This window comes from Methanoculleus sp. DTU007, from assembly GCF_001512385.1.
Classification (GTDB): domain Archaea; phylum Halobacteriota; class Methanomicrobia; order Methanomicrobiales; family Methanoculleaceae; genus Methanoculleus; species Methanoculleus thermophilus.
In genome coordinates this window covers 1-50979 of sequence record NZ_LFRO01000074.1, presented here as the reverse complement: position 1 = coordinate 50979, position 50979 = coordinate 1, and the positions used below count along the sequence as shown (strand labels likewise).

At 59.9% G+C, this 50979-nt stretch carries 50 protein-coding genes and 1 CRISPR repeat array; of the genes, 29 read left to right on the top strand and 21 right to left on the bottom strand.

Translation table 11 applies throughout. The features are described from left to right. Window positions 1–614: DUF3795 domain-containing protein (locus ACI94_RS08280; RefSeq protein WP_286681294.1), on the bottom strand; the 614-nt coding region annotated here is incomplete at its 3' end. Window positions 615–623: 9 nt separating this feature from the next. Further along, the gene (locus ACI94_RS08275) at window positions 624–1124 is read right to left on the bottom strand and encodes a shikimate kinase (RefSeq protein WP_066955804.1); all 501 of its coding nucleotides are present in this window, start codon (window positions 1122–1124) and stop codon (window positions 624–626) included. 187 nt (window positions 1125–1311) lie between these two features. On the opposite strand from ACI94_RS08275, the gene ACI94_RS08270 reads away from it, so the two are divergent. Beyond that, window positions 1312–1533, top strand: coding sequence for a hypothetical protein (locus tag ACI94_RS08270; RefSeq protein ID WP_066956906.1), 222 nt, complete (start codon window positions 1312–1314; stop codon window positions 1531–1533). Window positions 1534–1865: 332 nt separating this feature from the next. After that, on the top strand, window positions 1866–2216 hold the full coding sequence (locus tag ACI94_RS08265; RefSeq protein ID WP_066955801.1) for a rubredoxin: 351 nt from the start codon (window positions 1866–1868) through the stop codon (window positions 2214–2216). Window positions 2217–2452: 236 nt separating this feature from the next. Here ACI94_RS08265 and ACI94_RS08260 read toward each other — a convergent pair whose 3' ends face one another. Beyond that, window positions 2453–3202 carry a hypothetical protein gene (locus tag ACI94_RS08260; protein WP_286681293.1) on the bottom strand — a complete coding sequence of 250 codons (750 nt, stop codon included), beginning with the start codon at window positions 3200–3202 and terminating at the stop codon, window positions 2453–2455. A 96-nt stretch (window positions 3203–3298) separates the two neighbouring features. Here ACI94_RS08260 and ACI94_RS08255 point away from each other — a divergent pair, with 96 nt between their 5' ends. Continuing rightward, on the top strand, window positions 3299–3445 hold the full coding sequence (locus ACI94_RS08255) for a hypothetical protein (RefSeq protein ID WP_161937568.1): 147 nt from the start codon (window positions 3299–3301) through the stop codon (window positions 3443–3445). Window positions 3446–3581: 136 nt separating this feature from the next. On the opposite strand, the gene ACI94_RS08250 is transcribed toward ACI94_RS08255, so the two are convergent. Next, window positions 3582–4451 carry a UbiA family prenyltransferase gene (locus ACI94_RS08250; protein ID WP_066955790.1) on the bottom strand — a complete coding sequence of 290 codons (870 nt, stop codon included), beginning with the start codon at window positions 4449–4451 and terminating at the stop codon, window positions 3582–3584. A gap of 231 nt (window positions 4452–4682) precedes the next feature. Between ACI94_RS08250 and ACI94_RS08245 the strand changes: the two genes are divergently transcribed. The 3 genes from ACI94_RS08245 (at window position 4683) to ACI94_RS08235 (ending at window position 7127) form a co-directional block, all read left to right on the top strand. Continuing rightward, entirely contained in the window at window positions 4683–4955 is a 273-nt protein-coding gene (locus tag ACI94_RS08245; protein WP_066955788.1) for an ACT domain-containing protein, read from the top strand. A 9-nt stretch (window positions 4956–4964) separates the two neighbouring features. Then, window positions 4965–6329: a PFL family protein gene (locus ACI94_RS08240; protein ID WP_066955785.1), complete on the top strand. Its 1365-nt coding sequence runs from the start codon at window positions 4965–4967 to the stop codon at window positions 6327–6329. A 117-nt stretch (window positions 6330–6446) separates the two neighbouring features. Then, a complete protein-coding gene (locus tag ACI94_RS08235) occupies window positions 6447–7127 on the top strand; it encodes a hemerythrin domain-containing protein (RefSeq protein ID WP_286681292.1) in 681 nt (226 codons plus the stop codon). Window positions 7128–7228: 101 nt separating this feature from the next. Here ACI94_RS08235 and ACI94_RS08230 read toward each other — a convergent pair whose 3' ends face one another. After that, the gene (locus ACI94_RS08230; RefSeq protein ID WP_201784938.1) at window positions 7229–7981 is read right to left on the bottom strand and encodes a CPBP family intramembrane glutamic endopeptidase; all 753 of its coding nucleotides are present in this window, start codon (window positions 7979–7981) and stop codon (window positions 7229–7231) included. A 152-nt stretch (window positions 7982–8133) separates the two neighbouring features. On the opposite strand from ACI94_RS08230, the gene ACI94_RS08225 reads away from it, so the two are divergent. Together ACI94_RS08225 and ACI94_RS08220 are read left to right on the top strand one after the other, a co-directional pair. Next, window positions 8134–8973, top strand: coding sequence for a class I SAM-dependent methyltransferase (locus tag ACI94_RS08225; RefSeq protein WP_066955780.1), 840 nt, complete (start codon window positions 8134–8136; stop codon window positions 8971–8973). Window positions 8974–9022: 49 nt separating this feature from the next. Next, complete coding sequence (locus ACI94_RS08220) at window positions 9023–10489, top strand: RNB domain-containing ribonuclease (RefSeq protein ID WP_066955777.1); 1467 nt, start codon at window positions 9023–9025, stop codon at window positions 10487–10489. 15 nt (window positions 10490–10504) lie between these two features. Here the strand turns inward: ACI94_RS08220 and ACI94_RS08215 are convergent, their stop codons facing one another. From ACI94_RS08215 to ACI94_RS08190, 6 genes are all read right to left on the bottom strand, one after another. Beyond that, window positions 10505–11326, bottom strand: coding sequence for a mechanosensitive ion channel family protein (locus ACI94_RS08215; RefSeq protein WP_066955775.1), 822 nt, complete (start codon window positions 11324–11326; stop codon window positions 10505–10507). 350 nt (window positions 11327–11676) lie between these two features. Next, a complete protein-coding gene (locus ACI94_RS08210) occupies window positions 11677–12603 on the bottom strand; it encodes a lactate utilization protein (RefSeq protein ID WP_273259311.1) in 927 nt (308 codons plus the stop codon). A 132-nt stretch (window positions 12604–12735) separates the two neighbouring features. Continuing rightward, window positions 12736–13047: a hypothetical protein gene (locus ACI94_RS08205; protein WP_066955772.1), complete on the bottom strand. Its 312-nt coding sequence runs from the start codon at window positions 13045–13047 to the stop codon at window positions 12736–12738. Between the two features lie 225 nt (window positions 13048–13272). Next, window positions 13273–14778 (bottom strand): glutamine synthetase family protein, encoded by a 1506-nt coding sequence (locus ACI94_RS08200; RefSeq protein ID WP_066955769.1) that lies wholly within the window; start codon window positions 14776–14778, stop codon window positions 13273–13275. 105 nt (window positions 14779–14883) lie between these two features. After that, a complete protein-coding gene (locus tag ACI94_RS08195; protein ID WP_066955766.1) occupies window positions 14884–15933 on the bottom strand; it encodes a M28 family metallopeptidase in 1050 nt (349 codons plus the stop codon). Window positions 15934–15939: 6 nt separating this feature from the next. Then, window positions 15940–16920, bottom strand: a complete 981-nt coding sequence (locus tag ACI94_RS08190) for a M28 family metallopeptidase (RefSeq protein ID WP_083524753.1) — start codon at window positions 16918–16920, stop codon at window positions 15940–15942. A gap of 182 nt (window positions 16921–17102) precedes the next feature. On the opposite strand from ACI94_RS08190, the gene ACI94_RS08185 reads away from it, so the two are divergent. Next, window positions 17103–17534 carry a DUF61 family protein gene (locus ACI94_RS08185; RefSeq protein WP_066955760.1) on the top strand — a complete coding sequence of 144 codons (432 nt, stop codon included), beginning with the start codon at window positions 17103–17105 and terminating at the stop codon, window positions 17532–17534. A gap of 371 nt (window positions 17535–17905) precedes the next feature. On the opposite strand, the gene ACI94_RS08180 is transcribed toward ACI94_RS08185, so the two are convergent. Next, complete coding sequence (locus ACI94_RS08180; protein ID WP_066955757.1) at window positions 17906–18484, bottom strand: hypothetical protein; 579 nt, start codon at window positions 18482–18484, stop codon at window positions 17906–17908. Between the two features lie 126 nt (window positions 18485–18610). On the opposite strand from ACI94_RS08180, the gene ACI94_RS08175 reads away from it, so the two are divergent. Further along, on the top strand, window positions 18611–19291 hold the full coding sequence (locus ACI94_RS08175) for a M48 family metallopeptidase (protein ID WP_066955754.1): 681 nt from the start codon (window positions 18611–18613) through the stop codon (window positions 19289–19291). Here the strand turns inward: ACI94_RS08175 and ACI94_RS08170 are convergent, their stop codons facing one another. The 6 genes from ACI94_RS08170 to ACI94_RS08145 form a co-directional block, all read right to left on the bottom strand. After that, window positions 19292–20899, bottom strand: a complete 1608-nt coding sequence (locus tag ACI94_RS08170) for a PAS domain-containing protein (RefSeq protein WP_066955751.1) — start codon at window positions 20897–20899, stop codon at window positions 19292–19294. Window positions 20900–21085: 186 nt separating this feature from the next. Continuing rightward, window positions 21086–21757, bottom strand: coding sequence for a small multi-drug export protein (locus ACI94_RS08165; RefSeq protein WP_066955748.1), 672 nt, complete (start codon window positions 21755–21757; stop codon window positions 21086–21088). A 33-nt stretch (window positions 21758–21790) separates the two neighbouring features. After that, window positions 21791–22243, bottom strand: a complete 453-nt coding sequence (locus tag ACI94_RS08160; RefSeq protein WP_066955746.1) for an adenylyltransferase/cytidyltransferase family protein — start codon at window positions 22241–22243, stop codon at window positions 21791–21793. Next, a complete protein-coding gene (locus ACI94_RS08155) occupies window positions 22240–22611 on the bottom strand; it encodes a Mov34/MPN/PAD-1 family protein (protein WP_066955743.1) in 372 nt (123 codons plus the stop codon). Before ACI94_RS08155 ends, ACI94_RS08160 begins: the two co-directional genes overlap by 4 nt. 94 nt (window positions 22612–22705) lie before the next feature. Continuing rightward, window positions 22706–23905, bottom strand: coding sequence for a fasciclin domain-containing protein (locus tag ACI94_RS08150; RefSeq protein ID WP_286681291.1), 1200 nt, complete (start codon window positions 23903–23905; stop codon window positions 22706–22708). Window positions 23906–24144: 239 nt separating this feature from the next. Next, window positions 24145–25569: a dihydropteroate synthase-like protein gene (locus ACI94_RS08145; protein ID WP_066955741.1), complete on the bottom strand. Its 1425-nt coding sequence runs from the start codon at window positions 25567–25569 to the stop codon at window positions 24145–24147. Between the two features lie 43 nt (window positions 25570–25612). Here ACI94_RS08145 and ACI94_RS08140 point away from each other — a divergent pair, with 43 nt between their 5' ends. From ACI94_RS08140 to ACI94_RS08105, 8 genes are all read left to right on the top strand, one after another. Next, entirely contained in the window at window positions 25613–26305 is a 693-nt protein-coding gene (locus tag ACI94_RS08140) for a PHP domain-containing protein (RefSeq protein ID WP_286681290.1), read from the top strand. Further along, window positions 26302–27096, top strand: a complete 795-nt coding sequence (gene truA / locus ACI94_RS08135; protein ID WP_066955735.1) for a tRNA pseudouridine(38-40) synthase TruA — start codon at window positions 26302–26304, stop codon at window positions 27094–27096. Before ACI94_RS08140 ends, truA begins: the two co-directional genes overlap by 4 nt. 589 nt (window positions 27097–27685) lie before the next feature. Then, a complete protein-coding gene (locus ACI94_RS08130) occupies window positions 27686–28729 on the top strand; it encodes a glycosyltransferase family 2 protein (protein ID WP_224732711.1) in 1044 nt (347 codons plus the stop codon). A gap of 37 nt (window positions 28730–28766) precedes the next feature. Next, a complete protein-coding gene (gene wecB, locus ACI94_RS08125; RefSeq protein ID WP_066955732.1) occupies window positions 28767–29846 on the top strand; it encodes a non-hydrolyzing UDP-N-acetylglucosamine 2-epimerase in 1080 nt (359 codons plus the stop codon). Window positions 29847–29865: 19 nt separating this feature from the next. After that, a complete protein-coding gene (locus ACI94_RS08120; protein WP_273259177.1) occupies window positions 29866–31239 on the top strand; it encodes a nucleotide sugar dehydrogenase in 1374 nt (457 codons plus the stop codon). Window positions 31240–31312: 73 nt separating this feature from the next. Then, window positions 31313–32521: a glycosyltransferase family 4 protein gene (locus ACI94_RS08115; protein ID WP_066955725.1), complete on the top strand. Its 1209-nt coding sequence runs from the start codon at window positions 31313–31315 to the stop codon at window positions 32519–32521. Then, window positions 32506–33696 (top strand): prenyltransferase/squalene oxidase repeat-containing protein, encoded by a 1191-nt coding sequence (locus tag ACI94_RS08110; protein WP_066955723.1) that lies wholly within the window; start codon window positions 32506–32508, stop codon window positions 33694–33696. The genes ACI94_RS08115 and ACI94_RS08110 overlap by 16 nt, the downstream gene beginning before the upstream one ends. Then, window positions 33693–35840 (top strand): bi-domain-containing oxidoreductase, encoded by a 2148-nt coding sequence (locus ACI94_RS08105; protein WP_273259178.1) that lies wholly within the window; start codon window positions 33693–33695, stop codon window positions 35838–35840. The genes ACI94_RS08110 and ACI94_RS08105 overlap by 4 nt, the downstream gene beginning before the upstream one ends. A gap of 298 nt (window positions 35841–36138) precedes the next feature. On the opposite strand, the gene ACI94_RS08100 is transcribed toward ACI94_RS08105, so the two are convergent. Then, window positions 36139–37221 (bottom strand): archaeosine biosynthesis radical SAM protein RaSEA, encoded by a 1083-nt coding sequence (locus tag ACI94_RS08100; protein ID WP_273259179.1) that lies wholly within the window; start codon window positions 37219–37221, stop codon window positions 36139–36141. A gap of 590 nt (window positions 37222–37811) precedes the next feature. Between ACI94_RS08100 and ACI94_RS08095 the strand changes: the two genes are divergently transcribed. After that, window positions 37812–39239 carry a phenylacetate--CoA ligase family protein gene (locus ACI94_RS08095; RefSeq protein WP_066955716.1) on the top strand — a complete coding sequence of 476 codons (1428 nt, stop codon included), beginning with the start codon at window positions 37812–37814 and terminating at the stop codon, window positions 39237–39239. 15 nt (window positions 39240–39254) lie between these two features. Continuing rightward, the gene (locus ACI94_RS08090; RefSeq protein ID WP_273259018.1) at window positions 39255–40643 is read left to right on the top strand and encodes a phenylacetate--CoA ligase family protein; all 1389 of its coding nucleotides are present in this window, start codon (window positions 39255–39257) and stop codon (window positions 40641–40643) included. Window positions 40644–40789: 146 nt separating this feature from the next. On the opposite strand, the gene ACI94_RS08085 is transcribed toward ACI94_RS08090, so the two are convergent. Further along, on the bottom strand, window positions 40790–41806 hold the full coding sequence (locus ACI94_RS08085; protein WP_066955710.1) for a GNAT family N-acetyltransferase: 1017 nt from the start codon (window positions 41804–41806) through the stop codon (window positions 40790–40792). Between the two features lie 458 nt (window positions 41807–42264). Here ACI94_RS08085 and ACI94_RS08080 point away from each other — a divergent pair, with 458 nt between their 5' ends. The 6 genes from ACI94_RS08080 (at window position 42265) to ACI94_RS08055 (ending at window position 46862) form a co-directional block, all read left to right on the top strand. After that, window positions 42265–43671, top strand: coding sequence for a phenylacetate--CoA ligase family protein (locus ACI94_RS08080; protein ID WP_286681289.1), 1407 nt, complete (start codon window positions 42265–42267; stop codon window positions 43669–43671). Between the two features lie 89 nt (window positions 43672–43760). Next, window positions 43761–43946, top strand: coding sequence for a hypothetical protein (locus ACI94_RS08075; protein ID WP_066955704.1), 186 nt, complete (start codon window positions 43761–43763; stop codon window positions 43944–43946). 166 nt (window positions 43947–44112) lie between these two features. Continuing rightward, a complete protein-coding gene (locus ACI94_RS08070) occupies window positions 44113–44994 on the top strand; it encodes a thiamine pyrophosphate-dependent enzyme (protein WP_066955700.1) in 882 nt (293 codons plus the stop codon). Next, window positions 44988–46100 (top strand): transketolase C-terminal domain-containing protein, encoded by a 1113-nt coding sequence (locus ACI94_RS08065; protein WP_273259174.1) that lies wholly within the window; start codon window positions 44988–44990, stop codon window positions 46098–46100. Before ACI94_RS08070 ends, ACI94_RS08065 begins: the two co-directional genes overlap by 7 nt. After that, the gene (locus ACI94_RS08060) at window positions 46093–46620 is read left to right on the top strand and encodes a 2-oxoacid:acceptor oxidoreductase family protein (protein ID WP_066955694.1); all 528 of its coding nucleotides are present in this window, start codon (window positions 46093–46095) and stop codon (window positions 46618–46620) included. Before ACI94_RS08065 ends, ACI94_RS08060 begins: the two co-directional genes overlap by 8 nt. Beyond that, complete coding sequence (locus ACI94_RS08055; protein WP_066955691.1) at window positions 46617–46862, top strand: 4Fe-4S binding protein; 246 nt, start codon at window positions 46617–46619, stop codon at window positions 46860–46862. The genes ACI94_RS08060 and ACI94_RS08055 overlap by 4 nt, the downstream gene beginning before the upstream one ends. On the opposite strand, the gene ACI94_RS08050 is transcribed toward ACI94_RS08055, so the two are convergent. Further along, entirely contained in the window at window positions 46837–47271 is a 435-nt protein-coding gene (locus tag ACI94_RS08050; protein ID WP_066955688.1) for a hypothetical protein, read from the bottom strand. The genes ACI94_RS08055 and ACI94_RS08050 overlap by 26 nt on opposite strands. A gap of 159 nt (window positions 47272–47430) precedes the next feature. On the opposite strand from ACI94_RS08050, the gene ACI94_RS08045 reads away from it, so the two are divergent. The 3 genes from ACI94_RS08045 (at window position 47431) to ACI94_RS08035 (ending at window position 50582) form a co-directional block, all read left to right on the top strand. Next, window positions 47431–47733: an Hsp20/alpha crystallin family protein gene (locus ACI94_RS08045; protein ID WP_066955685.1), complete on the top strand. Its 303-nt coding sequence runs from the start codon at window positions 47431–47433 to the stop codon at window positions 47731–47733. 155 nt (window positions 47734–47888) lie between these two features. Continuing rightward, window positions 47889–50045 (top strand): thioredoxin domain-containing protein, encoded by a 2157-nt coding sequence (locus ACI94_RS08040; RefSeq protein ID WP_066955682.1) that lies wholly within the window; start codon window positions 47889–47891, stop codon window positions 50043–50045. 15 nt (window positions 50046–50060) lie between these two features. Then, complete coding sequence (locus ACI94_RS08035; RefSeq protein WP_273259175.1) at window positions 50061–50582, top strand: OsmC family protein; 522 nt, start codon at window positions 50061–50063, stop codon at window positions 50580–50582. A 134-nt stretch (window positions 50583–50716) separates the two neighbouring features. Then, window positions 50717–50950: direct repeats of the CRISPR family, unit length 34 nt; unit sequence GATTTCAATCCACGCACCCGTGAAGGGTGCGACT. Window positions 50951–50979 lie beyond the last annotated feature (29 nt).

The following is a 50979-nucleotide window of genomic DNA, read 5'->3' as shown; positions in this document are numbered from 1 at the left end:
ATCCGGTGAAGAACCTTCGACCTCGCCCTGATATCAAGCCCCCCGGACTCTTCTTTTGCCCGGGAGAGCGCTTCCTCAAGTTCTCCAGGTTCCAGAACGGTTGCAGCGATGCAGTAGTAACTCTTCGAGCGGCCTTCGTTGAAGTTGTTCAGCATCTCCTCAAGCAACAACCCCCGCCGCTCCTGAATCTTCTGGAATTCGGATACCCCGTGCCGGGAGATGAACGAGATATCCGCCTCGAGCGTCTGGTAGCACTTGAAAGAGTCGCGTACTTTACCGGCTTCCCTGTGGTTTTTCCACTTCTCGCACGTCTCGCTCTCGTCGCACTCCCAGCAGAACTCGATCCCCCTCCTCTTCACGGCGCATCTGATGAACGGGCAGCCGACGGCCATCCTGGTCGGACTCTTGCACCCGAAACACCTGCTCTCCGCTTCAGTGTTGTACATGGGGCAGAGCCGGCAGGAGAGCCCGCAGACGCCGATCTCGGGATACTCGATATGCATGATCGTTGTTACCTGCGATATCTCGCCGGATATCTCGTACGGTAGCGCCGCGTGGGTTCTGTAACCTTCGACCACGGCACTAAGCCCGGGCTCGAAGGGGGTATCCGGCATCCCCGGATCTCACAGCGCCTCGAGCACGCTTTCAAGAACGGACTCAAGATCCCGGCCCGAACACGGGGCGGTGAGGTCGGCATACCTCTCATAGAGCGGGACACGCTCTTCGTACATCTCGCGGAGGCTCTGGCCCGGAAGGAGCAGGATCCCCCGTGTTGTGATGTTCCTGAGCCGTTTTACCATCTCGTCGTATCCGATCTTGAGGTACACGACCACCCCTATCGATTTTAAGTGCGCCATCGCAGCCTCGCTGCAGACCACGCTCCCGCCGGTCGCGATCACCGCACGGCGAGGGTGGAGGGAGAGAATCGTCTCCTCCTCGATCCGCTTGAATGCATCCGGCCCGTCCTGATCGAGGATCTCCTGGAGTTTCCTCCCGGTCCGCTCCTGGATCAGGATATCCGTATCGATGAACTGCATGCCGATGGTTTTTGCAAGGACGACGCCCACGGTGCTCTTCCCCGCACCGGGCATCCCGATGAGGACGATGTTCTTCCGATGATCCATGCTGCTCCCGGGACCCTTTATTGATATCCTTGTGGGATTTCAGGAGAGATGAAGGTTGTTTGACAAATTGTGCAGCCGTCCGACATGCCTACCGCACCCATAGCCCAGAATGTGCGTCGGGCTGTATCACAACCCTGCAAGGGAGAAGGTATTTTATCGAATATCGATGAACGGCGCTCGATCGAGCATGAGTGCAAGACAGATTGCAGGGACAATTATCGGCGCATTTATGGCTTTTCTCGGCCTGCTGTGGTTCCTGCAGGGCACAGGAATCCTCCGGATCCGTCCGATCCTCTGCATCGCAAACTGCGAGGAGATCGTCGGCCCATCCCCGTCCTGGGCAGCTTCCGGAGCGATTGTTTTCGTTGTCGGGACCATCCTCGTTGCCGTAAGCGCGAGGCGGGCCTGAACACCAGAGGCAGGCAGCTCGAAATACCTGGGCGCAACAGGAAACCCCTGATCGAAAAGACGTCATGAACTGCTCGTCCGTCCGGCCACCGGGTTCCTGACGGAGCCTTAGCGATGCGAGGGTGCGCTGGCCGGACAGGATTCAGGCGCACCTGAACCGTCGGCCCGAAGAGGGTGATCGCCTTCCCGGGCGAGGTTGAACGAAGTGAGGTATCGGGCGGGGTCGGCAGTGGCTAGTGCCCGGCGCTGTTCTTCTCTGCCTATACATAGCTTTATCATAACCTTTGCCATATGCGAAGTCGTTGTATCCAGAGCGATACAGAGGAGAGGGCTATGGGAAAAAAGGCTCAGCCGTATAAATGTGTTGTGTGCGGGTACATCTATGACCCCGAGCGGGGAGAACCGCACCAGAGTATCGTACCAGGGACTGCGTTTACGGACCTTCCTGCTGACTATGCCTGCCCGGTATGTGGAGCCGGAAAGACCGCCTTTGAAGCCCTTGCTGCGAGGTCAGGGAGGTATCTGTGCGTCGTCTGCGGTTACATATACGATCCCGAACGGGGAGAACCCAAGAACGGCATCGCACCCGGCACTGCGTTCCAGGATTTGCCGGATGATTATATCTGCCCGGTCTGCGGGGTCTATGCCAAGGTTGGCAAATCTGCCTTCGTTGCAATGGAATGATCCATCAGTTTAACTATTTTTAGAATTCATCAGCTGGATGCGGCGAAAAATCCTGTCAAAAATGCCTCTTTTGTAAAAAATGTAGATATCATCGCTGAACCGCTCGATGACCGCTCTCGGGTTCCCGTTGCTGTCGTAAGTGTTCGTCCTGAAATTCACAACGATAGGGAGGCGCTCCCGGAGACGGGTGCCGGGCCGCCAGAGCAAATTCCAGAGGCGGCCGGCACACCAAAAAATTATTTCCCGAATCGCTCCGGGAACTGCTGCACAATCCCATCTGATAGCGTATCCGAGAGATCGAGAATTTGATCGTAGATCTCATCGTAGGCTTCGATATCAGCGGTGTAGTTTCCATTTACGCGTGCAACGACTTCATCGTTCGTCATCGCCAGGTGCATGTATAGCGCTTCCCTTATGGCCGATTCTTCGAAGTATGGATTCAGATCAGCAAGGAATACAGCGATCTCATCTGCATTCTGGTTCCACCGCGCCGAATCGGCTTCCACCTGTGATGTGTTCTCCGCCTTCACAGCCTCAATGATATCAACCGCAATCAGGATATGCTCCTTTAGCAATGCGGTCAGGTTATCCCCGGCCTCCTCTCCGTAAAAGGGCTTGATGGCATCGCCAATATCCTCCTGATTCGAGAGGAGCCGTGCTGCGGTGGCATTGGTATCCGGAGCGTCCTCAAGCGATGATATGATGTACATACGTGTCCAGACAACATGCTCGGTCCATAGCTTGTCCATGGCTGTCCTGAGTTCGAACTCCTCCAGGGAATAGACCAATGGGGCGGTAGTATTATTCATTACAGAAGGTTGTGTCTGCTGCGCCGCCACACCGGATGTAACAGCCAGCAGGGCAAGACAAACGCAGACAAACCCTCTCAAAATAACTCTTTTCCTCACAGCGTGATCCCCTCCTTTGAGAGCGTGCCCATAACACGCCGGATATTTATGCCTATCTGAGGCGGTGCCGTGTTGCATAAATCCAGTCCTCTGACCCAAACATAGAGGATGCCGGATACGTTCGCACGCTTTGGAGCCGGGTATCGCCCTCTGCTCGACAGGGTGGCGCCTGGAATGTTCGAACAGGCGATTATCGATGCCGGGACCTCGTTCGAGCTGGAAGTGCAGGCACTGCTGGAATGGAGGTTTGGCGAGGCTGAGGCAGAGCGCATCACACAACCGGCTCTCGCCGTCATCGGCAGCAAAACGAGATGCGTTTAGGGGGAGGGACACCAGCGGCGTTCGGCCCCGGCACGGCCGCACACGCGTTCGCCGCAGACGAGCTGGTCAACTCAAAGAGCAGGAGCCCGCGTTCGGCTAAGTTTGCAGCCCGGGTTGCTGTCAGTTCCGGAGGCTCTCAGGAGGGCCCTATAAGGATCCGGTAAATAACCAGCGCAATCACGAAGGCTCCCCACGAGAGATAGAGCCGCCGGACCTGCATACGGCCCTCTTCGATTGAACGGTCCGTGAGAAGACGGACGGTGCACCGGATCATCCAGAGATCCAGGATGACGGCAAGGAGCAGGTACCCGTACCCGAACCAGCCGGTGAAGAAAGGAACCAGGGTCAGCAGAAAGAACGTTGCAAAAAGGATGCCTGCGGTCCGGAGCGCGAACTTCCTGCCCCTTGTCTTCGCAAGGCTCTGCGAGGCTTGCAGGCTATCTCCTTCAAGATCCATGGCATCGGACGCGATCTCCTCGCCGAGGTCGAAGATGAATGCCAGGACCCCAAAGAGCAGCACGGGGCCGCTCACCGCCCCTACCGTTATCCCCCCGGTAACGATGGTCATGCCGACGCAGAATGCGACGACAAGGTTGCCTGCGAGGCCGTAATCCTTTATTTTGACATTGTAGAGTAGCGAAACAAACCAGAGGAGAATGACAAGAGCCAGCACTGAAAGACCGAAGAATGCAGTGGCAACAAGCCCAAAGAGGGTGGAGATAGAGAACAGGCCCCAGAGTTCGTGTGTGGTCACCCTCCCCGAGGGAAGAGGGCGGTCTCGCCGATTGATCCGGTCGACTTCCCGGTCGAAATAATCGTTTGAGATATTTGCTGCCCCTGAAATGCAAAAGAGCATGATAAAACCGGCAAGGGCCATCTCCGGCGGGGGCATCATTCCAAGGGCAAGGACCAGTCCGGCCACGAGGAAGAAACCGGCACCAAAGGCCAGGTCAAGCCGTATCAGTTCGGCAAATGCCCGCGCCTTTATTCCGATGCCGGATACCATACGAGATACTGATCCGCTGCAAACGTATTTGGACTATTCTCCGGGGATCGGGGGGCCCAAAATGGCAACTGCAATCCCAGGCGGTCAGGTGATGATCTCGGATGCGAGGAGTGGTCGGCCCAAAGGAGTAACCATACCTCCTCAGTTTCAGGGAGGGCCGACCAGTTCCTTCCATATTGTTAGAACTGGATTAATCCCTGGGGAGAGCCAATACCATAACAGGGCAAGAGCATGAGTAAGACTATCATTACTGTCGTCGGAAAGGACGCCATCGGGATCATCGCGAAGGTCTGCACCTACCTCGCCGATAACCAGGTCAATGTCGAAGATATTTCGCAGACGATCGTCCAGGGCTACTTCAATATGATGATGATCGTCGATACAAGCAGGTCGTCAAAACCGTACGCCGAGATGGTGACCGAACTCGAAGAACTCGGCGATGCGATCGGGGTCAAGATCCGGTGCCAGCGGGAAGAGATCTTTACGAAAATGCACCGAATCTGAGGTATCGCCATGGTCACGTTCTTTGAGGTGAACGAGACAAATCAGATGATCGAGCAGGAGAAGCTCGATGTCCGGACGATCACGCTCGGCATCAGCCTCCTCGACTGCTGCGACGCCGATCTCGACACCCTAAACCAGAATATATACGAAAAGATCACCCGGCTGGCAAGAGACCTCGTCTCGACCGGGAGGGAGATCGAGATCGAGTACGGGATCCCGATCGTGAACAAGCGGATCGCCGTGACCCCCATCGCACTGGTCTGCGGGCGGGCCTGCGAGACTCAGGAAGACTTTGTAGAGGTCGCAAAGACGCTCGATCGGGCTGCACGGGACACAGGGGTGAACTTCATAGGGGGTTACTCGGCGATCGTCTCGAAGGGCATGACCCCGATCGATGAAGCCCTCATCCGCTCGATCCCGGCAGCCCTCGCCTCGACCGAGAGGGTCTGCAGCTCGGTCAACGTCGGCTCGACAAAGACCGGGATCAACATGGACGCCGTGAAACTGATGGGGGAGATCGTGCGGGAGACGGCCGAGGCGACGAAGGAGCAGAACTCCATCGGCTGCACGAAACTGGTCGTCTTCTGCAACGCCCCCGACGACAACCCGTTCATGGCGGGAGCGTTTCACGGGGTCTCCGAGGCGGACGCGGTCATCAACGTCGGCGTGAGCGGCCCGGGGGTCATCAAGCACGCGCTCGAGAGCGTCCGGGGAGAAAACTTCGAGGTCCTCTGCGAGACTGTCAAGAAGACGGCCTTCAAGGTCACCCGCGCCGGGCAGCTCGTCGCCCTGGAGGCCTCGAGGCGGCTCGGGATCCCGTTCGGGATCGTCGACCTCTCCCTCGCTCCGACACCCTCCGTCGGGGACAGCGTCGCCGGGATCCTCGAGGAGATGGGGCTTGAATCGGCCGGTGCACCGGGGACGACGGCCGCGCTTGCCCTCCTGACCGACCAGGTGAAGAAGGGCGGGATCATGGCAAGTTCCTTTGTCGGCGGACTCTCGGGTGCGTTCATCCCGGTCAGCGAGGACCAGGGGATGATCGATGCGGTGAACCGAGGCGCCCTCACGCTCGAGAAACTCGAGGCGATGACCTGCGTATGCTCGGTCGGCCTCGATATGATCGCGATCCCGGGCGACACACCTGCCTCGACGATATCCGGGATCATCGCGGACGAGGCCGCGATCGGGATGATCAACAATAAAACCACTGCTGTCAGGCTGATCCCGGTGATCGGGAAGAATGTCGGCGATATCGTCGAGTTCGGGGGGCTTCTCGGCCGCGCACCGATCCAGCCGGTGAACAGGTTCGGCTGCGCCGACTTCATCAACCGCGGCGGACGGATCCCCGCACCGGTTCATAGCTTCAGGAACTGAGTGGCGGGGAGAGTCAATCTCTTTTTCTCCAATTTGGTGACGGCATACGCAGACGGATGCCGAACCCATGGTTTTAAGGCGTATGCACTCAAGGGAGGTCACCCCGGGGTGGCAAAAATGGTCCGGCAGACCGACCTGTACACATCAATTCACAAAGCCCACCGCTATGCTCTCTACACGATGGCAATTCAAGCCGGGAGGACCGATTATAGCGAGGAGAGTTCATTGGAGAGGCTCAACGACCTCCTTGCGGCGTTTCGAGAGCAACTCCGGATCCATATAGAGGCTGAAGAGACGTTCATCCACCCCCTTTTGTCGAGGCGGATTCCAGGAGGGGCGAGAGATCTGGAGGAAGAGCACCGCCTGCATTCCGAGCAGTTCGAGAACCTGATAAATCATTTAGAGGAGATCAGGGCCCTGCCTGAAGACTTCGAGAGGCTTGGGGAGATAGGTCTAGAGCACTACCGGGCCTTGAACAGGTTCATCGCAGGGTATCTCGCCCACCTCGATAGAGAGGAAGAGGATATTCAGCCCGCGTTGTGGAGGCCGGCCACCGAGGACGAACTGCTGGGAGCTCTCGGTGGCTACCTGAGCGGCATGCGGGATATCACTCCAGAAGATGCCGGATATCTGCTCAAGATCATGGTCCCGGCATACGATCCTGACGAGCTCCGCACAGTCTTTGAACGAGCGGAGGGCGCCCCGAAAGAAGCGAGGGAAATGCTCTATGCACTTACAGAGAGCATGCTGAGCACCAAGGAGCTGGCGGCCGTTAAAAAGCGTTTCGAGGAGAGATAGCACCCCGTTCAACCCTAGACCCATCCCGCCAGGCGCAATGCCGAGAAGGCGAGGTAACCGATTCCGGGTGCCGGTGGATATTACTTACTCCACGGGTCAGCTCAGCCATACCAATAACGGGCCAGGGTCTCTGGACCCCACAGGAAGACCACAACCGCGGCCATGAGAGCCAGGATGGGGCCGACCAGGACGGGATCATACCGGAAGCCGTAGTCGGGAACCGAACCCATGTTGATCATGGCATGGAAGAGGATCATGCCAAAGACGCTTCCCCCGGTGTTATTGTAGATCCAGACCATGAGGACGCGTGCCATCACCGTCGCAAGGCACTGGCCCGCCACCCAGAGGGGCGGATGCAGGAGGGCGTAGGGTACGAGGTGCCACAGGGCCCAGACCGCCCCGAGGATGACGCCCGCAGGGAGAGCACCCCACCGCTCCTGCAGCGGATCGAGGGCGTATCCCGACCAGCCCACCTCTTCACCGATCGCGAGGATGAAGAAGGCCACAAAATAGACGGGTATCATCAGGAGCGGAAACTGCAGACGGGGGATGGATTCGCCCATCAGTCTCATCAACCCATACTGCAGGGCCATCGCTGCCGGCATCAGGAGAAGGATGGGGATGTACCAGACCTTTCGCCGGATCCTTCTGTAATCAAAGGTTCTCTTCCACAGGCGCCGCACACCGCTCAACCCCTCCTCCCGGCTGGTGAGGATCGAGGCCGCGATGAAGGGATTAAAGACCATGAGAAGGCTGTACGGAGGAACGAGACGGAGCAGGTATACGGGAAGGGAGAGCAGAAAGACCAGCAGGAAGAAGAGCTCCACAGACCTCGTTCTTCTGGCAGTCTTCATCGGCACCACTGTCCTGCAAGGAGCGGTTCACCCTACATAAGGCTACTCCCGCCAGGATGATCGGCCGGCATCAGCCCGGTACGGGGGCTGCTCTGTGGCCAGAGAGGGACAGATCCCGAGTGTTTATGCCGCTCCGGGGAGAGTGAACATTCATGCATCGGATCATCGACTGGAACGAGCTCTGGAAGGCAATATACTCAAGCTCGCCCGAACGCGTCGAGAAAGGGCGCGATCCCGCAGCCCACTGGGACAGGCGCGCCGCATCCTACCAAAGGGTCAGCCGCGACGAGAAAGAGGCGACCAAGCAGGAACTCGCGATCCTTCGGGTGCGGCCGGGCGAGACCGTACTCGATGTGGGCGCAGGAACCGGGAGGCTTGCCGTGCCGATCGCCCGGACCGCCGCCCATGTTACGGCACTCGACCCCTCGGAGGGGATGCTCTCCATCCTCCGGGAGCGGATGGCGGCGGAGGGGCTTACAAACTACTCCACGGTCACGATGCGCTGGGAGGAGACCGTGATCGGGAGGGACGTCGAGCCGCACGACGTCGTCATTGCGGCGTTCTCACTCGGGTTCTACGATCTTGCAGCAGCTCTGGAAAAACTCGACGCTGCGGCCCGCCGGGCGGTCTACCTCTTCTGGCACGCAGGCGAGTGGCGGGGCCCCGAGGAGATGGCGCTCTATCGAGCGGTCTTTGGGGAGGAGGCGGCTGCCGGACGGGGCTACCCGGACTATATCTACCTCGTCAACATCCTCCACGACGCCGGGATCTACCCGAACGTCCGGATCTATCACGCCGTCTGGGATGCGGTCTACGACTCCGTCGAAGAGGCCGCCCGGACCTGGGCGGCGATGCACAACCCAGGGATGGAGGACCTCTCGGTGGTCGTGGACCACTTTGGCCGAACGCTTCGCCGGACCGAGTCCGGGAAGTACGTCGAGAGGACCGTCCGGCCGACCGCGGCGGTCTGGTGGGAGAAAGAGGTGGGGTGACCGGGCGCACTTCATCTCCTATATATGCCATAAAAGAGATCTTCACACGATGCAGGACCAGCCCCCCGTCAATCTCAAGGGCATCGCGTGGACGGCGATGCAGCAGTACGGCTTTGCCCCGGCATTCCCGCCGGCTGTCCTCCGGGAAGTTTCCGCTCTTAGCGAAAAAGCGCCTTTTGACCCGGGCGGCAATCTCCGGGATCTCCGCTCGCTCCTCTGGTCCTCGATCGACAACCACGACTCCATGGACCTTGACCAGATCGAGGTCTGCGAGGAGGGGCAGGGCGGGGAGATCCACGTCCGGGTCGCGATCGCCGACGTCGACTCCCGCGTCCCGAAAGACTCGGCGACCGACCGGCACGCCGCCCACAACGGGACATCGGTCTACACCGGTGTGACGACGTTCCCCATGCTCCCCGACCGGTTCTCGGCCGACCTCACCTCGCTCCTCCCCGGCCGGGAGAGACTGGCGATCGTCATCGAGTATACCGTCCTCCCCGACGGGAGCACGAGACCCGGCGAGATCTACCGGGCGATCGTCGCAAACCACGCAAAGCTCGTCTACGAAGAGGTCGGCGACTGGCTGGAAGGGAAGGGGCCCGTCCCCAGCACAGTCGCAGAGACGCCGGGCCTCGAAGAGCAGATCCTCCTCCAGCACGAGGCTGCGGTACGGATGAGGAGGCGCCGGACGGAGAGGGGGGCGCTCGCCCTCGAGACAATCGAGGCAGAACCGCTCGTGGTGGACGGCCAGGTCCGGGGGCTTGTCGTCCAGGAGCAGAACCTTGCCCGGTGCCTCATCGAGGAGTTCATGGTCGCGGCAAACGGCACCATAACCGCATTCCTGAACGGTGCCGGTCTACCCATGATCCACCGGGTCGTCCGCACACCGAAGAACTGGGACGGGATCGTCCGGGAAGCGGCGGATCGCGGTGAGGCCCTGCCGGCTGAGCCGGACGCTCGAGCGCTCACCAGGTTCCTTCTCCGGCAGAAAACAGCCGACCCCGACCGCTTTCCGGACCTCTCTCTTACGGTCGTGAAACTTATGGGGGCAGGGGAGTACGTCGCGTTCCGGCCCGGCGACCAACCGATCGGCCACTTCGCCCTCGCCGTCACCGACTACACCCACGGCACCGCCCCGAACCGGCGCTACGTCGACATCATCATCCAGCGGCTGATCAAATCGGTCATCGAGGGGGATGAATGCCCGTATACCGGTGAAGAACTCGACGACCTCGCCCTCCACCTCACCGACCGGGATAAGGCATCGCAGAAGGTCGAACGCTTCGTCCGGAAGGCTGCGGCCGCAGTCCTCCTCCGGGAGAGGATCGGGGAGACGTTTGAGGCGTTCGTCACCGGGGCTTCGGAGAAAGGAACCTACGTTCGGCTGATCGACCCGCCGGCCGAGGGAAAAGTGGTCCTCGGCGAGCAGGGGCTCAGGGTCGGGCAGAGGATCCTGGTCCGCCTGCTTTCGACCGACCCCTACAACGGTTTCATCGACTTCGCACGCACCCGGTGAGGGGGAAAGGAGGGCCTATTCTGCCCCCGTCAGGTGAACGTCCAGTTGCGGGAAGGGGATCTCGATGCCGGCCTCTCGAAACGCCCGGAGGATACCGCGGTTTAAGTCCCCCTGCACGCCCCCCACATCGGACGTCTTCGTCCACGCCCGCAGAGCAAGGACCACCGAAGAGTCGCCGAGTTCTGTGACGACGACCGCAGGTTTCGGCGACGGGAGCACCTTCTCGTGGGCCGCCGCGAGATCGGTGGCGACCCGGATTGCCGTATCGAGATCGCTGTCATAGGCAACCCCGACCTTGACCTCGACGCGGCGGGTCTCCATCCTGGAGGAGTTGATCACAGGGTTTCCCCAGACAAGGGAGTTCGGGATGGTGATGTAGGTGTTGTCGGGCTTGAGCAGTTCGGTCGCCAAGATGCCGACCGAGACTACTTTGCCGGATATGCCTTTGACCTCGACGAACTCATCCTTATCGATGGGGCGGAATGCCGCAAGCCAGACCCCGGCAGCGAGGTTGTTGATTGAATCCTGGAGGCCGAAACCGAGGATCAGCCCGATCACCGCCGAGAGCCCGAGCACCATGGAGGAGATGTCAACCCCTAACGCCGCAAGGACGATGAGGGCGAGAATTACATAGAGCAGGACCGAGAAGAACCTGGCCAGGAACTCGACGACCAGGCCGGGGAGGTTTGACGCCCGCGAGAGCGCTGTTGTGAAGGTGGACGTGAGCACCTTCACCACAATCCATCCGATGATCGCGACGAGTATGGCAAGAACAACCCTCTCAAGCGTGATACTGGAGAGCGGAACAGTGAAGTCGAGGATCTCTGCGATCTCCATGATCAAACTGGCACGCGTGTTTTGATATACCAAACCCGAAAAGATGAAAAAGATCCGCCGCTCATCGGGTCCAGCGTGACCGGGATGAGGGATGGGCCACCTCCGTTCACCACGATGCCGCCGCTCAAAGCCGTCCGCCATCTCCGGTGAGGGCGTAGGGAGTTTGGGAGTAAACGGCGGCTGGAAGTTTCACCGCTCGGCTCCAGAGTCCCGGCGCGCCTCAATCTTCTCTCGCGAAGATCTGCAGGACCACGAGGAGAGGGAGGGATGCGGTTGACCCAAAAAAGGGTGGTCGGGCAAACGCCTGTCATGAGGACGTCGATCCTCTCCCCTGGCAGGACGGCCGGATTTCAGTACCCGAGCGGCTGGCGGATCAGGATGAGCGTGACTCTCCCGTCGGTCTCCTCACGGTCGAGGATGACGTACTTGCCGATATAACTCCCGATCCCGTAGGCACGCTGCGCACGCTGGTTCTCAAGCGGCAGGCAGTACTCCCGGCACCGCCGGAGGGCGTCCTCAAGGGTCGGCACGATCTTATTTGCCCCCGAGACGAGGACGAGGTGTGCCGCCGCGTGAGGCCAGGCCCCCGTCCGGCTCCCGGTCTTGTCGCACGCGACGAGTTCCCCGGTCTCTGCGATCGCCTGGACGCCGGAGAGGAAGTACTCGGCCGCGACGCTCTTTCGGCGGAGTGCGTGCCGCTTCTCGGTGTCGTTCTCGGCCGTGATGACCGCATGGTAGTCCCGCCACCCTTTCGGGTTCTCCTCAAGGACCCGGTCAAAACCCATCTCGATCAGGGTCGTCGAGTAGCCGTTCATGACCTCGGCCCCTCCGGGGATCAGGTCAATGACCGCTTGAAGCGCCTCATCTGCCGTATCAACAATAATCACCCTGATGTTTCGTGCTTCAATCGCTTCGACCGTCCTTTTGATCGTCGCCTCATCCGGGATCCGGTTCCACCGTTCGGCGTCCACCCCGGCATCCTTCAGCAGGTTGACTGCGCTGTACTCCGTGGGTCTTTCCATCTGCTGCCCAGCAACATTCACCATCCGATCACCTGCGGAACGGGGGACGTCATCCCACATATACCTCTCGATGGCGCGGGCAGCCTTGTGAACTCTCCGGCCGTCTCGATACCTGGAGTGGAACTGCTGTCCGCATCTACCTTGCGGGATATCCCGGACGAAGCCGGGAGGGGCGGCACCCATCCGTACTGGAGGGTTCAATAGACAGGTCACGTTCGCGATCATCGGGGTCTCCATGGTCGGGGTGGTCTCCATGCTCCTCAACGCCAGGAGACTCTGAGGATGACGCGCCGTCCTCTCAGGGCATCCTCGGGTCCACGGCAGGGTCAAAAGCGCTACCGTCGAGCCTGCGTACTTAAGAGATCCAGACAGCGCACCTAAAAATGGTCAGGGAGTCGGTGCGGCCTTGACAGCCGCCTCTTTCTCTTCCATCGGCTCGCTGTCCCAGATTATGGGGCTCTTCATCTCGGTCATGATCACCCGTGAGCCGGGAGGTACCCGGATCGCATCACCTATATCCTCCGGGGCCCGGGCCCAGACGATCTGATGCCTGACATCCCCATCGGGCAGCAGCACAACGACGCTATAGGTGTTCATACCTTCCTCGGGAACCTCTTCTTCCCCGGGGGTGATGCGGTAGCAGGTAAACGTGACCGGTCCCGCCTCTCCTGCCATACTCTCTTCTGCTCCACCTCGCATACGCGTTCCTCCATCGCCCGGGCGTGCGCGGACCACCGCGGTTTCGCACGACCTCAACGGCATCGGCCGGGGATCCCGCTCACTCCCGGGAGTCACCCTCTCTGGATTCCCCCGTAATAATAACTTGCCCGTGCCGAACCATCGGTCAAAAGAGAGAATACTCCCCCGGAGAGGAGCCCGTATTCTGCTGATTAAAAAGTATATCGAGAGTCGGCTCTCCGTCTCTCATGCCACATGGAGGTACTGGTTGACCAGTTCCCGGATGGCTTCGTTGTTGCCGTAGAGCCTCTCGCTCAGCCCGCGGTCATTGTAGGCCTTCAAGTTGGCGATCCGGCTGTCGATCATCCCTGCCGGGAAGACACCGTCCTTCTCAAAGATCGCACGCTTTGCCTCGAGCGCCTCGGCGGACTCGACACAGGAGGCCGGGAGCTGCTTGAGCTCCGCGAGGCGTTCACGGAACTCGGGCCGGAAGATGTTGCCGCTGACGTAGAGCCGCTCAGCCATCTCGAGCGCATTGGGCATCTCGATCCCGTGCAGCGACGCCACGATGAGGCCGGCGACGGTCAGGTAGGGATCGGCCGAACCGTCGGCGACCCGGTACTCGAACGTCTGCTTCGACGGCCGCTTCTCCTGCCACGCTTCCTCGCAGGGATTGGCATCGTGGGCCATGTCTTCGGCACCGATCCAGCCGAGGGGCACGCGGACAACGACCGAGCGGTTGCGGTCGCCCCAGCAGATCGTCGTCGGGGCTTCCTGGTGGGGGACGAGACGGAGATAGGAGGTCGGGATGGTGTTTCCGAAGGCCGTCAGGGCATCGGAAACGTCAAGGATGCCGGCGATCATCTTCCGGGCGAGCGGACTCAACTTGCCGCCCTCGACGGTCAGGTTCTGGCCGTCCTTCTCGACGAGCATATGGAAGTGCATGCCGCTCCCTGCCTTGCCGACGGTGATCTTCGGGGCGAAGCTGATATCGACGCCGTACTGGTAGCCGAGCATCCGCAGGATCCACTTGGCGACGATCAACTGCTCGACCGCCTGCTCCGCCGGCATCGGCAGGAACTCGATCTCGTGCTGCTCGTAGTAGAGGTCGTCGGCATAGAAACAGCCGACCTCCGAGTGGCCGTACTTGATCTTTCCGCCGGCACGGGCGATAAGGCGCATCGCCTCATCCCGCAGATCCGCGAACTTGACGAAGGGTTCGGCCGAGTGGTAGCCTTTCTGGTCGCGGCCCGGGTAGAGGTCCTCGCGGGGAGCGATGACGTAGTATTCGAGCTCGCCAAGGGTCTTGAAGGTGTACCCGGTCCGGCGGGTGAACTCCTCGTTGGCCTTGCGGAGCACGTACTCGGGGGAGCTCTCAAGCGGCTTCCCATCGGCACCGTAGAACGAGCAGAGGAGCTCCAGTGTCGGCACCTCGGCAAAGGGATTGACAAAGGCCGTCCGGTAGCGGGGAATCACGTACAGGTCGCTGCTCCCGGCCTCAATGAATGAAAAGAGGTTGCTGCCGTCGACGCGTTCGCCGTCCGAGAGGATGGCGTCAAGGTGGTCCTTTGAGGAGATGACGAAGTTAAGGGTCTTGAGCTTGCCGTCCTCGGCTGCGTAGCGGAAGTTGACCATCTCAATCCCGTTCGCCTCGCAGAACCGGATGATATCCTCCTTGGTAAACTCCGCGGGATCCTTCTTGAGAAAACGGACCAGATCGTTGGGGTTCATCAGGATCTCAGAATCTTTCATAACTGTCTTACGTTGGTCATGACGCTATAAAAAGCGTGTTCTTATCCCCGCATCCGGTGTGGCGAAAGATCCAAATTCAGGCTCCGGGAAGGCATTTCACCGGCATTACGAGCAGCCACAGAGTTCAGTTGGATTGATCGAGAGTTGAAGGGACGTAAGAGAGCATCTATTCCCTTCTGCGCGATTGTTAGCGCCCCAGTTTGGCATCATAGGCCAGGAAACCCCGGGATCGCTTCCACCCTCCGGGGGTGGGGAGACGAGACCCTCCATCCTTGCGACCCTCGCAAGGACCGAGAGCCCCAGCCGGGCGTTTCTCTCGGCAAACTCAAACGACGCCTGATCGATGGTATCGTCCGGCGTATGGGCCGGCCACTGCGGTAGAGCATGCGCCATGAGTGCCGGATAGCCCCGGGACCAGAACGAGATGTGGTCCGAGATGAACGGGGCTGCACTCCGGGTCAGGGTGAAGTTGGTCCCGTAGAGGGTGTTGTGGTGCACCACGAGCTCTGCCGCGCTCCGGGCCCCCTGGTCGTAGAGGAGGTTGAGGCGCGGTCGGTCCCCTTCCCCGCGGCAGGTTGAGTCGTAATTGAGATAGAGCGCGATCGGGGCCGGCGGGTTCTCGACGTACCTGCGGCTGCCGTGCCTCCCGTTCTCCTCAGCATTCCAGAATGCGAACTCGACCGTCCGGTCGAACGAGTGGCCGCTCATCACCCGGGCAAGTTCCAGGACGACCGCGACCCCGCAGCCGTTATCGGTAACCCCGGGGGCACGGGCAGGATCAGACGATCGGCTGTCGTAGTGCGCTCCGACAACCACAATCTCAGCCGACGACGCGTTGGTTCCGGGGAGCCGTGCGATGACATTGTGCACCTCTCCGCCCTGGAACTCGACCTCAAGCCCTGGGATGGCGGATAGCCTCTGGTAGATATACTCGCCCGCCTCCCGGTTCCCATCGGACCCGTAAGCCCGGGTCGAGAAGTTCTGCAGGTCATACGCGGTCTTTCGGATCTCACTCCCGTCCACCTCATCAAGCAACGCCGCAATCCCGGGATCGTATCCCGGAGCGTCTGAGGGCGCAGCCGCGGCCGGGGCAAGGATGAAAACGATCCCATAGGCCGCAAGGAACGCAACCTGCAGGCAGCTGCGGGACGGCATGGATGCTCACCCTGCAGGCCGGGCCTTCTGGACAAAGAGGTCGCTTCCGTCTTCCCTAATTCCAGCCACCTTTGCGATGAGCGAGAGGCCAAGCCCCGCGTTTCTCTTTGCGTATTCAAACGAGACGTGCTCGGGGGTGTCGTCCGGGGTATGCGCCGGACCGTGCCCATCGCTATGGGTCGCCACGGCCGGATACCCCCGGGCCTGGAAGGGGATATGGTCGGAGGAGCAGGTCTGATAGTTGTTCAGGGTCAGGCTGAAGTTTGTGCCATAGAGGACGTTATAACCCGCAAGAAGCGCCGCAGCCTCCCGGGAGCGATTGTCGTAGATGATATCGAGGACGGACCAGTTTTCAGGGTCGTAGCAGGCCGAGTCGTAGTTGAAGTAGAGCGCGACCGGAGCGGTGGCATTCTCGACGTAGGCGGAGCTGCCGTAGCTCCCGTCCTCTTCCGCGTTCCAGAACGCGAACTCGACGGTCCGGTCAAACGAGTGGCCGCTCATCACCCGGGCGAGTTCCAGGACGATCGCGACCCCGCACCCGTTATCGGTAGCACCGGGCGCACGGGCAGGATCGGACGACAGGCTGTCGTAGTGCGCCCCGACGACCACGACCTCGTTCAACGACGTGTTGGCTCCGGGGAGCCGTGCGATGACGTTGTTCACCTCTCCGCCCTGGAACTCGACCTCAAGCCCCGGGATGGCGGATAGCCTCTGGAAGATATACTCGCCCGCCACCCGGTTCCCATCGGACCCGTAGGCACGTGTCGGGATGCTCGAAAGATCGGACGTCGTGTTGCGAAGTTCGGACTCATCGATCTCCGCAATCATCGAGGCGATGGCGGGGTCGTAGTCCATCCCAAACGTCTCGGCGGCGCCCGCCGGGATGATCATAAGGAGGACTGCAACGCCGACAAGGAGCAGGAGAGCGTAGTGAACCAAGAAGCGTCGGCAGCCATACCGGGTCGAGTTGCATTCAAATGGTTGCATAGGGAACGCCTGATATGGAGTAAGAATACATATACCTTCTCCCGCTCCAATGGAGCCCACGAGCAAGACAGAGAGCACATTCCCTCTGGATCTCCCGGATGTTGCCGGGGCGATCATGGGGGCCAGATATATATTACATGGCAGAGACTGGTCTATGTACCCAGCAAAGGATCACTACAGATATGTCCAACCGACCATCAGCAAGCGACGAGTCGACCCTCCTGCGATGGATGCGGCTTGAGATCGGCAGGATCAATGACGGCGTTGTCGAAGAGCGTAAGCGCCTCTCACGGCTTCTCACAGAGGAGCACCCCTCGTCCGTCACGAAGGGTGGAGACCGCTACGACTTTAACCGTGATGTCCTCCTCCGGATGCAGGAAGCCCTGCCGAGGGACCTGCAGCGCCGACTCCGGCTTCCGATCCTCTTCTACTTCGACTCGACAGTCCCGGGCAGTTTCTTCCTCGCGGACGAGGCCGCAGTCCAGGCTCTCCAGATCCTAAAGGAGATCAGCCCTCTCCGGAGGATGCAGAACGGTCGGCTCTGGATATCAAAGCCCCTCGCATACACCATCATGAACCGCTATCCGACGGCCGTGCAGATCATGATGGGGTGAAAAGAGAGAGGGTGTTCCTCCCCACCCAGAGTTCTCATCACCAAAGGATCCGGCCGATTTGCGACGATCGCGTATGCAGCCGGTGAGGCGCTCTCGGGCAGGTCAACGACACGCGATGCGTCATGGCCTGGCGAGACGGAAGACGGCCGATCCGATGTTCCAACGACTATGCAGGCTACCAGCCCGCCAACGACCAGAGCCTGAATGGCAAGGGTCAGTACGGTGGCCGTTTTCTGCTGATGGATTCTATCACCTCGGATGCCTGGAGGTGAAGATCACATATAAAATTTGTTATCGGGTAGTATATTCGTAATATATATTACTACCCACCTGGCTTGAGCGTAATGCGTTCCCGGAGAGAACCCTACCAGTCACCCGGAACGGCCGGCCGACCGACCGGACACGTCACCCCGCCCGAGGGTTCGCCGGACCCGCTCGAAGACCGGGAGCGTGACCTCGTCCATCCGGCGATCGAAGTAATCCACCCACTCTGCCACGACCGCAAGCTCCCTCTGCTGTGCATCCAGCCGCTCCTGGAGTTTGGCGGCCTCTTCTCGCCTCTCTTCCCGCTCCTGCTCGAGTTCAGCCACCAGACGAGCAATCTGGCGTTCCTGCCGGGCCAGGGTCTCCTGCATCGCTCTGATCTCGAACACCACCTCCGGCGGGAGCGGGGCGGCGGCTCTCTCGATCGCCTCCGCAGGCTCCCCCTGTGGCTCAGGTTTTTTGCCGGAGCGGATCTCTTCAGCGACCTCTTCGGGCGTGAGATCTTTCCCAGAGAGTTCTATGAGTTCCCTGACTATATCGACCGCCTTCGGCGGGAAGAGTTTCACCGGGCCGACGGTCCGGTAGGTGAAGAGGCTGTCATAGGTCTGGACGAGTCTCCGGACATCTCGTTCGGAGATCCCGGTGAGGCTTGCGATATCGCCGATCTTGAGCTCTTTATCCTTCATGGGACCACCACTGCACCCGGGGAGACCCCCAAAGAGGAGCCTTGCCGTACTTCTCTGTTGCCATCGGGTATAGGTTCGTGCCGGATCATGTAATTTTTCTCTCCGTCACCCTAGTAAATAGTATAGATGGACCAGGGAGAGACAAGCAGGCTCCTGGCCGAAACGACCGTCATCCGCAAGGCCGTTCGTTCCGCCAGGCTCCAGGTGAGGCCGGACGGGACTCTGCGGGTGGTCGCCCCGCCGTCCTTCGATGTCAGGGGGTTCCTGCAGCGCAACGCAGCCTGGATCGAGAAGCGGCGCAGGGTCCTCGATAGCCTCGCCGCCGAAGGGCGCGGAAAAGAAGAGATGCTCCTCCTGCACGGTAACTTCTACCGGAGGGTTCCCGGCACCCGGTTTACGGTTGATGAGGCGCGCAAAACCGTCGCCTATCCATCCGCCCCGGCTCTTCGGAGAAACCTCTCCCAGCTGCTCAAGGAGGAGATCAGAGACCGCCTGGAAGCATACCCGGACCTTGCCCGTAATTGGTCCGGGCGGACTACGGTGAGACTGCAGAGGACCAGGTGGGGAAGCTGCTCTGTGCGCGGGAACCTGAACTTCAACCTGCGCATCGTGGCCCTCCCAAAACCCCTGCGGGAGTACGTCATCGTCCACGAGGCCGCTCATCTCCAGGAATTGAACCACTCGGAGCGGTTCTGGCGCCTCGTGAGCAGATCGTATCCCGAACACCGGGCGGCGGAGGCCGAACTCCGACGCTACTGGGTCATCATCGAGCGAAACCGGGTCTGGAGCGAACTTGCGAAGGTATAATCACGAGTACTTCCGCCAGAACATCGAGAGTTTCCTCGATTCCGCCCACCGCTCATCGAGCTGGTCGATGATCGCGTTGATCCGCTGCACCTGCTGGCGGATCTTCTCGGTCGTCTCGGCATCGTCGAGCAACTCCGCACGCCCCATGATCGCCTGGAGAGGGTTTCTGATATGGTCGGCGAGCAGGGCAAACTGTTCCATATTCCGCTCGATCTGACCGTACGCCTTTGATTTGAGTTCTTCGACCTCCTTCTGAGCGGTAATGTCCCTTGTGATCGTGATGACCATAGCGACCTCGCCCTCCTCGAAGATCGGGATCCGCATCTCCCGGAGGACCACAACCTGGCCGTTGAGGGTGAGAGACCGTTCCGACGTCAGCGGTCGCCCGGTCCGTATAACCCGCTCGTATTGCTGCCTTGCGGAGGGAGGGAGGAACGGCAGGACATCAAAGAGGTTTCTACCGACGACATCCGTCGAGAGACCGAGATCCTCGCACCAGGCGATGAAAGCCTCGTTTGCAAGGAGAAGAGTAAGCCCGGTATCGACGACGGTGACGGTATCGGTGATGGAGTCCAGGACAATCTGGTAGAGACCCTCCGACTCACGGAACGTGTACTCCGACTGTTTTCGGTCAAGCGCGCTCGCGATCAGATGGGCGGCCGCAGTGAGGAGCAGGATCTCATCGTCGGTAAACCTGACATTCTCAGTGTTCCGGTCGAACCCGACAAAGCCGACGACCGCCTCTCTCAGCAGGATCGGGATCATCAGTATCTCCGTCGCACCGCTCCGTTTCAGGAGATCCCGCTCATCCCTTCCCGACCGCCTCCTTCCGGCCGCCTCACCCAGGTGCACGGTCTCGCCGTCCAGAATCTGCTCGACCCACCAGGGGAGATCGGTTGAGAGGAACTTCTGGAACTCTCCGCGCCGGGACCTCTGTTCGGGTGTACGCCACTCGTGCGTCGTGCCAAGCAGTGTCCTCGAACTGTTGAAGAGGGAGAGGTAGGCCCTGCATGCCCCGCACCCGCGGCCAAGGTCCTCGAGTGACTGCTCTATGGCCCTATCCATCTCTTTGAGGTCAAGGAAACGCTCGGGCATCGCCGCAAGGGCCTCCTCAAGGCTCCGCTGACGGTGCGGAACCCGTCGCGCGGAGACGTCAAGGCATGAGATGATAAGCCAGGGAGCGGCTGTCCCTGGATCCTGGAAGGTGCTGATCGAGATCCGGGCATCAAAGACGGTTGAGTCTCTTCGTCGGGCTGTAATCCGCCCGCTCCACTGCCCGGCTGAGAGGGCGCGGCCGATGCAGTCGAGACCTTCGCCCGGGGTGGACCAGAGGTGGTCGAGAGGCCTTCCGATCATCTCCTGCCGGCCATATCCCCACATGCCAAGCAGCGAAGCGTTGACGAATACGATACGTCCCTCCCCGTCGGCAATGCAGATCCCGGAGAGCGAGGTCTTGATCACCTCCCATAGCATCGTAGCAGTCAGACCCGGGAGGACGGATCCAGTCGCGCTGGTGAGAGCATCCGCTCCTCTCTCGCAGTCCCGACGACCGCCAGGCTGCTGTGCAGGCGCATCCTTTGGCGAACCGTTTGCTGTATGCGGATCCATATCTTCTGGCCCACCCCGGGCAAGCAGAGTCACCAAACACTCATCCAGATCCATGATGACCCGATCGGTTGGTTGATCAATCCCCGGGTTCCGATATTACCTTTTCCATTTGGACTGCAGCGGTGCCGGACCCGCGTGCATCAACCGTCCCGTCCCGGGCCTCAGAATAGGGGATTGGGAAAGAGATCAGGCATTCGACTCCTTTCTCCAGGAATGGGCCCGGTACGCCACAGCGAGAGCGGTGCCGATCACGAGGAGAATTATGACCGAGATCCAGAGCCCGGCCTCAGCCGGGATGAGGTGGGTGACGTAGTCGATGCCGAGAGCGATCGAGAAACTGCCGATGATGCCGCCGATGGTGATGCAGGAGAGGACCTCGGCCTTTGTCATCCCGAGCATTCTTCCGATGATGGAACCGACGATGCTCCCCGACCCGTCAAAGGGGAGGGCCACAAAAGCAATGAGGCCGACGAAGTAGAGCCGCTCAAGCCACGGCCGCCGGTCGAGGAAGGTCCTGCCGGCCTCCATGAACCGCCGGACCCAGGGACCTAGACGGGGGATCCGCAGGAGCAGCGGGAAGTTCCAGGCCATAAATAGCCCGCCGGCGAAATCGAGGAACGCCAGGGTGAACGCAGTCAGCCACCAGGGAATCCCGAGAAGGATGCAGGCCGGGATGATCGTCTCCCGGCCAAGCGGCGGGACGATGTAGGCGACCATCGCCCCGAAGAGGAGGAGCCACTGTTCCGGGGGCAGGACGAACCATACAGCAGCAAGATAAAACCCGCAGAGCAGGAACGGGAACGAGACCTTCAGCCAGCTGCTGGTTCCGTCGCCGCCCCATTCATCCGTCTGCTGCATGAACCGCCGTCACCCGCGGATGCGTCCCCGGGATCACTCCCCCTCTCCGGCACGGCCAACGAGACGGTGGGGACCCCGGGTCTTCAAGATATGCTCGACGATCTTCGATGAACTGGCAAGCGGGCCGGGATATCCGGGGATCCTGACGACGTCAATATCAAGCCCGCGATCGCGGAGTTTTTGGCGGAGGTCCTCCTCGTTGAAGTGCTGGTTGAACCCGAGCGTGATGATATCGGGCCGGATCTCCTCGATCGGCCTGAACATATCATCCAGGTCGCCGAGAAGCGCGTGGTCGACCGGACGCAGAGCCCGGACCATCCGGAGCCTCTGCTCCTCCGGGAGGATGGGCCTTGGTTTGTGCTTCACGTTCACGTCCCGGGCCACGATCACATAGAGTTCGTCACCGAGGTTCCGGGACTCTTCCAGGTAGTAGAGGTGCCCGGGGTGGAGGATATCGAACGTTCCCGTCGCGACCACGCGGGTCATTCGACCACCTCAAGGTGCACCGGGCTGCCGTCCGCCCGGTAGCATCGCCAGTCCCGCTCCCCGTAGGGATAACCGATGATGATGTGGTAGCGGCCCACGCCGGGGAAGAACCGCAGATCCGCTGAAGACGGCGAGAGGACGCCGTTCGGGTGGCTATGGGCGCTGCCGGCCTGGTGGATATCCAGCGGGAGCATATCGACGAAGAATGAGGCGCTCTCTTCCCCGACGACGGTGCCCGGCACCAGGTCGAGGTCCTGGATGATGCCGTCTCTCTCGCGCAATACGGCAACAAACTCGTTTGGATGATGCTCCCGCCCGAGTTCAAAGAGCATCGTAAGTAGATCCCTGCTGATCCCGCGTATGGCCATTCTCCTGAATAGTAGGAGAGGAGGGGACATAAGCCCTCGCGTCCGGCATGTATGCCGGACCTCCGAGATCCCGCAACGGAAAAAAATGGGGTCTTCAGGGGATGACCCGTGCTTCCAGTGCCTCTCCGGACGTCTCGTTCCCCTCGACGGTGATATTCACCGTATCAAAGACGAGCGGAATGAGCGGTGTGTGGTCGTTGTTGACCACCTGGACCGAGAGGTTGTGCTCGCCCGCCGTCACGTTCCCCCAGGTGTGGGTGAGGTTTGTGGAGACGACGTAACCGCCGGTCGGCGGGATGGCCGGAACGCTCTCATTCGTCGGTATCGGGGCGTCCAGGTAGTAGTGCAGATGTCCCTCGCCCGGCGCGTTCGGCTGCCCGGTCGGTTCGACCAGCGTGAAGTTTGTCACATTCACGCTCACCGTGACGTTCCCGGCGGGGACGCCGGCGCCCTCCATGGGCTCAATGATCGTGACGTTCACCTCACCGGCCGGCGGGGCAAGACCCGGCGGGAGAAGGACCACATCGATGATATGGATGACGCCGTTCTCGGCTACCAGATCGGATACCGCGATGGTGGCGTTCTCCACCGCGAGGCTGCCGTCGGCCGCCTCAACCGTGAGGTTCTCCCCGGAGAGCGTCTCAAGAGCCGTCTCGTTTCCGGCAGCATTCAGGTCTTCCACGGTATAATTCCCTCTCACCACATGGTGCATCAGGAGAGCGTCAAGCATCTCGGTATCATTTGAAACCAGATTAAAGAGGTCTTCGTCAAGGCCCTCAAAGGCAGCATCGCTGGGAGCAAAGACCGTATACGGCCCACCGGTGGAGAGCACCGTCTCCGTAAGCCCGGCCGTCTCGACAAGCCCCGCGAAGGTGGTCAGATTCTCATTCTCTCCGACCAGATCGGCGAGCGTCATGTTCCCGGTCACATTCTCCCCGGGTTCGACGGCCATACCCTCCGGGACGACGATGACGACGCCCTGCATGGGTGTCCGTTGCGTTGAAGCATTGATCGTGCACCCGTACGGGTACGTCCCCGGATCGATGAAGGTGTAGTCGAACGTCTCGTTCTGCTCTATCGGCCCGGAGTCAAAGAGCCCTCCCGCGCTGGTGACGGAATGGCTCACCCCGTCATAATTTGTCCAGGTTACCGTCGTGTTGCTCTCGACCGTGAGCGCGGCGGGATGGTACGCCCCACCACGTATCTCAACTTCGGCGGTCGCCGCGAGGGCCGGCAAGGCGACCAGACCGACGGCCAGGATCACGGCAAACCCGATGATTGGATTCATCCTCATGCAGTCTCACCACAATTTGCGTCCAGGCAGGGAGAGGAGTCAAAATTCCAAACAGCCTTCCAGTTTCCAGCAGTCCATGGTATCGGGATACTCACCAGGAGGGTCAGGCACTACTCGCCGCTGCCACGGGCATGAGAAATAATATTATGAATATATAAATATTATTATAATTTGTGAGGAGTGAAGTTCCAGACGGGAGCCGCCCCCCGTGAGCATGACGATCTACCAAAACAGACCGCTCAGAATGGCCCGTCCTGCTCAAAACTTCTCTTATGCCGGATGGCGAGTTCCGCCTTGAAGAGTTCTTTGCCGAGGTATGCGGCGTGGTCGAGCCGGGAGAGACTCCCGTTTGAGAGAAGCGTATAAAAGACGTCTTCCCAGGATCTTCCCCGCACGGCCCGGCCCCGGTGAACCGCGACGATCCAGTCGTCCTCGATCCCGATACGGATGCACCCGAGAGGATCGTAGACGATCTCGTCGGGGGCGGGGTGCGCATCAACGATACTCTCATACGCGAGCGGGGGTTCGCGTCGCCGCCGCTTCTCTTTGAGGATCAGGAGGTCGAGCCCCAGATCTTTCGGATACGGCCGACCGGTCATGAGGGCCACCATCTCGGTCGCACGCCGCATCTCCGCCACCGATCCTCTGGTCTTATCACTGTGCTCGCTCGTGAAGACGACGGCGGCACCGACCTCGTGGGCCATCCCCGCAAGCAGGGCGTTCGCCCCGGGCGAATCGGCGTCCATCAGTTCCACGACGTTTCCCGCCCCAAAAAAGAGGGGGTGTGGAGCCGCCTTGAAATTGGCAAGCGAATCGACGAGCCCCGATCCCACCGGCTGGAGGAGAGGGTCGGCGATGAGGCGGGAGATCCCGGCCTCTCTTGCGGCGGCGATATTCTCTTCAAGCGTCCGCTCGCGGGGCACAACGACCGCGGCCGCCCCGGCATCGGCGACCGCCTTCCCGACGGCCGGGATGTTTTCCTCATGCAGGGAGAGGACCAGATCGGCGCGAAAGAGCGCCGCAGCGATGAGACGGGGATCCTGTGTATCGACCGCGAGAGGGCCATCAATCCCCTCGAGAACCGAAAAAACCCTTTTGACATCATCAGGGGTCGCATCGAACCCGAATCCCAGGTCCACGATATCGGCCCCGTCGGCAAAGAACCGTTCGACCTCAAAGACCAGATCGTCGCGCCTGTGCGCATCCATGATCTCCGCAAGCACCTTCATCCTCGAGTTCCCGCCGATCTTTACACCCCGTATGACGAAATCGGCGTCTGCCTCCACCTCCCGGAGCGCCACCTGCCGGCAGGCCTCCTCACGCCGGGTCTCTGCAAGGAACTCATCGGCGGGGACGGTCTTTGAGAGGGTAACATGGTCGAGCACCGAGAGGACAATCGGGAGGTCAGCCGCATGCCGCGGGCCACGGTAGACCGGGACACCGGTTTCGCGCTCGACATCCGCGAAAGATGCCGTGCACATCCCGGAGACGATCGCCATATCGTAGTTGCCGCCGGCTAGAAGCCTTCGGAGAACCCCGGGGGTAAGAAACGAGGCGATCTCGCCGGTGACGACCACATCTATCGTGTAGCGGTCGCGGAACCGCTCAGCAACGGCTTTGACGATCTCCACCGTTGCCGATCCCGTCGGGAGAAGAATGCGCATACACTTCACTTATTAGGCAGAGGATGACAAATAATCTGATCTCATGTTACGGTGCGATCTGCACGTCCACACCAGATTCTCCAAAGACGGGGAGAGCAGCGTGGAGGAAATTCTCCGGCGGGCGGAGTCCGTCGGCCTCGACGCCGTGGCAATCACCGACCACGACACGGTCGAAGGGGTCCGCTACGCCCTGGAGTGCGACTCCTCCGTGACCGTGATCCCCGGGATTGAGATATCGACAAAGCAGGGTCACCTGCTCGCTCTCGGGGTCACCGAGCCCATTCCGGCCGGTCGGGACTTCTTTGAGACCGTCGCGTTAGCCAGGGATCTGGGTGCCCTGCTGATCCTCCCGCACCCCTACCACCGCTGGCGCCACGGCGTCGGGAGACGGCTTGCCGCGGGTATCGAAGCGGTGGACGCTGTGGAGGTCTTCAACAGCCGCTACATCACCGGGTCGGCGAACCGGAAGGCCGCAGTCATTGCGCGAAAGTTCGGAAAACCCGGTGTTGCCGGGAGCGACGCTCATAACGCCCGGTATGTCGGGTTCGGAGTCACCTACGTCACGGCCGAGCCGGATGTAGACTCGATCCTCTCCGCGATCCGGGAGGGACGAACGATGGCGGGGGGCAGGATGACGCCGCTGCACACCTACACGCGCCAGTCAATCAAAGGTGCTCTGCGCAGGATACGGCGAACGATGCACCGGCCAATCTTCCCGCCTGGACGGGGTCTATGAACCTAGCAATCCGTTTCTCGTACTTTGGAGACCGTTTCTACGGCTCACAGATGCAGCCGGGGCTTCGGACCGTGGAAGGCGAATTCATTGAGGCCTGCAGACGCCTCCAGGTCTTCGACGACTGGCGGGAGGCGCATTTTGTCACCGCCGGCCGCACCGACCGCGGGGTGCACGCCCGAAACCAGGTCTGCTCGTTTCGAACCGAGGCACCCGACCGGGCAGTCTCTGCACTGAACCATCTCCTCCCGGCCGACATCTGGTGTACCGGGTGGGCGAGCGTGCCGGACGAGTTCAATCCCCGGTATGGAGCGCTATCAAGGACCTACCGCTACTACTTCTTCCCCGCTCCGGAGGATGTTCCCTCCATGCATGATGCTGCACAGGAGTTCATCGGGGAGCACAACTTCTCGGCGTTTTCCCGCCCTAGCGACCGAAGCCCGGTGCGGAGGATTCTTGCGGCACGAGTCTTTGAGGACGGACCGTTCGCCGTCTTTGAGGTGACAGGAGAGAGTTTCCTCTGGAATATGGTACGGTGCATGGCGACAGCACTCGAGCGTGTGGGGAGAGGAGAGGCAGGATCCGGAGATATCGCCCGTCTCCTTGCGAAGCCAGCGGGCCAGAGGGTCCCCGCCGCTCCTCCAGAGGGGCTTGTCCTCTGGGACATTGATTATGGAATTACCTTCACGCCGGTCCAGATCGATGAAAAAAGCCGCCGATACATTGCAGATCGCCACCGCCGCCACGCCATCATGGCAGAGATCTCTGCACGCCTTACGCCAGGAGAGATATAAGCGGTTCCTGTCCCCCATCAGGCAAAGCCAGGGGATAGACGGAACATAGATATAAATATACCTTATGCGGCAATCGGGTAAAGATATGATCGGAAAAACAGGTCTCTCATATTATCGCCGATTTAAAAGGATCCGACCACGAGCAATAGATCTGCCAAAGATGGTGCGGCAAGAAAAATCAGCCATATTGCTCATCTGTCAAGAACACAACATATAATCATTTCGGACAACGATCCCCGAGGGGATCAAGTCCTGGACAAATCCGGATATTCAGACAATCCTGCCATCTATTTGGGGAATTAGTACGCTTCTACCCTTCAACCGAAATGCTTAATTAGCCAGATACTATTTTAAGGTCACCAAAATCAACATATTAACATTAACAGATTGTATTTGTTAAATCATTATCATTAATAATAACTTATTAATATATGCCAGAACAGTCCCGTTTCAGTACGTCAAGGGGGGAAAGTGGATGTACAACAAGGATCCAGTTCAGGTGGGTCCACCCGCTCACCTGGAGGGGTGGTTCACCGAAGCAACAACGGTACCATCGCCGCAGTACACAGATACGCAGAATAAGAGATTGTTGGAAGAACATACACCCCGGTTTGTCGGGCAAGAGAGCCAGATCGAGATCCCTGCCCTCCACTGCGAGGTCCAGGAGCAGATTACCCCATTGAGAACGCCGACAGCCAGGGAGCATTGGCGGATAGTGAGCGAGACCACAGAGACTGCAGTCCTCCCCTCCAAAAGATCGGGCCGGATAAGAACGCTTGTCGCTATCCCCTGTTTTAATGAGGAGATTGCAATCGGCTCGGTTGTTCTGACGGCCCGATTGTATGCAGACGAAGTTCTGGTGATCGATGATGGGTGTACGGACAGCACCGCAAAGGTCGCCCGGGAAGCCGGTGCGACCGTCATCTCGCATGGCCGCCGGATGGGGAAAGGACGGGGCATCAAGAACGCTCTCAGATACGCAATCGAACACGGTTACGACTGTCTGGTCTTCATGGATGGAGACGGTCAGCATAACCCGAGGGAGATACCTCTCCTGACCGAACCGATCCTCGCCGATACTGCTGACATCGTCATAGGGTTTCGAACCTTCGGCCAGATGCCCCTGTATCGGAGGCTTGGGCGGGCTGTGCTCGATCTGGCCACCAGCAACGGGAGTTCGATCACCGACTCGCAGTGCGGATTTCGGGCGCTGAACCGGAAGACAATGGAGTCGATGCTTGATACGTTACGAAAAGATGATTTCTCAACCGAATCAGAGATGCTCCGGATCGCGCAGGAAAAGCACCTGCGGGTTGGAGAGACACCGATCAACTGTAAGTATGGTGACGACCTTCACACATCCACGAAAAACCCCCTATCCCATGGAATAGAGGTACTTGGGTCGATATTCTGGCTCACAATCGAGAGAAAACCTCTCCTGTGTATTGGTCTTCCCGGGCTCGTCGCGATCTTCGCAGGCGTCTTCGTCCTGCTCCAGTTCTTTTGGGACTTCAGTGCGACGGGTCTTGTCCCGGTCGAGCTGGGTATGCTCGCGTCGCTCTTCCTGATCCCGGGGACAATTGCACTCATACTGGGTCTAGCCCTCGCTCTTATTGCAAGAATGCAGGAGTGAGAGGGATGAGGGGCACAACAACGAGATGGAGCGTAGAATGATTGGAATCATACTTGGTACGCGGCCGGAGATCATCAAGATGTCTCCCGTCATCCGGGAATGTGAACGCAGAGGTCTGGACTATTTCATCCTCCATACCGGGCAGCATTATTCCCCCGAGATGGACCGGGTCTTCTTTGAGGAACTTGAACTGCCAGATCCGGACTACAACCTCGACGTGGGTCCCGGGACCCATGCCAGCCAGACAGCGAAGATCATGACCGGCGTCGAGGACGTCCTGATGAAGGAGTCTCCCGAGATCGTTCTGGTGCAAGGGGATACAAACACTGCTATGGCCGGGGCTCTCGCAGCATCGAAACTCCATGTGCGGGTGGGCCATATCGAGGCTGGCCTTCGGAGTTTCAATCGACAGATGCCGGAGGAGATCAACAGGGTGCTCATCGACCATATCTCAGACTACCTCTTTGCCCCGACGGAGAATGCCAGAAAGAACCTCATATCCGAGGGGATTGAAGGCTCTAAGATCTGCACGACCGGCAACACCATCGTCGATGCGGTGTACCAGAATCTCGAGATCTCGAAGAGGAAAGTCAACGTCTTAAAAGATCTCGACCTCAAGCCCCGGGAATACTTCCTCGTCACCGCTCACCGTCAGGAGAACGTGGACAACCGGGGACGGCTCAAAGAAATCCTCAAGGGTCTTGAGAGCGTCCAGAAGGAGTTCTCCATGCCGGTCGTCTTCCCGGTTCATCCGAGGACTGAAAAGAGGATCAAGGAACTGGGCATCGGGGTCAACGGACTGAATCTCACCAAACCATTCGGATTTTTAGAGTTCCTGCAGCTGGAGTCCCAGGCAAGACTCGTGCTGACCGACTCCGGCGGTGTTCAGGAGGAGACATGTATTCTCGGCGTTCCGTGCGCCACGATGCGGTATGACACGGAGCGCCCGGAGACGCTGGATGTCGGCTCGAACATTCTGGTCGGTGCCGACTCGACGAGTATCCTTGCCGGGGTTCGCGCCGCAGCAACCAGGGAATCCGGCTGGATGAACCCTTACGGCGATGGAATCGCCGGAAAGATGATCGTGATGGTCTGCGCCGCCGCACGGTCCCGATAACCCTACGAGGAGAATGCGCATGAAGATCTGTGTACTGGGATTAGGATATATTGGACTGCCGACCGCGCTGCTCTTTGCCGCCCATGGAGCAGATGTCGTGGGTGTCGATGTGAAGCAGGATGTGGTAGACTGCTTAAACCATGGGAACCTCCCGTTCAAGGAGCCCGGGATCGAGGATCTGTATCGCGAGGCGAAAGACCGATTTACCGCAAGCATTGAGCCTGAACCCGCAGATGTATTTCTGATGGCCGTCCCGACGCCCCTGGATCCGGCAACCAAGGTCTCGAACCTCACATACGTCAAATCGGCCGCCGACTCGATCGTTCCCCACCTTCGCAAAGGAAATCTTGTCATTCTTGAATCGACCGTCCCGCCCGGAACGAGCGAACGGGTCGTCATCCCAAGACTCGAGAAGAGCGGCGTCAGGATCGGGGAATTCCTGTATGCCCATTGCCCCGAACGAGCAATCCCCGGACACACAATACAGGAGATGTCAGAAAACTCCCGTATCATTGGCGGATACGACCGGGACTCTATCGACAGGGCGACATCGATCTACCAGACCTTCGTCCGCGGCCAGATCTACCAGACCGATATACGGACGGCGGAGTTCGTCAAGTTGATGGAGAACACCTGCCGTGACGTAAACATCGCGCTTGCAAACGAGTTCGCCCAGCTCGCCGAGGAGTGCGGGATCAACGTCTGGGAGGCGATCACCCTCGCAAACAAGCATCCCCGTGTCTCTATCCTCAACCCCGGTCCTGGTGTGGGAGGACACTGCATCGCCATCGATCCCTGGTTCCTGACCGAGAACTCGACACGGTGCAGGATGGTCTCTACGGCGCGGGAAGTCAACGACTCCATGCCGAATTATCTCCTGCACATCGTCCGTGGTCTGCTTGCCAGCGTGAGAGACCCGGTAATCAGCATCTTTGGCGTTGCCTACAAAGGCAACGTCGGGGATACCCGGGAGAGCCCGGCATTCAAGTTTATCCAGCTTGCTGAGAATGAAGGGTATGCCATCCGGTGCCACGACCCTTACGTGAGCGAGTTCCCGTACCCCCTCATGGATGCGGCGGACGCGGCCGCAGGAAGCGACTGCATCGTCGTACTCGCCGACCATGACGCGTTTCGCACGCTCGAGCCCGCGGGACTCCAGGTGAGAACCAGGCTCGTCATCGATACCAGAAACATTCTCGACCACGAGAGGTGGGCCAACCAGGGTTTTGCCGTCCGGGTTCTCGGAGACGGTTCATCGGTGCAACCGGTGCCCACAGGTGAGATCGTTCCACCGGCAAGCGTCTATCCTACAGATACTGCACAATCAATCGCGCCCACATCGCCGCCGTCACTCACCCTGCTCACCCAGAACGGGCGGGAGGGCTTTATCTAGTCCCCAATGACGGCGTAACACGGGGAGGATCGATCATCGTCGACGGCTGCACTCGAACTGCATGAGGAGTTCCGTGAAACGGGTCTGTATCGTATCACAACATTATCCGCCAGAAAAGTCGGGAAACGCATCACGGATATACGACACCGCCGTGCACCTTGCACGGCTCGGCCTCGACGTGACCGTGATTGCGCCTCACCCCACGTTCCCCACAGGATCGTTTCGCCGCACCTGGAAGCGGTCGGACGTGCAGGAGATCGACGGTGTCCGGGTCGTGCGGCTCTGGACGTGGCAACCGGTCACCAGGGACCCGGGGTTCGCAAGCAGGATGGGGTATTACCTGATCTTCCCCATCCATGCCGCACTCTGGCTCCTGCTCGCCCGGAACCGGTTCGATGCGATCATGACCTCGGCACCGCCCCTCTTTACCGGGATCCCGGGCTACATCCTGAAGCGGACAAGCCGGGTGAAATGGATCCTCGATATCCGCGACCTCTGGATCGATGCATCGATAAGCCTCGGCTTCCTTAGGGAGGGGAGTCTTTTTGAGAGGTTGAGCCGCAGGTTCGAGCAGATGTGCCTTCTGCGCGCCGATCTCGTCGGGGTCACGACAGAAGAACTCGGGCGGAGGATCTCGTCGCGCTACCGGGTCACGGCCCCGATGGAGTTGATGCCAAACGGTGTCAACACGGACTTCTTCTCTCCAAGGGGCAACGGAAAGAAGCAGCAGATCATCTATGCCGGCAACGTCGGGCATGCCCAGGATCTTGATAAGGTTGCCCTTGCCGTCAAGTCGATGAACGGCACATACAACCTGAAGTTTCTCATCGTCGGCGACGGCGATATCGAGGAGCGCCTCAAAGACCTCGTGAAGGCTGAGAGTATAAGTGACTCGGTCATCTTCACGGGCATCCTCCCACGTGAAGAGATTCCCCGGCTCCTCTCCGAGTCCCTGATCGGTGTGGCACCCTTAAAGAAACTCGAGAACCTCGAGTACGCAGCACCCACCAAGGCATACGAGTATATGGCCTGCGGGATACCCTTCGTCGGCTGCGGAAGCGGCGAGATCGCCCATCTCGCCGAGAAGTCGGGTGCGGGGATCATTGCGGAGAATACCCCGGAGGCGATCGCTGCGGCGCTCATATCGCTCCTTGAGGACCCGGAGAGGAGAGAGGAGATGGGACGGCGTGGACGCGAGTATGTCGTGAAACACTACGACCGGCGCTCAATCGCTCAGAAACTGAAGCAACATATCGAGATGATGGCATGGACGGAGCCATAAAATCGCTCCTCTCCCGGACTCTCAGGGCGGTCCGGGATCTTGCGGTCGTCGACGGCGGGATTGCGTACATCCGTGACCCGGTCTTTCCGATCGTCCGCAACCGCGTCCACGCCGAGGTCACAAAGGCGATGCTCCGGTCCGGCGGCGATCCCCTCGTGGGCCCTATCCTCGAGTACGTTACGGCTTGCCAGAACCCCGACGGCTCCTACAACGAGATCCACGTCAACTACAACCAGCCCTCGGCCCTGATCACGGCTTTTGTCGGCGATGCGCTCCTTGAGGCGGCGGACCGGTATCCGCACGAGGAGAATCTCCAATGGGCCCGCGACTACGTCATCGAGGCCGAAAAACGGCCCGGCTACTTCCTGAAGTCCTCGGGCTACACCGCCGACCACCTGAACGTCGATGCCTCGTGCGGAGCGTTTCTTGCCCGGTACGCGGAGCGCTACGACGATCCGGTTGCCCGGGCGGCCGCTCTCCGGGCGGCGGAGAACGTCGTCCGCCACCAGCGCCCAGACGGCGTCTACCCCTATGCGGTCGATAAGGGGACGTACCCGTTCGTCTTCGACATCCCTTGCGTGCACTACCAGGGGGTGACGATCTATTACCTCGCCAAGGCAAACGAGGTGCTCTGCGACGAGCGGATCGACGAGAGCATCGATCGGGGGGCACGGTGGCTCGCCGCCGCTCAATACCCCGACGGGCGGTTCGACTGGTCGAGGAGCGGCCTTCCATTCGCATACTGCCTCTCGGGCGCCTACGCCTTCGCCCACGCGTCCTTTGCCTATGCGGCCAGGATGGACGACCGCTACCGGGAGAACGCCGATCTCGCTCTTGCGTGGCTTGCAGAGAACGTGGTAGGAATCGCCCCCAGGTGGGAGCCGGGCCGGTGGGCCGATCTCGTCCCATCGGTCAGGGCGGCGGCGAAGACGGCAGCGCTCGGGGACTATCCGTTGCGGCATCGAACGTTCCGGTTCGGCTACGCGGTCTACCGCGAGCTTGCCCGCAGGCGCTATGCAAAGACCGCGGAGACCCGGTCGTTTGAGGTCCTCCGTCGACTGCTCGGGATCCGGTCCTCGACCGTGGAACCGTCGAAGAACTTCCCCGATCTCTTCATGACATCAGAAATTCTCGATTGTCTCACTCAAGCACAAATCTGGGGTGGAGATTTATGAAACAGGTACTGCTCGACTTGCAGTCAGGGTCTATCCGGGTGGAGAACGTTCCCGTTCCCACCGTAACACGGGGGGTGGTCGTCGAGAACGCTTACTCCCTCATCAGCGCCGGCACGGAGTCGTCGCTGATCAACCTCGCACAGCAGTCGCTCGTCGGCAAGGCGAAGGCACGCCCCGACGACGTGAAGAGAATTCTCCAGAAAATCGGCACCGACGGCCCCCTCTCGGCGTACCGGCAGGCGATGGGTCGTCTCTCAAAGCCGGAGCCGCTCGGCTACAGTTGTGCAGGCACGGTGGTCCAGACCGCGTCCGATGAGTTTGAGGTCGGCGACCGTGTCGCCTGCGGCGGAGCGGGGTATGCGGTGCACGCGGAGTACGTCGCGGTACCGCGAAACCTCTGTGTCAAGGTTCCGGACGGCGTCAGCCTCAGAGAAGCAGCGTTTACGACCGTCGGATCGATCGCGATGCACGGAGTCCGGAACGCGAAGGTCACGGTCGGCGAGAACGTCGCAGTAATAGGGCTAGGGCTGATCGGGCTGCTATCCGTCCAGATCCTCAAGGCCGCCGGGTGCCGGGTGATCGGGATCGATATTGATCCGGGAAAGCTTTCGCTCGCTCAAAAACTCGGGGCCGATCTCGTCTCGAACTACGACGGCCTCGTCGAGAGGGTGAAGAGCCTCTCGCCGTTCGGGGCGGACGCGGTCATCATCACCGCGGCCACACGGTCAAGCGCCCCCGTCGAGGCCGCCGGGCACCTCGTTCGGGAACAGGGCAGGGTCGTGGTCGTCGGGAATGTGGGGATGAACCTGCCCCGGGATGTCTTCTACGCGAAAGAGGCGGAGGTCGTCGTCTCCCGGTCCTACGGCCCTGGACGCTACGATCGAAACTACGAGGAGAAGGGGCTCGATTACCCGATATACGTCCGCTGGACCGAGCGAAGGAACATGGAGGCGTTCCTCTCTCTGATACAGCAGAAGAAGATCGATCTCGCTCCCCTGATCACCCACACCTTCCCTCTTGACGATGCACCGGAGGCCTACAACCTCATCAGCACAGGTAGAGAACGGTTCATCGGGGTCCTCCTCCAGTACAGCCCGAACGGTGCAGGCCCTTCCGGCACCGTCGTTCGCCTCCCGGAGTCCGGGAGGCAGCCGCGGAAGGCTTCCACCGGTCTTCGAAGAATAGGGTGCATCGGCGCCGGAGTTCACGCCCTCTCCTCTCTCTACCCGCATCTTTCGGCACTCCCGGCGGACCTTGCGGCGGTCGCGACCGCGACGGGGCTCTCGGCGCAATCGGTCGCGAAGAAGTACGGATTCTCCTACTGCACCACCGACTACCGCGAGATTCTAAGCGATCCTGCGATCGATGCGGTGCTGATCGCGACCCGCAACGACCTGCATGCTAGCCTTGCGGCCGAGGCTCTCCGTGCCGGAAAAGATGTCTTCGTGGAGAAGCCTCTTGCCACCAGCATCGAGGAACTTAAGGAGGTCGTTTCCGCATGGAACGAGTCCGGGCAGCGGCTGATGGTCGGGTTCAATCGGCGCTACTCCCCTCTTGCCCGGAGGATGAAGGAGTTCTTTTCGAACCGGACGACGCCGGCCGTCCTGCACTACCGCGTCAACGCCGGGCAGATCCCGTCCGGGCACTGGGTGCATGACGGCGAGCAGGGCGGCGGGATGCTGATCTCGGAGTGCTGCCACTTCATCGACTTTATGCAGTACATCACCGGTGCGCGGCCGGTCCAGGTCTATGCCCGGGCTATCGAGCCGACCGGGGATCTTCCAAAGTACGACAATTTCCAGGCGACCCTGGCCTTCGACGACGGGTCGGTCGGGACAGTCACCTACACGACCCTCGGGGATCGGTCCTACCCAAAAGAGATGATCGAGGTCTTCTGCGGCAACGCCGTCGGGCGGATCACCGACTTTCGCGACCTTGAACTCCGGCGGGACGGGAAGGCATCGCGTGAGAGGCGGTGGCTTACCCAGGAGAAGGGGTTTTTCGAGGAACTCCTGGCGTTCGTGAAGGGCGAAGAGCCCGACTTCCCGGCGAGCGTCGCAACGACGCTTGCGACGTTTGCGGCGTGGGACTCGATCGATACCGGAACACCCCGGACGATCGATCTTGGGCGGGTCGGGTTGTGACGTTTAAACCGATCTTTATGAGGGCTAGAGGTCGTTTAAGATCTTGATACATGGACGTTTCAAAAAGCCGCTATCAGGAGGGGAACCCTCATCCCAGTTCCCCACTATCCTTGGCTCATAGGTTGCTGTCTGTAGCCCCTCTCGAAGACCTTCGATCTTCTCAAACTTCGGACGTCCCGTCCGTCGCACCCCACCCGGCCTTCGGCCTCCTCAGACGCACCGCGAGGTGCGAAGTGCGAAACCGGTGAAAAAAGCCTAGGATGGGGTTCTCAGTTCACAGTCGATATGGAAAAAGTAGTTACAGTGATGAGATCCGGGTACTACGGACATACGCCAGCTGCTCGCGGATCCTCTCCGGGATCGTGCGGGGATCCGCCTTTGTGACGGCTTCTTTCCACTCACTGTCGCGGCACGAGCAGTCCAGCCCATCGAACTCCGTTACATCAAAGCGGCAGTTGTAGCGGTCGATTGCCCTGATGACCTCGTCATCGCATTTCCCGCAGTTCCTGGCCCAGTCGAGCGACTCGACCGAGTAGGTCCAGGGGCTGACGTAGACATGAGCACGGTCCCCGAACCGCTCCCGGCACTGCTGCAGGATGTCGACGAGGCTCCAGAGCCACGACGGGCGGTAAAGGTTGTTCTTCCAGAGTTCGTGCACGACGGTGTTCTTCTCGACCGTCGTCACCTCAAGATCCACGTAATCGATACCCTTTGATACACAGTAGGCGACGGTCTCGACGATATCACGTACCGCCTCCGCCTCGGTGAGGAACGGCGGTTTAACGAGCAGAAGCGGTTTTGTCAGCACACCCATACTCTGCATCCTTGAGTGGAAGTGATCGAAGTTGTTCGTAGAGAACCCCTTGTTGATGCAGAGGTTCATCACCAGGGGGTTTGCGGACTCAAACCCGAACGCCACCTCGAGCTGCCGGCCTCCTAATGCCTTCTTCATCCTCAGCACATGTTCGTCCGGCGAGTAATCGATCCTTGATTCGACGACCACCTTCTTGATGTTTTGATAATTGTTGATGTATGAGCAGATCTTCTCGATGGCTGCGACCGGCATCTCGTGCTCGTTGAAGAGATTCCCGTCGTTGTAGATCGAGATGATCGGGTAATCTCCGAGATCGACGGCGTCCATCACGTACTCGAACTGCGCGATATACTCCTCCGCAGAGACCGCTCTGCCCCGGGACGTCGCACAGTAAAACCCGCACATCGTGCAGCCCCCGGTCTTCTCGACCCATTCACAACCAGTGGATCGGAGAAAGATAATCAGCCGTCGAACCGGCTGACCATCGAGGTAACCTACCCGCTCTTCCCAACCGATGGGAATTGTAAAATCGAGATCCTGTGGAGCGACCCCGTTCTGTCTGCGCAACTCTCCGGCCAGTGCTCGGACTTCATTTAGGACATCATGTTCACTTGGGACACCCGTAAAGACGTCCGCACTGCTACTGGTATCTGGAATAGCCTTCTCTAGAATAATTATCTCCCCCCCAACCCGGGCACACATGACTCCGACGGAGACAAGAGCCCGGCGATCGTCGCCTTATCTCACCGAGACATATGCCCATAGGGCTGTGGATATTTATAGTTTATCCAGATACGTCCACCACGAGATTGGGTTTGCCCAAAGGTATTCTGAGATCGAAAAGGCAGGGAATCTGGCAATTTGAAAAACAGAGCCAAATTTGAACTCCACTAAGAACTCCCGCCGGGGCTTCCGGTGCACTCACAAGACCCCGAACCTGGAGTAGTGGGAGGTGTGCCATCATAATTTATTTATACCTCATTTGGGAGTATACAAACCCCGATGCACTCAGGACCGAAACCCCGGACCACTCAAGCGAGGTGCATCGCCCGGCAATCGATATTCGGGGGAAGCATGACAGCTCGCTGGCGGGCCGGGGGGATTGGGGTGCCGTACCGGTGCGTATGGACAGAGTGCCCGAAAAGAGGAGATAAGCAATGGTATACTCTGGATCGATGAACTGCACCCGGGATTCATTCACAACAAGGGCTCTCAGCATCCTCCCATTCTATAATGAGTATAAAAAGACCTATGCGCTTCTTTGCCAGTCCCGCACATGGAACCGGGAGGAGATCGAGGCCTACCAGGTAGAGGCGCTCGGACGCCTGCTCGACCACGCTTACGAGAACGTCCCCTACTACCGCCGGGTCTTTCGGGAGCGGGAACTTGTCCCCGAGGATATCGCCACCTTAAATGACCTCAAACTCCTCCCATTCCTGACCCGGGAAGACCTGCAGAACAATCTCCCCGACCTGAAGGCTAAAAACTACCCCGAGTCGGCCTTTGAGTACGTCACCACCGGGGGGTCCACCGGCATCCCGGTCGGGTTCTACTACGAAAAAGGAGCCTCCCGGGCCCGGGAGTGGGCCTTCATGAAGACCCTCTGGGACCGTGTCGGCTACCGGTTCATCGACCGCTGCGTCATTCTCCGGGGCTACATCGTCGGCTCGCCGGAAGACAAGATCTACTGGAAGAAGACGCTCTTTGGCCGGTGGCTGGTCATGTCCTCCCATCACATGACCGAAGAGACCCTCCCGGCCTACATCGATGAGATCCGAAGGTTCCGGCCCCGGTTCATTCAGGCCTATCCCTCGACGGCCGTGATCCTCGCCCGATACATGATGGAGCACGAGATCAAGCCGTTCCCGACCCTCAAAGCAATCCTCTGCGGGTCCGAGAACCTCTATCCCTGGCAGCGAAGCCTGCTTTCCGAGGCATTCGGATGCCGGGTCTTCTCCTGGTACGGGAACTCCGAGCAGACGGTGCTTGCCGGAGAGTGCGAGGAGAGCACGCACTACCACATCTTCCCCGAGTACGGGATCGTTGAACTGATCGGGAGAGACGGTCGGCCTGTAACGAGACCGGGGGTGATGGGTGAGGTGGTCACAACGGGCCTCACCAACTACATCTGCCCCCTCATCCGTTACCGGACAATGGACCTTGCAACGGAGGCCGAAGGACCCTGTACCTGCGGCCGCTCATATCAACTGCTCGAACGGGTTGACGGGAGGGTTCAGGACTTCATCGTGACCTGCAGAGGTGAACTCCTCTCAGGGGTTACCATGAACATCGATACCGACGCCTTCGATAATGTTAAACAGTTCCAGTTCTACCAGGAGAAGGTCGGGGAGGTCATCCTGAACATCGTGAGAAAGCCCGGATTCAACAGCCAGGATGCAGAGTACCTCTACCAGGAAGTGAGCCGAAGCTGCGGAAGCGACGTCACCATCACCATACGATACGTTGAGCATATCCCACTTACCGCCCGGGGGAAGCACCGCTACTTCGTCCAGAACCTTCCTGTGCGTTTTGGCGAAGAGGAGATGGCCAAGTTTGAGCACATATCCCCGAATATCGTGGCTTAACGCCGGAGGTGCGCAATGAAGGCTGATTTCATAACAGCGGCACTGCGTGCAAACCCACTCACCATGAAAGCGCTCAGCCTGGTGCCATCCTACCATGCATACCGCAAACTGTATACGTTCCTCCAGGAGTCCCAGTGGTGGAGCCGGGAGGAACTTGAGGCCTACCAGATGGAGGCGCTCTCGCGTCTGCTTGATCACGCCTACGAGAACGTCCCCTACTACCGTCGGGTCTTCCGGGAGCGGGGGCTTGTCCCCGAGGATATCGCCACCCTGTCAGACCTCGAACTTCTTCCCTTCCTGACAAAGGAGATTGTCCAGGCCAACCTCCCCGACCTGAAGGCCAGAAACTACCCCGAGTCGGCATTCGAGTACGTGCGTACATCCGGGTCCACCGGGACTCCCATGGGTTTTTACTACGAGAAAGGCGCCTCCCGGGCCCGGGAGTGGGCCTTCATGAAGACCCAATGGGACCGCATCGGCTACCGGTTCACCGATCGCTGCGTCATCCTCCGGGGCCATGTGGTGGAGACGGCCTCAAACGGGATCTACTGGAAGAAAGCACTCTTTGGCCGGTGGCTGGTCATGTCCTCCCATCACATGACCGAAGAGACCCTCCCGGCCTACATCGACCGGATCCGGAGGTTCCGGCCCCGGTTCATCCACGCCTATCCATCGACGGCCGTGATCCTCGCCCGATACATGCGAGAACACGAGATTAAACCGTTCCCGACCGTCAAAGCAATCCTCTGCGGATCCGAGAGCCTCTATCCCTGGCAGCGGAGTCTGCTCACCGAGGTCTTCGGGTGCCGGGTCTTCTCCTGGTACGGGAACTCCGAGCAGACGGTGCTTGCCGGGGAATGCGAGGAGAGCACGCACTACCACATCTTCCCCGAGTACAGCATCGTTGAACTGATCGGGAGAGACGGCAGGCCAGTCAGGGGTTCGGGGGCGATGGGGGAAGTGGTCACCACGAACCTCACGAACTACGTCTGCCCCCTCATCCGTTACCGCACCATGGATGTCGCGGTTGCGACGGAGAAGCGCTGCTCGTGCGGAAGGGAGTATCCGCTGCTTGAGAAAGTGGAAGGAAGGCTTCAGGAGTTCATCGTGACCCGGGGAGGGCACCTGATCTCCGTCACCCCAATCAACTACGAGTCAGGAGCCTTTGAGAACATCAAACAGTTCCAGATGTACCAGGAAGAGATCGGCGAACTGATCATGAAGATCGTCAGAAAGCCGACCTACACCGAGAAGGATACCCTGCAGTTGACCCAGGAGCTCCGGTGGCAACTTGGGGATGATGTGAACGTCCATGTTCACTTCGTCGACGAGATCCCGCGCACCGAGGGTGGGAAGTTCCGCTACCTCATCCAGAAACTCCCAATAACGCTCGGGGATCTTTAGACAGGAGGCGAACCGGTGTTTCAGCCGGTGTCTGCGGACGGTGGGAGGATCTTTTCGCCGGATGCGTTCGGCGAGTATATGGAGTGTGCCGACCGGGACGGGCCTATGACCCTGTACCCCGGTCCAATCGAGAGTCCGCAGTCCTCTTAGATCCTGCCGGTCGTCATCATCAACCGCTTGGCAAAGGAGAGATACGCCCATTCGGAGAATGCACCAAGGGTATCTTTCTTCACGATCTCGAAGTACGTCCGGAGATCGGGGTTGAACTTCGACTTGAAGAAGATGAGATCCGGGTTGTTGGCACCCATGTTCTCGAAGGTCCGGTAGCCTTCGGCCTGTGCACGCTGAATAAGCAGCCACTGGAGATACGCGTTTCCGTCATGAGAAGTCTCGATCTTCGGCGCACCTACCCAGAGCAGGAACCGCTTGTACTCCTGGGCCGCCACCACGGCTGTGATCTCATCCTCTGCATCGTAAAGTGTATAGACGCTGATCCTGTCAGGATAGGCACGAACAAGGTCGTCGAGGTACTCTCGCTTTATCGGCGGAATCGCAAGCGATGGGTCACGGTAGCGATCGGAGATGAGCCGGTGGAGTGTTGCGGTATCGTTGCTTCTCTCCAGCCTTAGACCGGCCTTTTCTTCTTTTTTTAGTTTTTTTCGGAGTAGGGAGTGGAAATTCTTCCAGATCTCCTCAAGGGGGCGCTCGAGGTTGATGGTGTACGTGTACCGGACCATAGGGCTGCACTGGTCCCAGAGGTAATGGCGTATATCACGAAACTCCGGGACAAAGGCTATCGAGAGGTAATTCGGCGAAAGTCCCTGGATTTCTTCCCGAATCTCTTTTGCCATCATCCCAAGCAGGAACTCCTTCTTGCTCTGCTTGAATCCCTGAAACTCTCTGCTCGTTACGCACCCAAGATGGGGTATCACAGTGAGAGGGGGCGGGGAGAAGATTGCATTAATGCCATGTATCCGCCGATAGAAGAGCGGGAATAGGGAGATTATCTCATCCCCATTGTAGACCGCGTAGGGAAGGAGTGTACTCCCAGTATGTTTTGCCGTCAGGTGGAGGTAATCCCACTTATGAAAGAGGAGCCCGGAGGGGCTCTCGTCGATGAAGGTGTCCCAGGTATCCTTGTCGTCAATTTTACTCACGGTCATTCAATCACCACGTCTCGCTATCGCGTTCGTCATTCGGCGACCTCCAATCACCCCACAGGCCTATATACCTTTCTTCAGGCCGCCTGGAGAACTCACAGCGGACCAGCCGTAATATCTATATATCCAAACACGGGAGGTAGGGGCATGGTCGCGCTCCGCCTTCATGCCCTGGATGATATCTCGTTTCAGTCATTGGAAGGCAATAATACAAATACATGCAGCGACATATGGGTCATTTTTTCGGAAAAGAGCCTATTTCCCGAGTTTTTAAAGCATTTCTATCAGACTACTGGACAGGATCAGGTGAATATACCATATTCTAAGGATTTCTTCTAAGAGAGTTCGTTTAAGCGTGTTAAATCTCAACGGACCTCACCAGCAATTTTGCGATATTGCTATCACATAAGCAAAACGTTTAATGCTGAGTACTGATATGAGCAGTCCCGATGGGTGTGCGGATGACTCGTTGGGGATTGAAGGATCTCCTGCCCGAACATTCAGTGACAATGCGGGCGCTTCACATCCTACCTGCATACTCAGTCTACAGAAAGACCTATGAGTTCCTCCGCCGGTCCCGTACGTGGAGCCGGGAGAAACTCGAGGCATATCAGATGGAGGCGCTCTCGCATCTGCTTGATCACGCCTATGAAAACGTCCCCTACTACCGTCGAGTCTTCCGGGAGCGGAGACTTGTCCCGGAGGACATCGCGAGCCCGGCAGACCTCGAACTTCTTCCCTTCCTGACAAAGGAGATTGTCCAGGCCAACCTCCCCGACCTGAAGGCCAGGAATTACCCGGAGTCGGCATTCGAGTACGTCACCACCGGGGGGTCCACCGGCATCCCGGTCGGGTTCTACTACGAGAAAGGAGCCTCTCGGGCCCGGGAGTGGGCCTTCATGAAGACCCAGTGGGATCGTGTCGGCTACCGGTTTCGCGACCGCTGCGTCATCCTTCGGGGCCATGCGGTGGAGACGGCCTCAAACGGCACCTACTGGAAGAAAGCGCTCTTTGGCCGGTGGCTGCTGATGTCCTCCCATCACATGACCGAAGAGACCCTCCCGGCCTACATCGACCGGATCCGGAGGTTCCGGCCCCGGTTCATCCAGGCTTACCCCTCAGCGGCCGTGATCCTCGCTCGATACATGGTGGAGCATGACGTCCCGCGGTTTCCAACCGTCAAGGCAATCCTCTGCGGGTCCGAGAACCTCTACCCCTGGCAGCGGGACCTGCTCACCAAGGCCTTCGGGTGCCGGGTATTCTCCTGGTACGGGAACTCCGAGCAGACGGTGCTTGCCGGGGAGTGCGAGGAGAGCACGCACTACCACATCTTCCCCGAGTACAGCATCGTTGAACTGATCGGGAGAGACGGCAGGCCCATAACGACCCCGGGGGTGATGGGTGAGGTGGTCACAACGGGCCTCACCAACTACATCTGCCCTCTCATCCGGTACCGGACGATGGATGCCGCAGTCCTCGGAGACGGTTCGTGTTCCTGTGGCCGTGCCTATCCGCTGCTCGAGAAAGTGGAGGGGAGGCTCCAGGAGTTCATCGTAACCAAGGACCACCGGCTCATACCGATGACGTCGGTGGACATGCACTCGGGCGTCTTTGACAACGTTGCGCAGTTCCAGTTCTACCAGGAGAAGGTCGGGGAGGTTCTGATGCGGATCGTGAAAAGACCGGGGTATACCGGACGCGACACGGAGCAGATACTCCGCGAACTCGAAGAGAAGTTTGAAGGCGACGTAGATGTGACTATCCGCTTTGTCGGAAAAATTCCCCGCACGCGGCGCGGGAAATACCAGTTTCTGATACAGAAACTGCCGCTGGATCGATGGGGCTACCATGAATGTGAGATGGTATAAAAAACGAGATCTGACTGTCAGGTGTTGGTGATACCTGGGTACGGGCGGCAGACAACAGATACCCGTTTGGGGAGATCGCGCCGGTCTACATGAAGATGGACCACGAGAGTGGCCAGTATCGGATACGCCGCAAGGGTCTCCTCCCTCTTCTGGAGATGGGTGTCCGTTTCTTCAGGCCGTTCTGCCTGAAGTTCTATGCTGGTCTGATCCGACTGGCGTTTGGCCCGGAAGAGGCCAAACGAAGGCGCATGCCTGGAAGCGACGCCGAGATCTGATTAGGTACCCGGGGCCAAACCCGGCCCCGGGATAATTTTTCCCTTATCCTCAAATCTCGTGGAATTTCAGCCCTCTTTCCCCAAAAACCCTTCAAGATCCCGGGATCGAGACCACAAAACTATCATTACAATTGATGACAATTATAGTAAGAGGAGTGTAAACGCTTTGTCAACGATTCCTAAGGAGGAGTATCTCTATAAGTGCACGTCGGCCTGTGCGGGGTGCAGCTCTTCCCTCTGTCTGCGCTACGTGCTCAAAGCGGCCGGCCCCGATACCGTTCTCGTCGTGCCGGCCTGCTGCACCAGCGTCATCCAGGGGATCTACCCCGGCACAGCGATGAGCGTGCCGGTATACAATATAGCCTTCGCAGCGGCCGCTGCCTGCGCCTCAGGTCTCAGCAACGCGCTTAGGGCGCGCGGGAAGGATACCAACGTCATCGTCTATGCAGGGGACGGTGGAACGGTTGATATCGGGATACAGGCGCTCTCGGGCGCTTTTGAGCGTGGGACCGATTTCCTCTACATCTGCTACGACAACGAGGCCTACGGCAACACCGGGATGCAGCGGTCGGGCGCAACGCCGCTCGGGGCGCGCACCACGACAACCCCCGGCGGCAAGCCGACGGCGAAGAAGGACCTCGACCGGATCGTCGAGGCGCATAACCCGCCCTACATGGCGACCGCCTGCAGTGCGTATCCCCTTGATCTCTACAAGAAGGTGAAGAAGGCGCTCTCGATCCCGGGGCCCAAGTTCATCCATATCCTTGCGCCGTGCCCGCCGGGGTGGCGCTACCCGACGGAGAAGACGATTGAGATGGGCAAACTCGCGGTGAAGACTGGGACCTGGATCCTGTATGAGCGCGAGTACGGGAAACTCTCGATCAGCGGCCCGTCGAAGGCGGCAATGAAGAAGCCCGCGCCGCTCGAGGAATACATCAAGGGTCAGGGCAGGTTCAAGAACTTAAAACCGGAGATCCTCGACCTGATGCGACAGCAGGTGGAGCAGAACATCCAGCGGTTCGCCCGCGAGGAGGAAGGCCAATGCTAACGATTGCAACCGGCAACAAGGCGATCGCCGACGCGGTGAAGGCCGCGAAACCCGGCGTCATCGCCGCATACCCGATCACCCCCCAGACCGAGATCGTGGAGCAGATCGCCGAGTACGTGACTTCCGGCGAGCTTGAGAGCCGGTACATCCCGGTGGAGAGCGAGCACTCGGCGATGGCCGCCTGCATCGGAGCGAGCGCAGGCGGGGTCCGGACCTTCACGGCGACGAGTTCCCACGGCCTCCTCTACATGCACGAGATGATCCACTGGGCGGCGGGCGCGCGCCTCCCGATCGTGATGGCGAACGTCAACCGCGCTCTCGGACCCGGGTGGAACACCTGGGCGGAGCACACCGACGCCTTCTCCCAGCGCGACACGGGCTGGCTGCAGGTCTTTGTGGGCACGGTCCAGGAGGCCTACGACGCCACCCTGATGGCGTTTAGGATCGCCGAGGACGAGCGGGTCCTCCTTCCGGTGATGGTCAACCTCGACGGGTTTTCGCTCAGCCACATCACCCAGTCGCTTGAGACCGTCGACCCCGGCGACTTCATCCCACCCTACCACCTCCCGCACGCCATCGACCCGGAGAACCCCTGCGTCTACGGCCCGATGACCGGACCGGACGAATACTACAAGTTCCGCTGGGATATCGAGCGCTCGATGCGCGACGCACGGGGCGTAATCGAGGAGGTCGAGCGCGAGTTTGCAGAGCGGTTCGGCCGGTCCTACGGCCCCACCGAGGACTACCGGTGCGAGGACGCCGATGTCGTCGTCGTCGCGATGGGAACGCTCGGCAAAGAGGCTGAAGTCGCGGTCGACCGCCTCCGCGACGAGGGAATAAAGGCCGGGTCGATGCGCTTGCGCTGGTTCAGGCCCTTCCCGGACCTCGATCTCGCCGGCCGGGAGGTCGTCGTGATCGACCGCGACTACTCCTTCGGGTTTGGAGGTGTTGTGGCGCACTCCATCAAGTCAAAGACCGGCGTCGAACCCTACAACGTCATCGCCGGGCTCGGCGGCCAGGAGGTCACCTACAACGATATCGCCGACTTCGTCCGCAACCGGCGTCCCGGCGAGGAGATGTGGTTTGGGGTGAGCGAGCATGTATGAGATACGGATTCACTCCCGGGGCGGGCAGGGCGGCGTCACCGCCGCAAAGCTCATAGCTCTAGCGGCATTCAGGGACGGCAAGCATGCAACGGCCTGCCCGTTCTACGGGGCGGAGAGGCGCGGGGCGCCGGTCGTCTCGTTCGTCCGGATCGACGATGAGCCGATCAAGATCTACAGCCAGATCCACGAGCCCGATCTCGTGATCGTGCTTGATACGAGCATCATGGACGTGGTGGACGTCCTCCAGGGCCTAAAGCCCAACGGGGAAGTCCTCTTAAACAGCCCTCACCCGATTGCCGGGTGCAACGGGACCTGCCACCACGTCGACCTGACCGGGATCGCGCTTGCCGAGAACCTGGTGGTTGCCGGAAGCCCCATCCTGAATACCCCGGTCCTCGGGGCGCTTGCAAAGATGGGCATCGTCACCCTACCGTCGGCACGGACGGCGATCCGGGAGATGTTTTCCGACGAGCGGAACGTGAAGGCTGCTGAGGCGGCATACGAGGAGTTGAAGGCATGAGAGAGAGACTTGCGCTCAGCAGGCCCAAAGAGGCCTCATCGGGAAAGACCGGGTCCTGGCGGACGTTCCGGCCCGTGGTCGATAAGGAGACGTGCAACGCCTGCGGGCTCTGCGCCCAGTACTGCCCCGACGGGGTCATCGACGAAGAACTCGAGATCGACCTCGATTACTGCAAGGGGTGCGGCATCTGCTCAAACGAGTGCCCGAAAGGGGCCATCAAGATGGTCCGCGAGGAGCGTTGACGTCCTCGATGGGAGAGGTCGCCGTATACTCGAGATTGAACCGGTAAAAGTGCATATCGCAGTTGCGGCACCGGGTCGTGAAGTGGTTGCACCCGATGACAAGGCCGTGCGACCCCTCGACCCCACATTTTTTGCATCGGCCGTCGGCCTCGATCGTCCATACGTCGTAGCACCCGATCGGTGTGCAGACTCCGGGCCCCCTGCTGTTCTCAAACCGCGGGACGAAGATCCGGGTCGCGGCACAGGCAGAGCAGATCACCTGCGCCTGCGCTGATACCGCCTTTACGATCTGGTCGGCCTCTTTGCCGCAGTGGTAGCAGCGGGTCCGGTGCACGAAGGTTGGGTAGAACCTGAGTGTGAGCACCGCAAGGTGCGATTCCGGGTGAAGATGAACCGCTCGGTCATGCATGAGACCTTAGCGCCCTCACGATAAAACCTCCGTGGAAGTGGGGCCTTCGCTCTGCATGACCCGGTTGCCCGCAATCAGCCGCACCTGCGTGGTGCCGAACTGGAGGTAAACGTTATATAGCACACCCGCACTCCTGTTGCCGTCTAGGAGGTTATTGAGATGGCTGCATTGAGAGTCGCACCCTATGTCTGTGCCTACTCGGATGAGAACGAAGAGAACCTTCACATCGAGATCGAACTCCCCGGCGTCGACAAGAAGGATATCACCTTCAAGATGCAGGAGACGAGTTTCTCCATCGACGCACCCCGCGGCGACGTCCGCTACGTCGGGACCTACGCGATCGGCTGCCCCGTCGATCCCAATCGGGCGAAAGCAACATTTAAAAATGGTCTTTTGACTGTAGACGTCCCCTACGTCCGGCCGACCGCGGAGGAGACGAAAGAGATCCCAATCGCAGAGTGAGGAGGACCGCGGCCCGGATACCCGCCCTTTTTCACCCGGGCCGCCGTCAGGCGCTCTTGATCCCGGCGGTGGATGGGCGAACGGGCCCGCTCCGAAAAGCTCCCCTTCCGCCGGGATGAGTCACCTTTATTAGCCTGCATCCGCACGAGAGACATATGAACCCGGCACGCGGAGATGACCCGAAAGCACCGGTGCGAGAGATACCACCGCCGAACCGGCTTATCCACGAGAAGAGTCCGTACCTGCTCCAGCACGCTCATAACCCCGTCGACTGGTATCCCTGGGGAGAAGAAGCATTCCGGCGGGCGAAAGAGGAAGGCAAACCGATCCTTCTCTCGATCGGCTACTCGACCTGCCACTGGTGCCACGTCATGGAGAAGGAGTCGTTTGCAGACCCGCAGGTCGCAAAACTCCTAAACGACGTCTTCGTCTGCATCAAGGTGGATCGCGAAGAGCGGCCGGATATCGACCAGATCTACATGACGGCCGCTCACGTGCTGACCGGGGCCGGGGGCTGGCCGCTCACGATCATTATGACACCTGACAAAAAGCCCTTCTTTGCCGCAAGTTACATCCCGAAAGAGAGCCGGTACGGGATGACCGGGCTCCTGGACCTCATCCCCCGGATCAGCAAGATCTGGCAGAGCCAGCGCCAGGACCTCGAGAGCGCCGGCGACCAGGTGATCGAGGCGCTGCGAAACGCTGCCCGCAACCCTCCAGGCTCAAGCGAGCTCTCCGAATCGACCCTCGACGAGGCCTACCAGACATTCTACCGGGTCTTTGACGGGGAGAACGGCGGGTTTGGCGACGCACCCAAGTTCCCGACCCCGCACAACCTCATCTTCCTGCTCCGCCACGGTTACCGGACCGGGAAGGCGCCGGCATACCAGATGGTCGAAAAGACCCTGCATGCGATGCGGCAGGGCGGGATCTTCGACCAGATCGGCTACGGGTTCCACCGCTACTCGACGGATGCGGAGTGGTTCGTCCCGCACTTTGAGAAGATGCTCTACGACCAGGCGCTCCTTGCCATGGCGTATACCGAGGCATACCTCGCGACCGGGAGGGAGGAGTTTGCCCGAACCGCCCGCGAGACGATCGCCTACGTCCTGCGGGATATGACCGATCCCGCCGGCGGATTCTACTCGGCCGAGGACGCCGACAGCGAGGGCAAGGAAGGGAAGTTCTACCTCTGGACGAAGGAGGAGATCCTCTCGGTTCTCGGGGAGGAGGACGGGGAGCGGTTCTCCCGGATCTTTGGGGTCGTGGAGCCGGGAAACTACATCGAGCAGCCCGGCGGAAAGAGGACCGGCAGGAACATACTCCGTCTCCGCCGCCCGCTGGTCTCCTGGGCCCACGAGTTCTCGACGACCGAAGAGGACCTCGCGTGGTTCGTGGAGGGCGCCCGGCAGAGGCTCTTTGCGGCCCGGGAGAGGCGGGTCCGCCCGGCAAGGGACGATAAGATCCTGACCGACTGGAACGCCCTGATGATCGCCGCGCTCGCAAAAGCCGCCCGGACCTTCGACGACCCAGGTTACCTTGAGGCGGCAGAGAAGGCGACCGCGTTCATCCTCGAAAACCTCCGCAGGCAGGACGGGCGGCTCCTCCACCGCTACCGGGACGGGGAGGCGGGGCTCGCTGCGACCCTCGACGACTATGCGTTCATGGTCTGGGCGCTCATCGAACTCTACGAGGCCACCTTCTCCCCCGGCTACCTTGTGACCGCCACAGAACTCGCCCGGGATATGGTCGCCCATTACTGGGACTGTGAGAACGGCGGGTTCTACTTCACCCCGGACGACCTCGATATTCCCGTCCGGCAGAAACCGGTCTCCAACGGGGCGATCCCCTCCGGGAATGGCGTGGCGATGCTGAGCCTCTTTGCCCTCGGGCGGATAACGGCAGACCTCGAGTTCGAGAGGATGGCCGACCGGATGAGGGTTGTCTTTTCAGATGCCGTTCTCAAGGCTCCGGCCGCTCACGCCCAGTTCCTCACGGGCCTGGAGTTCATGCTGGGGCCGAACCATGAGGTGATCGTCACCGGGGTTACGGGCGCAGAGGATACGACCGCGATGCTCCGGGCCATCCGATCGCACTACAACCCCGACGCCCTCATAATCTTCCGCCCCGCCGAGGAGGAGAACCCGGAGATCACCAGGATTGCCGGGTACACCCGGGACATCGTGATGGTCGGGGAGAAGGCGACGGCATACGTCTGCACGAACTACGCCTGCGACATCCCGACGACCGATATCGAGGAGATGCTGCGGCTCATGGGCTCAAAAGAGAGGCCGCCCGAGCCGATCGTCTGATGCGGAGTCTTGCGTATGATGAAAAACGGGCTCGATATGGAGCGGGCAAACGCCCTCGTGGAGCGGATAACAAGGGATCCTGCAGCGGGCGAGAGGACCCTCTCCGCCCTCACAACCTGGAACGGGGGTGCGCACACGACGACGATCGTCCGGGACTTCGCCGTCCCGGCCGACGAGCCGGCGATGCTCGGCGGGAGCAACCGGGGCCCAAGCCCGACGGAACTGGTGCTGACGGGGCTTTCGGCCTGCATCGCGGCTTCTATCGCCTACAGCGCCGCGGAGGAGGGGATCGAGGTCGACCTGATCGAGATCGATGTTGCGGGCGACCTCGACCTCGCGGGCTTTTTTGAGATCGGCAACACCCGGCCGGGCCTTGACGAGGTCCGCCTGACCGTCCGGGTGGATGCCGACGCACCGCGGGAGAAGATCGAGGACCTCGTGAACCGGGCCTACCGGCGCTCGCCGGTCGCGGCCTCGCTTGCGGAGAGGGTCCCGATCAGGGTCTGTATCGGGTGGGAGGAGACGAGGGCGGAGTGAGGGACGTCCCGCCAGAAGCATGGATCATATCCGTGCGCTTGTGAAGGGTGCGACAATCTTTGAGTTGGGCAGGATGAACGGAGGGGGATACCTCAATCCACACACCCTCGGCCCGGACCTGCCCGTGGTCCGGCGATTTCAACTCACGCACCCGTGAAGGGTGCGACCCGGAGGATTTGCAACCCTATGTAAAGGCGTATAAGATTTCAATCCACGCACCCGTGAAGGGTGCGACTTCTAGTGAAATATCATAAACTATATATCCCAGAATTTCAATCCACGCACCCGTGAAGGGTGCGACCTGAAATAATCCCTCTTTTTTGCCGGTCCGGCCGATTTCAATCCACGCACCCGTGAAGGGTGCGACCCCCCTTTCCGGGCCTATCGCCATTGCCAA

Excerpts from the sequence above, each read along its gene's own strand:
- ACI94_RS08255 (WP_161937568.1), top strand. The coding sequence starts at position 3,299 with ATGTTCGAACAGGCGATTATCGATGCCGGGACCTCGTTCGAGCTGGAA.
- ACI94_RS08165 (WP_066955748.1), bottom strand. The coding sequence starts at position 21,757 with ATGCAGCAGACGGATGAATGGGGCGGCGACGGAACCAGCAGCTGGCTG.
- ACI94_RS08260 (WP_286681293.1), bottom strand. The coding sequence starts at position 3,202 with ATGCAACACGGCACCGCCTCAGATAGGCATAAATATCCGGCGTGTTAT.
- ACI94_RS08195 (WP_066955766.1), bottom strand. The coding sequence starts at position 15,933 with ATGCCGTCCCGCAGCTGCCTGCAGGTTGCGTTCCTTGCGGCCTATGGG.
- ACI94_RS08045 (WP_066955685.1), top strand. The coding sequence starts at position 47,431 with ATGGCTGCATTGAGAGTCGCACCCTATGTCTGTGCCTACTCGGATGAG.
- ACI94_RS08085 (WP_066955710.1), bottom strand. The coding sequence starts at position 41,806 with ATGACCGTGAGTAAAATTGACGACAAGGATACCTGGGACACCTTCATC.
- ACI94_RS08245 (WP_066955788.1), top strand. The coding sequence starts at position 4,683 with ATGAGTAAGACTATCATTACTGTCGTCGGAAAGGACGCCATCGGGATC.
- ACI94_RS08225 (WP_066955780.1), top strand. The coding sequence starts at position 8,134 with ATGCATCGGATCATCGACTGGAACGAGCTCTGGAAGGCAATATACTCA.
- ACI94_RS08230 (WP_201784938.1), bottom strand. The coding sequence starts at position 7,981 with ATGAAGACTGCCAGAAGAACGAGGTCTGTGGAGCTCTTCTTCCTGCTG.
- ACI94_RS08090 (WP_273259018.1), top strand. The coding sequence starts at position 39,255 with ATGAAGGCTGATTTCATAACAGCGGCACTGCGTGCAAACCCACTCACC.
- ACI94_RS08050 (WP_066955688.1), bottom strand. The coding sequence starts at position 47,271 with ATGCATGACCGAGCGGTTCATCTTCACCCGGAATCGCACCTTGCGGTG.
- ACI94_RS08105 (WP_273259178.1), top strand. The coding sequence starts at position 33,693 with ATGAAACAGGTACTGCTCGACTTGCAGTCAGGGTCTATCCGGGTGGAG.
- ACI94_RS08185 (WP_066955760.1), top strand. The coding sequence starts at position 17,103 with ATGTCCAACCGACCATCAGCAAGCGACGAGTCGACCCTCCTGCGATGG.
- ACI94_RS08055 (WP_066955691.1), top strand. The coding sequence starts at position 46,617 with ATGAGAGAGAGACTTGCGCTCAGCAGGCCCAAAGAGGCCTCATCGGGA.
- ACI94_RS08200 (WP_066955769.1), bottom strand. The coding sequence starts at position 14,778 with ATGAAAGATTCTGAGATCCTGATGAACCCCAACGATCTGGTCCGTTTT.
- ACI94_RS08240 (WP_066955785.1), top strand. The coding sequence starts at position 4,965 with ATGGTCACGTTCTTTGAGGTGAACGAGACAAATCAGATGATCGAGCAG.
- ACI94_RS08235 (WP_286681292.1), top strand. The coding sequence starts at position 6,447 with ATGGTCCGGCAGACCGACCTGTACACATCAATTCACAAAGCCCACCGC.
- ACI94_RS08210 (WP_273259311.1), bottom strand. The coding sequence starts at position 12,603 with ATGGAGACCACCCCGACCATGGAGACCCCGATGATCGCGAACGTGACC.
- ACI94_RS08065 (WP_273259174.1), top strand. The coding sequence starts at position 44,988 with ATGCTAACGATTGCAACCGGCAACAAGGCGATCGCCGACGCGGTGAAG.
- ACI94_RS08270 (WP_066956906.1), top strand. The coding sequence starts at position 1,312 with ATGAGTGCAAGACAGATTGCAGGGACAATTATCGGCGCATTTATGGCT.
- ACI94_RS08080 (WP_286681289.1), top strand. The coding sequence starts at position 42,265 with ATGACTCGTTGGGGATTGAAGGATCTCCTGCCCGAACATTCAGTGACA.
- ACI94_RS08275 (WP_066955804.1), bottom strand. The coding sequence starts at position 1,124 with ATGGATCATCGGAAGAACATCGTCCTCATCGGGATGCCCGGTGCGGGG.
- ACI94_RS08120 (WP_273259177.1), top strand. The coding sequence starts at position 29,866 with ATGAAGATCTGTGTACTGGGATTAGGATATATTGGACTGCCGACCGCG.
- ACI94_RS08060 (WP_066955694.1), top strand. The coding sequence starts at position 46,093 with ATGTATGAGATACGGATTCACTCCCGGGGCGGGCAGGGCGGCGTCACC.
- ACI94_RS08150 (WP_286681291.1), bottom strand. The coding sequence starts at position 23,905 with ATGAGGATGAATCCAATCATCGGGTTTGCCGTGATCCTGGCCGTCGGT.
- ACI94_RS08265 (WP_066955801.1), top strand. The coding sequence starts at position 1,866 with ATGGGAAAAAAGGCTCAGCCGTATAAATGTGTTGTGTGCGGGTACATC.
- ACI94_RS08140 (WP_286681290.1), top strand. The coding sequence starts at position 25,613 with ATGTTACGGTGCGATCTGCACGTCCACACCAGATTCTCCAAAGACGGG.
- ACI94_RS08040 (WP_066955682.1), top strand. The coding sequence starts at position 47,889 with ATGAACCCGGCACGCGGAGATGACCCGAAAGCACCGGTGCGAGAGATA.
- ACI94_RS08215 (WP_066955775.1), bottom strand. The coding sequence starts at position 11,326 with ATGGAGATCGCAGAGATCCTCGACTTCACTGTTCCGCTCTCCAGTATC.
- ACI94_RS08190 (WP_083524753.1), bottom strand. The coding sequence starts at position 16,920 with ATGCAACCATTTGAATGCAACTCGACCCGGTATGGCTGCCGACGCTTC.
- wecB (WP_066955732.1), top strand. The coding sequence starts at position 28,767 with ATGATTGGAATCATACTTGGTACGCGGCCGGAGATCATCAAGATGTCT.
- truA (WP_066955735.1), top strand. The coding sequence starts at position 26,302 with ATGAACCTAGCAATCCGTTTCTCGTACTTTGGAGACCGTTTCTACGGC.
- ACI94_RS08160 (WP_066955746.1), bottom strand. The coding sequence starts at position 22,243 with ATGACCCGCGTGGTCGCGACGGGAACGTTCGATATCCTCCACCCCGGG.
- ACI94_RS08205 (WP_066955772.1), bottom strand. The coding sequence starts at position 13,047 with ATGCGAGGTGGAGCAGAAGAGAGTATGGCAGGAGAGGCGGGACCGGTC.
- ACI94_RS08145 (WP_066955741.1), bottom strand. The coding sequence starts at position 25,569 with ATGCGCATTCTTCTCCCGACGGGATCGGCAACGGTGGAGATCGTCAAA.
- ACI94_RS08075 (WP_066955704.1), top strand. The coding sequence starts at position 43,761 with ATGAAGATGGACCACGAGAGTGGCCAGTATCGGATACGCCGCAAGGGT.
- ACI94_RS08170 (WP_066955751.1), bottom strand. The coding sequence starts at position 20,899 with ATGGATCCGCATACAGCAAACGGTTCGCCAAAGGATGCGCCTGCACAG.
- ACI94_RS08035 (WP_273259175.1), top strand. The coding sequence starts at position 50,061 with ATGATGAAAAACGGGCTCGATATGGAGCGGGCAAACGCCCTCGTGGAG.
- ACI94_RS08220 (WP_066955777.1), top strand. The coding sequence starts at position 9,023 with ATGCAGGACCAGCCCCCCGTCAATCTCAAGGGCATCGCGTGGACGGCG.
- ACI94_RS08180 (WP_066955757.1), bottom strand. The coding sequence starts at position 18,484 with ATGAAGGATAAAGAGCTCAAGATCGGCGATATCGCAAGCCTCACCGGG.
- ACI94_RS08250 (WP_066955790.1), bottom strand. The coding sequence starts at position 4,451 with ATGGTATCCGGCATCGGAATAAAGGCGCGGGCATTTGCCGAACTGATA.
- ACI94_RS08110 (WP_066955723.1), top strand. The coding sequence starts at position 32,506 with ATGGACGGAGCCATAAAATCGCTCCTCTCCCGGACTCTCAGGGCGGTC.
- ACI94_RS08155 (WP_066955743.1), bottom strand. The coding sequence starts at position 22,611 with ATGGCCATACGCGGGATCAGCAGGGATCTACTTACGATGCTCTTTGAA.
- ACI94_RS08095 (WP_066955716.1), top strand. The coding sequence starts at position 37,812 with ATGGTATACTCTGGATCGATGAACTGCACCCGGGATTCATTCACAACA.
- ACI94_RS08175 (WP_066955754.1), top strand. The coding sequence starts at position 18,611 with ATGGACCAGGGAGAGACAAGCAGGCTCCTGGCCGAAACGACCGTCATC.